This is a genomic window from Nocardia yamanashiensis NBRC 100130, from assembly GCF_001613325.1.
In the GTDB taxonomy this organism is placed as follows: domain Bacteria; phylum Actinomycetota; class Actinomycetes; order Mycobacteriales; family Mycobacteriaceae; genus Nocardia; species Nocardia yamanashiensis.
In genome coordinates this window covers 57,672-115,342 of the sequence record NZ_BDCD01000031.1, presented here as the reverse complement: position 1 = coordinate 115,342, position 57,671 = coordinate 57,672, and the positions used below count along the sequence as shown (strand labels likewise).

Below are 57,671 nucleotides of genomic sequence, written 5' to 3'. Positions count from 1 at the left end.
CCGGGGGCCTGGCCCTGGAACCCTTGTTCGTCCTACGAAACGGTCGCGGCGGAATACGCGGCGTCGATATGGAAGGGCGCGAAGCCCAGCCGCGTGTAGGTGTGCACGGCGGCGGTGTTGTCGGCCTCGGTATACAGGAGTACCGAATCCAGTCCGCGATCGCGCAGATAGTGCAGACCCGCGAGGGTCAGCAGCCGGCCGAGCCCGCGGCCCTGTGCCGAGGGGTCGATCCCGACCACGTAAACCTCACCGACCGGCGGGTTTTCGTCGTGATGGATCTTGGTCCAATGGAATCCGAGGATCTTGCCCGGATCCGCCGGATCGACCGCGATGAAAAGACCTTTCGGGTCGAACCACGATTCCTTGCGGCGCGCGTCGATATCGCGCTCGGTCCAGCCGCCCTGTTCCGGATGCCAGGAGAAGGCCGCGTTATTGACCCGCAGGATTTCGGCATCATCGGAAGGCCCGGCGTACGTGCGCAATTCGAGCCCGGCCGGCACCGTCAATTCCGGTAGCCCAGTATTAGCGAGATCTCGCCGCATTTGCCACAACTCGCGTGCGACCGACAATTCGAGCCGCGCCGCCAAACCCTGTGCGGCGGCCAGATTCCCGTGCGCCCAGACCCGCGCGCCCGGTCCGCCCGCACTCAGCGCGGCCGACACCAGCTCGGTCCCGATGCCCTGCCGCCGGAAGGCCGGATCCACCGCCACCTCGGCCATGGCCGGGTGTTCCCCGTGCGCCGGAACCAGATTCGCGTACCCCGCCACGGCATCGTCGCGCACGACCACCAAATGCCGCGCCTCGGACGCCACGGTCAGCGAGAGCACGGCCTGCTCGGACACCGGCGCGACCCCGTCGGCCGCGGTGGCCCGCTCCAGCACGCCGCGCACCCGCGGGGCCAGCTGATCGGAGACGGTCGCGGTCCACTCCCCCGCAAGACTCACTACACAGGTCCGTTCGCCGAAGTCAGTTCGTCGTCCGCACCCTCGGCCTCCGGGAAGGTGACGGTGTCGCCCTTGCTGGTGCGCGCCGGCCGCACGGCCTTGTAGCCGACATTGCGGACCGTGCCGATGAGCGATTCGTATTCGCTGCCGAGCTTGGCGCGCAACCGTCGCACGTGCACGTCCACGGTGCGGGTGCCGCCGAAGAAGTCGTAACCCCAGACCTCCTGCAGCAGCTGCGCGCGGGTGAAGACCCGGCCGGCGTGCTGCGCGAGGTACTTGAGGAGTTCGAACTCCTTGTAGGTGAGGTCGAGCGGGCGGCCGCGCAGGCGCGCGGTGTAGGTGCCCTCGTCGATGACCAGCTCGCCGAGCGTGATCTTGCCGGTGTTCTCGGGGCTCGCCACGCCGCCGTTGCGGGCGACCAGCAGGCGCAGCCGCGCGTCCAGCTCGGCGGGTCCGGTGCCCGGCAGCAGGATGTCGTCCAGGCCCCAGTCCGCGTTCACCGCGACCAGACCGCCCTCGGTGAGCACGGCCACCACCGGCACCGACGATCCGGTGCTGCCCAGCAAACGGCAAAGGCCGCGCGCGGCGGCCAGATCCGTACGGGCGTCGACCAGTGCCACATCGGCGGAACCGGCCTCGAGCAGCGACGCCACCTCGGTCGGAGCCGGTCGCACGTGGTGCGGCAGCAACGACAGCGACGGCAGTACCGCCTCTGGATTGGGGTCGGAGGTCAGCAGGAGCAGCTCCATGGGGGCCCTCCATCCCATCTGGCATGTGCGTGGCTACTGCACTGTCCGCCACGGCCCCATGCTGGTTATCACAGGTAAGTCGGTTGCTACATTAGCGCGTCCGAGCCCACAGCCTCGCATTCCGGGCGGCGACAGTAACCCCGGTTACCGCGAAGATCACAACGATTCGTTATATGCCTCACCTCGACGGCGGGATCGGACGGCCGAATCGGTCCCCACTAGGGTGCACGTATGTCTTTTCGGCGGGTGATCATTGCGCTGCTGTGTGTGGCAGGGCTCGCGGTCGTGCTCGACTTCGGGGTCGCCGCCTACTCCGAATATCGGGTGTCGCGACTGCTGCGCGAGGGTTCGCACCTCAGCGCCGACCCGGAGGTCACCTTCCACGGATTCCCCTTCGTGGCGCAGGCGTTCGACGGCGCCTACAAGAACATCGACATCCGCGCCCGCTCCGAGCGTCCCGATATCCCGGGCGAGATCATGGTCGAGGCCAATCTGCGCGGGGTGCATCTGCCTTTCGGGGACCTGGTCGACGATCGGGTGCGCAAGGTGCCGGTCGACAAGGCCGAGGCCCGCATGCGGATCGAGCCCACCGAGCTGGGCCGGCTGTTCAAGATTCCGGATCTGCAGGTCTTCGGGCCGCCCGCCGACAAGTCCGACGGCTCCGGCGGTTCCGGCGGCACCGGCGCGACCACCCAGGGCGCGATCATCCTGACCGGCACGCTGCCGATCGGTTCCCCCGCCGAGACCGTCGTCCCGACCGGCACCAAAGACAAGGGCCGGGTGGTGAGCGTGCTGGCCGATCTGCGCCTCGACGGCGATCAGGTCCGCATCACCGCCACCGATATCTATTACGGCAACGAGGCCAGTCCCGCCGCTCTCGGCCCCGACGCCGAGAAGCCGGTGCGCATCTCCGAGGAGGACAAGGCCGGCGTGCTGGCGCGCTTCACCCGCACCATCGACACCAAGGACCTGCCGTTCGGCATCCGCCCGATGAAGGTGGAGGCCAGCGGCGGGCAGATCGTGGTCGAGGGGACGGGCAAGGACATAACCATCGACCTGGATCGGTTGAACCAACCGTGATCACCCTCGTCGTTCTCGCCGCCGCCGTCCTCGCCGCCGTCGTGGCCGGAGTCCTGGTCCGCCGCAACGAAGGCCGGGTGCGCGATTCCGCGCCGGTGGCGAGCGCGGCCCGGGAATCGAATCGGGCCGAACTGCTGGCCGCGGCGGGCGTGATTCCGGGCCGGCCGACCGTGCTGCATTTCTCCGCGGAGTGGTGCGGTCCGTGCGCGGCGGTGCGGCGGGTGGTGGCGAACGTGGTCGGCGAGCTCGCCGATGCGCCCGCGCCGCCGCTGGATCTCGAGGTCGACATCGATGCCGAGCCGGCGCTGGCGCGCGAGCTGAACGTGCTCTCGCTGCCCACCACCTTCGTCCTCGATGTCCAAGGAGTGGAACGGTTCCGCATCTCCGGAGTTCCCAAGGCCACGGATTTGCGCACGTCACTGGGGTCTGCAACGGTCTCCGGACCCACCGAGTGACCAGCATTACGGACCCCGGGTCCAATTTCCCCCGAAAATTGGGTAAACTTCCCAACGTGCAATCCAACCGCGAGCTGATGCTCACCCGACGCCGCACAGTAGACCTGTGCCGCCTCGGTGGTTGTTGCTGCCTGTGCCGCTAGCCGGTCGGCCTTTCGAATTCTTCTGTCGCCGACCGGGTTTGACCCCGCCGTACGAGTGATCGCGCGTAGATCCTCCGGCGAATTTGGCCAATACACCTCCAGCGCAGGAGCACTCTCATGTCGAACCAGAACAGCCCAGAGTTAGAAACGTCAACGGGCCGAATCCCTTCCGGCCAGGTCGATGTCCGCGGCCCCCGCTTCGCCGCCTGGATCACCACCGCCGTGCTGGCGCTCGTGCTGATCGTCTCCGTCTTCTCCGTTCCCGCCGCCACCGTGCTGCTGGCCGTCCAGGCCGTGGTTTTCGGGCTGGGCGCGTTGAACGGTCCCCGCCGCAGCCCCTACGGCACGGTCTACGCGAAGCTCGTCGCGCCCCGCATCGGTCCCGCCCCCGAGCTGGAACCCGTTGCGCCGCTGCGGTTCGCGCAGCTGGTCGGCCTGATCTTCGCCGTGCTCGGCGTGCTCGGCTTCGCGGCCGGGGCCACCGTGGCGGGCGCGATCTTCACCGGATTCGCGCTGTTCGCGGCCTTCCTGAACGCCGCCTTCGGAATCTGCCTGGGCTGCAAGATCTATCCCCTCGTCGCGCGCCTGCGGTCCGGCGCCGCCGCGACCAACTGACCCTTTTCCGCCTCTCAACCAACCTGCTTCCGGCAAAACACTGAAAGGAACAACATGGCTCGCTCCGATGCCCTGGTCTCCGCTGACTGGGTCGAAGAGAACCTGAACACCCCGGGCGTCGTGCTCGTCGAGGTCGACGAGGACACCAGCGCCTACGATCTGGGGCACATCGAGGGCGCCGTGCGTCTCGACTGGAAGAAGGACCTGCAGGACCAGGTCCGTCGCGACTTCGTGAACCGGGAGCAGTTCTCGGATCTGCTGTCGGCCCGCGGCATCGGCAACGATGACACCGTGGTGCTGTACGGCGGCAACAACAACTGGTTCGCGGCCTACGCGTACTGGTACTTCAAGCTCTACGGCCACCAGGACGTGAAGCTGCTCGACGGTGGCCGCAAGAAGTGGGAGCTGGACGGCCGCCCGCTGGTCAAGGACGTCAAGGTGCGCCCGGCCACCTCCTACAAGGCTTCGGAGCAGGATCTGTCCATCCGCGCCTTCCGTGACGAGGCCATCAACGCCATCGGCACCAAGAACCTGGTCGACGTGCGCTCGCCCGACGAGTTCTCCGGCAAGATCCTGGCCCCGGCCCACCTGCCGCAGGAGCAGTCGCAGCGTCCGGGCCACATCCCGACCGCCATCAACGTGCCGTGGTCCAAGGCCGCGAACGAGGACGGCACCTTCAAGAGCGACGCCGAGCTGGCCGAGCTCTACAAGGAGGCCGGGCTGGACGGCGAGAAGGAGACCATCGCCTACTGCCGTATCGGCGAGCGTTCCTCGCACACCTGGTTCGTGCTGCAGGAGCTGCTCGGCCACAAGAACGTCAAGAACTACGACGGGAGCTGGACCGAGTACGGCTCCCTCGTCGGTGCACCGATCGAGTTGGGAGCCTAATCACATGTGCGCAGCACCTACCCAGGGCCAGGCCCTGCCCGCCAATGTCGACGTCGAGAAGGAAACGGTCATCACCGGCCGCGTCCTGAGCACTGACGGCCAGCCCGTGGGCGGCGCGTTCGTGCGCCTGCTCGACGGCAACGGCGACTTCACCGCCGAGGTCGTGGCCTCCGGCACCGGTGACTTCCGCTTCTTCGCCGCCCCCGGCGCCTGGACCATCCGCGCGCTGTCGGCGTCCGGCAACGGTTCCGCCGAGGCCAAGCCGGAAGGCGCCGGCATCCACAATGTGGATGTCACCGTCGCCAAGTAAGACACGGTGCGGCTCGCGCAATTGGCGCGAAACACTCGAAACGGCCCCGGGATTCATTTTCCCGGGGTCGTTTTCGTGTCACCGGGCACGGGTGACTAGACTCCGATCCGTGGTGCAATTCTTCGAGGTCTTGCTGGTTCTCGTTTCCGTACTGATCGCGTGGTTCGGTCTGTACGTCCTCTACCGGCTGTTCACCGAGTCGTGAGCGAGTCGGCGAGCGAGAACGTCGACAACACAACGGCCAACGGCACGTCCACCGAGACGGCCGGTAACCGTGCGGACGGCGCACGCCTGAGCGGTGACAAGGCGGTCGCCGACGCGGTCGAGCGCGCCAAGTCCACCGGGGTGCTGAACATTCCCTCGCTCCCCGATCTACCGCTGCCCGAGGACACCGCCAACCTCCGGCTCGGCCCCGACCTGAGCTCCTCCATGCTCGCGCTGCTGCCCCTGGTGGGCGTCTGGCGCGGCGAGGGCGAAGGCAACGAGCCCGAGAGCGGCGATTACCGCTTCGGCCAGCAGATCATCGTCTCGCACGACGGCGGCGACTATCTGGCGTGGGAATCGCGTTCCTGGAAGCTCGATTCCGAGGGCGCGTACGCCGGCCCCGATCTGCGCGAGAGCGGTTTCTGGCGGGTCGGCATCGATGGTGACGACGAGGTGCTCGAGCTACTGCTCACGCATTCCTCCGGCATCGTGGAGCTCTTCTACGGCCAGGCCCTGACCCAGTCGTCCTGGGAGCTCGCCACCGACGTCGTCATCCGCAGCCAGTCCGGCGTGGTGGTCGGCGGCGCCAAGCGGCTCTACGGCATCGTCGAGGGCGGCGACCTGGGCTATGTCGAGGAGCGCATCGCCGCCGACGGAGCTCTGGAACCCCGGCTGTCGGCTCGCCTGCAGCGCTACATCGGCTGAGATACTTCGAGATTCGGCCGCACCGGTTCCCGGTGCGGCCGATTTTTATGCCCGGAAACGGGAACGACCCCCGAGTCGTTATCGCGGATGCAACTCACGCGATTCCGGTCGGACAAGACCGGAGACTCGGGGGCCGGGTGACTGCCTGGGATTCGCGAGGCGTTCGCGCGAACGGGTCGCTCTAAGAGAAAACCCAGTGCAGCGGTGGGCACCTAGCGGACAGCCACCTCACGCGTCCTAGAAATAACCATTTCTTTGACCACCTCCTCTCTTGTGTACTGATGAAAGTAGTCAAAGCGGACAGCGGCGGCAACGTATTTTCTCGGATCGCGAAATCCCAGCTCAGAGCTAGTTTGCGGGAATAAGGCGGTCGATCGAGATGTCACCGTTTCCGGCCACGCGCACCACGGTGTCCGCGCGGTGATCCGCAGGCAGTTGATGGGTGACCACCACTACCGTCCGATCGCGTTCCACCAGGCCGCTGGTGTCGTCCAGCAGCCGCCGCAGCAGGTCCGCGCCGGCTTCGGCTTCGAGGTGCTCGGTCGGCTCGTCCAGCAACAGCACCCGGGCCGGGGCCAGCAGCGCGCGGGCCAGCAGGATGCGGCGGCGCTGGCCGCCCGATACCGCGGCGGCGCCGCCGACCAGGTCGGTGTCCACGCCATTCGGCAGCGCATCCAGCCACTCCCCCGCGCCGACCATACGCAGCGCGTTCTCGGCTTCGGCGGCGGTGATATCGCCGCGTGCCACCCGCAGATTCTCCAGCACGGTGGTGCCGAACAGGTGCGCGTCCTCGGCGAAGAAGGTGACGCCGGGGCGCGGGGTGTCGAACAGCCCCGCCCAGGCCATGAGCAAGGTGGTCTTGCCCGCGCCGCTGGGACCGACCACCGCGATCCGCCGTCCGTCCGGCAGCCCGGGGAATTCCCTTGTCACCGGCTCGGATTCGGCCCGTTCGAGTCGTTCCAGCCGCCGCAGCGCGGCCCGGCCGTTGGTCAGCGCCTGCGCGGCGGCGGGCAGCACCGCCACCGCCTCGAACGCCGACAACGGCACCAGCACCAGGACCGTGAGCGCCATGGGCGTGATCCCACCCGGCGCGATGGTCTGGAACCCGGCCGTCGGCACCCCGGGCCCGCTGCCGTACAACACGATTCCGATGAGCAGCGCGCCCAGCACGCTCACCCCGATCGACAACGGCGTGGCGGCCGCCGCCCAAGCACTCCGCGATGCCGCCTGATCCTCCGCCGACACCGCCCGCCGCCCCGCCGAATTCGCCTCGGCCAGCGCGGCATTCAATCGCCCCGCCACCCGCAACTCGGGCGCGTGGTCGAGCACGGTGAGCGCGCCCGCCTGGAACTCGGTCCGGTCCGTCCGCACCGCCTCCTCGGCTTCCCGGGCCGCGCGCGCCGAAAGCCACGGCGCGGCAATCCCGGCCACGCCCAGCGCCGCCGCGAGAATCAGCGCCGCCGGAATCGAGACGGGCACGAGCAGTCCGATCGCGAACACCGCCAGCACGATCGCGACCGCGATCGGCACGAACGCCCGCACCACCACCGCCCCGAGATCGTCGATATCCGCCATGACCCTGCCCAGCAGCTCCCCGCGCCGCAGTTCGCTCGTATTGCCCCGTGTGGCCGCGTCCTCCACACCGGTCCGGCGCGGCCGCCAGATATCGGCCCCGGCCAGCGTGCGGTAGGTGGTCGTCCGTGCGGTGTTCATCGCACGCAGAGCCACATCATGCGTGGCCAGCCGCTCCAGATACCGGCACAACCCCCGCGAAATCCCCAGCGCCCGAACCGTCACCACCGCGATGGTCAGATCCAGCACCGGCGGCATCTGCCACGCCCGCGCGATCAACCACGCCGCCAGCGCCGCCAGCCCCAGCCCACTCCCGAGCGCCAGCACCCCCCACCCGATCGAGATGGCCATCCGCGCCCGGGACAACTCCAGCAGCAGCCGAATCCGCCCGAAATCCGCCAACCAGCCCCTCATCGCGCACCTCCGTCGCGTCGTACTCCGCCTGCACACCCGAACCAGGCCACGTAACTCTGCCCCAGGCACCAGCTGCCGACTTGCCCGCGACGGCAATCCGAGCCGAACCGGCACCGAATCCGCAGTCCGGCACGCCAGTTGCAGGCCGAGCGAAGTGGTGTCCCGCCGTCACACCCGGGCTGAGTCCGAAACCGAAGTCGTCCGTCCCGGCTCATCTCGCCGGGCCTCGGCTTCTCGCCCGTATGCACCGGATCGCGTTCCCGCCTGCAGCCAATGGCGCCGTGCGGTTCGGCGATCATGGTGCACCTGTCCGGGTCGTCGCCAATTCGAGCGTGATCACCGGGTCGAGTTCGTCCTCGGGTTCGGCTGCGGTGGCGGCATGGACTTCGACAATGTGGTCGGCGACAGCCAGCACCGAGGGGCGGTGGCCGACCAGGACGACGGTGGCCCCGGCCCGGGCGCGGGCGACCAAGGCGGCGAGGACCGTTGCCTCGCAGGCATCGTCGAGGTGGGCGGTGGGTTCGTCGAGCAGGAGGATCCGGCGGGGTGCCGCGAGGGTGCGGGTGAGGGCCAGGCGTTGGCGTTGGCCGAGGGACAGGCCGGTGCCGCCAGCACCGACGGTGGTGTTCCAGCCGTCGGGGAGTTCGGTGAGCACCTCGTCGAATCCCGTTGCGATGCAGGCGGCGTCGACTTCGGCGGGACCGGCGGGAGCGCCGAGGAGTTCGAGGTTGGCGCGCAGCGTGCCGGGAACCAGGACGGGGCGTTGCGGGAGCCAGGCTACGTGGGACCACCAGTCGTCGAGGTCCAGCGCGGTGACCGGGATGCCGTCGACGGTGACCGCGCCGCTGTCGGGGGTCAGCAGGCCCAGGATGGCTTGCAGGGCAGTGGATTTGCCGCAGCCGTTCGGGCCGGTGAGCACGGTCACCGCAGCGGGGCGCAGCATCGCGGACAGATTCGATGGAGCCGCACCGTCCCGAGTGGCGACCGTCAGACCTCGAAGCTCGATGCGGCCGTCGAAATTCCGCAGGGCTCGGCCACGACCGATCCGCACGGCGGCGCCTGCGGCGAGGACGGCCGGCGCTGTGGAGAACTCACCGGCCCCGGTGGTGGCGACCGCCGGGGCGCGGCTGGCCGTCGCTGCGTCGCGTGCTCCTGCCCCCGCATTCAGGGCGGGATCATCGGTAGCCGAGCGGTCGGCGTGCGCCGGGTCCAAGACCGCGAAAGCCTTTTCGGCGGCGGCCATTCCGTCCTGGGCGGCATGGAAGCGTTCGCCGACGGCGCGGAGCGGGAGGTAGACCTCGGGGGCCAGGATGAGGGCGAGCAGGCCGGCGTAGAGGCCCATATTGCCGAAGACCAGGCGCATGCCGATGGAGACGGCGACCAGGGCGACGCAGAGGGTGGCGAGCATTTCCAGGACCATCGAGGACAGGAAGGCCATGCGCAGGGCGGACATGGTGCGGCGGTGCAGGTCGTCGCCGAGGGCTCGGACTCGGCCTGCCATGCCGGCGGGCGCGGTCGAATCGGCCTCGGGGGCGGCGGCTTTCGCGCGTCCGGTTTCACGGCCGAGAGCGCGCAGGGTCGGCATGCCGGTGAAGAGATCGAGAAGCTGGTCGGACAGGCGGGTGGTGGCGGTCAGGGTGTCCTTGGCGCGACCTTGGGTGAGCAGGCCGATGAGGATCATGAAGATGGGGATGAGCGGGAGGGTGACGAGGATGATCGCGCCGGAGATCCAGTCGTGCAGGGCGATGACGACGAGCACGATCGGCGGCACCAGGACCGAAAGCAGCAGGGCGGGAAGGTATCCGGTCAGATAGCCGCGCAGGCCGTTCAGGCCGGTTCCGGCGACCACCGCTAATTCCGTTCGGCGGCGCTCCAATTCGCGCGGGGGGAGTTGCGCGCCCGCGGCCACCACGGCCGTCTCCAGTTCGGTGACGACCTGCGCGCCCGCGCGGTGGGCGAGGCGGGACTGCCACCAGGTGGCGACGACCCGGACCAGGACGGCGGCCGCCAGCACTGCGAGTTCGGTTGTCCAGGAGCCGATGTCACGGCGCGACGGATCGGTGATCACCCCCGCCAGCACGCTCGCCAGCGCCAGCGCCGCCACCACGATGCACACCGTGGTCACCAGCGACAGCGCCACGCTGAGTCCGAGATACCGCCATGCCGAATGCGCGTACCGCCACAGCCGCGGATCGATCGGCCGTCCCATGTTCGACCTCCCTCAGGCACGCGACCCCCGGCGAATCCGCCGGGGGTCGCGCGTAAACCAGTTCAGTTCTTCGCGGTTTCCAGCGGCAGCCCGATGGACGGCGGGATCTGCTCCATGGTGAGCCGCTTGCGGAACACCCAGTAGGTCCAGGCCTGGTAGACCAGCACCACCGGAACCATGGCCACCGCCACCCAGCTCATCACCACCAGGGTGTAGTGCGTGGAGGACGCGTTGTCCACGGTCAGGCTGAACGCGTCGTCGATGGTCGAGGGCAGCACGTTCGGGTAGAGGCACCCGAACAGCAGTGCCGTGGCCGAGGCGATGGTGACGGCGGTACCCGTGAAGGCCCAGCCGTCCCGTCCTTGCGTGGCCGCGAATCCGGCCACCACGAGCCCGATCACCGCCAGGATCAACGGAATCCAGGTCCAGCCCTTGCCGTAGGCCAGCTGGGTCCAGATGCCGAAGACCGCCACCACGACCGCGGTCGGCACGAAGATCTTCCGGATGATCGCCTGCGCGTCGTCGCGGACCTCGTTGCCGGTCTTGAGCGCCACGAACACCGCACCGTGCAGCAGGAACAGCAGCAGCGTGGTGAGCCCGCCGAGCAGCGCGTACGGGTTGAGCAGATCGAACAGGTTGCCCTCGACCTGCTTGCGCTCGTTGAGCTTGACGCCGTGCACGATGTTCGCGAAGGCGAGGCCCCAGGCCAGCGCGGGCACCCAGGATCCGATGCCGATGGCGATATCGCAGCCGAGCCGCCAGCGATCGTCATTGATCTTCCCGCGCCATTCGATGGCGCACGCTCGCACGATCAAGGCCACCAGGATCAGCAACAGCGCCAGATAGAACCCGGAGAACAGGCTGGCGTACCACTCCGGGAACGCCGCGAACATGGCGCCGCCGCCGGTGAGCAGCCACACCTCGTTGCCGTCCCACACCGGTCCGATGGTGTTGAGCACGACGCGCCGCTTCACCTCGGACTTGCGCCCGATGATGCCCATCAGCATGCCGACGCCGAAGTCGAAGCCCTCCAGCACGAAATAGCCGATGAACAGGACGGCGATGAGCAGGAACCAGAACGTTTGCAGTGTCATCGCCGTCTCCTAGTAGGCGAACGAAAGCTTGTCGACGGAGTCCCCGGTCATCTTCGGGGTATCCGAATCGTCCTGTGCCGGTTCGGGTCCGACGATCACGTAGCGCCGCATCAGGTAGAACCAGGCGACCGCGAGCAGCCCGTAGAGCACGGTGAACACGATGAGCGAGGTGAGCACGGTGCCCGGCGAGACCCCGGATACGCCCTGCTGCACCGTCATCCGGATGTGCTGGTCCCCGGTCGGGTTGGGCGCGACCACCCACGGCTGGCGGCCCATCTCGGTGAACACCCAGCCGGCGCTGTTGCCCAGGAACGGCGTGAAGATGGCCAGCACGCACAACCACGAGTACCACTTCTGATCCGGCAGCCGCCCACGCCGGGTGACCCAGAATCCGGCCAGCAGCAACAGGATCGGGCCCGCCATGAAGCCGATCATGGCGCGGAAGGACCAGTAGGTGACGAACAGGTTGGGCCGGTAGTCGCCGATGCCGTACTTCTCGTTGTATTCGACCTGCAGGTTCTTGACGCCCTTGAGTTCGACGTCGCTGAACTTGCCCTCGGCCAGGAACGGCAGCACGTACGGCACTTCGATGAGGTGATCGACGCTGTCGCAATTGTTGTGCGTGCCGATGGTGAGGACCGAGAAGTCGGGGTCCACCTGTGTGGTGCACAGCGATTCGGCCGACGCCATCTTCATGGGCTGCTGTTTGAACATCAGCTTGCCCTGGATGTCACCGGTGATGAAGAGCCCGATGGCGGCGAGGGCGATCACCCACATGCCGAGCTTGCCGGCGGGCCGCCACAGGTCGCGAGCCTCGTCGAGCAGGGAGGCGTCGCCGGTGAGCTTGCTCTGCCGGACCTTCTTCACCATCCACCAGCCGGCCACGGCGGCGACGAAGGTGCCGGAGGTCAGGAAGGCGCCGGCGACCACGTGCGGGAAGGCCGCGAGGGTGGTGTTGTTGGTGATGACCGCCCAGATGCTTTCGAGTTCGGCGCGTCCCCGCTCGGGGTTGTACCTGGCCCCGACCGGATGCTGCATGAACGAGTTGGCGGCGATGATGAAGTACGCCGAGGCGTTGACGCCGATGGCGACCAGCCAGATGCAGGCCAGGTGCACCTTTTTCGGCAGTCGCGTCCAGCCGAAGATCCACAGTCCGAGGAAGGTGGATTCCAGGAAGAAGGCGACCAGCGCCTCCATGGCCAGGGGCGCGCCGAAGACGTCACCGACGAAGCGGGAGTATTCGCTCCAGTTCATGCCGAACTGGAATTCCTGCACGATGCCGGTGGCGACACCGAGCGCGAAGTTGATCAGGAACAGCTTCCCGAAGAATTTGGTGAGCCGGTACCAGCGTTCGTTTCCGGTGACCACCCACGCCGTCTGCATCACCGCGACGAGCGGGGCGAGGCCGATGGTGAGCGGCACGAAAATGAAGTGGTAAACGGTGGTGATACCGAACTGCCAGCGCGCGACGTCTACGGCGCTCATCCGACCTCCCTGCCGATCTACGACATGACGTAGTAACTCGACACTACGCCCACTGGACTTCAGATCAACATGCGACGCGCCACAGTGTGCGCCAAATTTGCCAGCATGTGACGTTTCGGCTACCGAAGTCCCGAAACCCGAGGTCGGAGGTCAGACGCGAGAGAGGAAACAGACCCTGGAGTCCGCATTACCAATCGGCAATACTGCCGGGCAGCGCGATCCCCCTGTCCACCATGGCACTGATCTCGGCGGCCTTGTCATTGGCCGACATTCGCAATCCGTCGAGCGATTTCACCCGGGCCGCGAGGGTCACGCTGGACAGCATCCAGACGCTGTCCGCGGTGATCAGATCGGCGGTGAACAGCGGCGCGTACGAGCACTCCCACCCGGCCTTCTCCGCCACCGTGTACAGCGCCCGCTGCGTGGTCCCGGGCAGCACGCCGTTCTTGGCGGGCGGCGTGATCAGCTGATTTCCACGCTGCACCACCACGGTCGAGCGCGGCCCCTCGAGCACGCGATGCTCGGTGCTGGTGAATATGACATCGTCGGCCCCCATCCGCTGCGCGAACCGCAGCGCGGACATATTCGTCGCGTACGACAGGGTTTTCGCGCCCAGCAGCTGCCACGGCGCGGCCTGCGCCAGATCGATCGAGATGCCCCGCGACAGCGTGATGACCGAAACGCCTTCGGCCCGCGCGGTTTTCACCCGATCGGCGACCGCCTGCACCAAAACGTATCCGGTAGTGGGCGCTTCGGCCCCGGACAGCTCCCCACCCTTGTTAGCTGATGGTTTGCCAACGACTTGCTCGCTCTCCCGGCCACGGGTGAGTGTGATGCGCAGCATGCCCTCGCGCTCGCTCCCCCACTCCTTCGCGGCGATCTGCGCGGCCTTGCGCCAGGCGTCCAGATCCGGCGCCGGCAGATCCAGGGCCTCCGCCGAACGCCGTAGTCGCGCCAGATGTAGTTCGAGCGAACACGCTGTTCCCTCCCGCACCAGCACCGTCTCGAATACCCCGTCGCCCCGTAGCGCGCCGATATCGTCCGCATACAACAACGGCGCGTCCGGATCCCGGATCGCGCCGTCGAGTGTCACCAGAACCCGTTCCACCATGCGACCGAGCCTAGGGGAACCAGCCCGTCGCCGAGCGATTACCGCACCGGCGAACCCGTCAATCCACCTGACCCCGGCGGGAGGCGATGTCTGTGATCGTCGTCGCTCTCAGCCGCCGGCACGCCCGCATAGCGGGCAATGGCTCCCAGGCCGTGCGCCGAAAGTCCCGGAGAGGCGGATAGGGTAGGAGGGTGTCCTCCTCGGTTACACCCAGTCCGATTCTGCAGGTTCCAGGGGCTGTCGCGGGGCCGCCGGAGTCACCGGATGCCGCGGTGGCGTGGCATTACGGCGATCCCTTCGGCGAACAACGCGCGGCGGTAGCGCGGGTGGCGGTGGTTGATCGCTCCCACCGATTCGTGCTGACGATCACCGGCAAGGAACGGCTGAGCTGGCTGCACACCATCTCCAGTCAGCATGTCGCGAATCTCGGCGACGGCGAGTCGGCGGAGAATCTGGATCTCGATCTCAACGGCCGCGTGCAGCACCACTTCGTGCTGACCGATCTGGACGGCACCCTGTTCATCGACACCGAGGCCGAACGCGGCGCGGAGCTGCTGGGCTTCCTGCAGAAGATGGTGTTCTGGGCCGACGCCAAGCCGGAAGCCGCGCCGGATTACGCCGTGCTGAGCCTGCTCGGCCCGGAGGCCAACACACTCACCGAAACCCTCGGCATCGCGGCGCTGCCCGATACCTTGCGCGCGGTGGCCCTGCCCGGCGGCGGTTTCATCCGCCGGATGCCCTGGCCCACCGCCGATTCCTTCGATCTCATCGTCCCCCGCGCCGAACTGGCGGCCTGGTGGACCAGGCTGCGTGACGCGGGCGCGGCGGCCGCGGGCATGTGGACGTTCGAGGCGCTGCGGGTGCTCGCGCTGCGCCCGCGCATCGGCCTCGATACCGACGACCGCACCATCCCGCACGAGGTGAACTGGATCGGCGGCCCCGCCGAACACGGTGCGGTGCACCTGAACAAGGGCTGCTATCGCGGCCAGGAGACGGTGGCCCGGGTGCACAATCTGGGCAAGCCGCCCCGGCACCTGGTGCTGCTGCACCTGGACGGTTCCGCCGACGGCCGCCCGGTCCCCGGCGATGCCGTCACCGCCGGCGGGCGCGCGGTGGGCGTGCTGGGAACCGTGGTCGACCACTTCGAATTCGGTCCCGTCGCACTGGCTTTGATCAAACGCAATATCCCCGCCGACACCGCGCTGGAGGCCGGCCCGTGCGCCGCCTCGATCGACGCGGATTCGGTGCCCGCGCATGACGAACCGCAGGCCGGCCGGCTCGCCGTCGAGAAGCTGCGCGGCCGGTGAGCGCCACCGGCCTGATCTCGGCCGTCTGCGTGGTGCACGCCGAGATCGAGGTGAACACCCGCGTCGGGCGCACCGCCATCGACAAACGCCCGGTGCCGCACCGGGTTCCGGTGCGCGCGCTCGGCCTGGACGGCGACCATGTGTGCGATACCAAGCATCACGGCGGCGTGCACCAGGCCGTCTACGCCTATGCCGAGGAAGACGCGCGGAACTGGGCCGCCGAACTCGGCCGGGAACTGCCCGCGGGCTGGTTCGGCGAGAACCTGCGGGTGCGGGGTCTGCCCGTCAGTGATGCCGTGCTCGGCGCGCACTGGGCCGTCGGCGAAACGCTGCTGGAGGTGTCCGCGCCGCGCGTCCCGTGCGCGACCTTCCAGCAGTGGACCGGTGAGCAGCAGTGGGTGAAACGCTTCACGCTGCAGGCGAATACGGGCGCGTATCTGCGCGTCCTGACCGAGGGCACGATCGGTGCGGGCGACGAGGTGCGCGTGGTGCGCGTCCCCGCGCACGGCATCACCGTGCGGGACCTGTTCACCGGTACGGATCTGGCCAAGCTGGATCTGCTGCTGGAGGCGGAGCCCACCATCTCCGATGACGTCCGCATGCAGATCGAGCGGCACCGCCGCCGTCACCTCAATGCCGCCAAGGCGGCGGACCAGGCAGGAGCGATTTCATGAGCGTGGACCTGGTCGAGGTGGTCCGGTCGGGTTTCCGCGAATGCGTGCATCGCGGTTCGCTGGTGATCCTGGGCCCCGACGGCGATCCGCGGTTCGAACTCGGCGCCGTGCACGGCCCGATCTTCCCGCGGTCCACCAACAAGCCGCTGCAGGCGCTGACCTTGCTGCGCAATGGTTTCGAACCGCTGGACCAGGCCGAGCTGGCCATCGCCACGGCCTCACACTTCGGCGAGGCCGACCATGTGGAGCTGGTGCAGCGGCTGCTGGATCGCTTCGGATTCACCGAGGACGATCTGGAATGCCCGCCCGACCTGCCCTTCGAGGAGCAGGCCCGGGCCCAGGCGCTGGCCGGGAGCACCCGGGCCAAGGCCGCCCGCCGGATCTTCATGAACTGCTCCGGCAAGCACGCGGCCATGCTCGCCACCTGCAAGATCAATGACTGGCCGACCCGCGGTTACCTCGATATTGGGCACCCGCTGCAGCAGGCGGTGCTGGCGACCATCGCCGACGTGACCGGCGAACCGGAGACCGATCTGGGCATCGACGGCTGCGGCCTGCCCATCGTCCCGGTGTCGCTGGTGAACCTCGCGCGTGCCTACGCCACCCTGGCGACCGCGCCGGAAGGTAGCCCGGAACGCCGGATCGCGGATGCGATTCGCGCCCATCCGCGAGTGATTTCCGGCACGGACGGCCCGGATCTGCGCGTCATGTCGGCGACCCCCGGACTGGTGTGCAAGATCGGCGCGGACGGCGTGCACGCCGGCGCGCTCCCGGACGGCTCGGCCTTCGCGTACAAGATCGACGATGGCGCGGATCGCGCGCGACTACCGCTGACCTCGGCCATCCTGCAGCGCATGGGCATCGAATGGACTGATGAGCACGCCGAACTGGCGGCTCCGGCGGTGCTCGGCGGCGATGCCCGCGTGGGCATCATCCGGGCCATTCCGGGGGTGCTGTAACCCCCGGTCGACGCCGCGATCTTCCGGTCGCGGCGGGCTGCTCGCGGCACTTCCACGGTTTCTCCCCCACTCCTGGAAGCGCGACCGCCTGACACACGCTAAAGTGTCTGTCAGGAAGATTATTAATTCGAACGGGGCCGCCAACAATCCCCAGGCCGCCCCGCAGTGACGCGAGGGGGTCAGCCATGGGCCGCGGCCGGGCTAAGGCAAAGCAGACCAAGGTCGCACGCGAGCTCAAGTACAGCTCGCCGTCGACCGACTTCACGAGCCTTCAGCGTGAGCTGTCGGGAAGTCCCGCAGACTCGCAGCGGAGTGGCGGTGTCATCTCCGACGAGCACGACACGAAGGAATCGTCGTCGAGCTGGGACGAAGGCGACTACGACGACTGGCGTCGCTGACTCGGATTAATCGGCGTGCTAGGGGGGAGGCCGAAACCGGCCTCCCCCCTAGCACGCTGACACACGCCGAGGCTCCGGCAATGTCGAGGGCTTTTCGATGAACACCGGTGTCCCGCCCCTGAGACGGGACACTGGTGGTTTTTCTGCTGTCCACACCCAGGTGTGAACGCGCCGCAACGGTTTTCCCGATCGTTGCCGGCGCCGCGCCGGCAGCCGCCGACTCAGGGATCCGAATACGACTCGGCCCCGATCACTTTCGTGGTGATCGGGGCCGATTTCGTTGTGCCGCAGGGCTCAGAAGCGCGGGTGGTCGCCCACCAGGACGGCGCGCTCGGCGTCGGCGTCCTTGGCCTTCTTGACGGTGCCGAGGGTCCAGCAGTCGATGTGGCGGGCGGTGAGGACGGCCAGGGCGCGGTCGGCGTCCTCGGGGGCCACCACGGCCACCATGCCGACGCCCATATTGAAGGTCTTCTCCATCTCGATGCGCTCGACGCGGCCGCGCTGGGCGATCATCTTGAAGACCGGGGCCGGGTTCCAGGTGCCGCGGTCCAGTTCGGCGACCAGGCCGGCCGGGAGCACGCGGGCCAGGTTGGCCGCCAGGCCGCCACCGGTGACGTGCGAGAAGGTGCGCACATCGGTTTCGGCGATCAGGGCCAGGCAGTCCTTGGCGTAGATCTTGGTGGGCTCGAGGAGTTCCTCGCCCAGGGTGCGGCCGAATTCCTCGACGTGCCCGGCGAGGGACATGCGGTCGATGTCCAGCAGCACCTTGCGGGCCAGCGAGTAGCCGTTGGAGTGCAGGCCCGAGGAGCCCATGCCGATGACGACGTCGCCGGGGCGGACGCGATCCGGGCCGAGCACGGCATCGGCTTCCACGACGCCGACGCCGGTGGCGGACAGGTCGTAGTCGTCGGCGCCCATCAGGCCGGGGTGTTCGGCGGTCTCGCCGCCGAGCAGCGCGCAGCCGGCCTGGACGCAGCCTTCGGCGATGCCGGCCACGATTTCGGCGACGCGTTCCGGGACCACCTTGCCGACGGCGATGTAGTCCTGCAGGAACAGCGGTTCGGCGCCGCACACCACGAGGTCGTCGACGACCATGGCGACCAGGTCGAGGCCGACGGTGTCGTGCTTGTCCATGGCCTGCGCGACGGCGATCTTGGTGCCGACGCCGTCGGTGGAGGCGGCCAGCAACGGCTCCTTGTAGCCGCCCTTCAGTGCGAACAGTCCGGCGAATCCGCCGAGGCCACCCTGCACCTCGGGCCGGCTGGCCTTCTTGGCCAGCGGCGCGAACAGTTCTACTGCGCGGTCGCCGGCTTCGATATCCACTCCGGCCGCCGCGTACGAGGCACCGGCGCTGCTGGGTGTCTGTTCAGTCATTGTCGGGGAGAGCTCCAAGCCGAATCGGGGTGGATAGATGCCTGCTCACGGTACCGGAGTCCAATAACGCCTTTGCACCCGGAATGGTGTATTACCAACTCTCGTAGCTCTCAGGGGCTTCGCCCCCGAACCCCCTCGGGTAGAGAGAGGGGACAACTCTCGTGGCTCTCAGGGGCTTCGCCCCCGAACCCCCGACTACGAGTTCTCGAGGGCTCCGCCTCGCGACGTCACGGGGCTTCAGGTGATGTCGTGGGGGACTTCGCACCAGGGGGCTCCTGATTGGTCGGTGGCGAACATGTCTCCGGATCGGGTTCGGCGGCGGCGTTGTTCGGCGGGGTCGGGGACGGGGACCGCGGCTACGAGGCGGCGGGTGTAGTCCTGGGTGGGGTGGCGGAGGATGTCGTCCCGGGTGCCTTGTTCTACGACGGAGCCGTTGCAGAGGACGGCGATGCGGTCGGCGAGTTGGTCCACGACGGCCAGGTCGTGGCTGATGAAGAGGCAGGCCCAGCCGCATTCGGCTTGGAGTTGGGCGAAGAGTTCGAGGACCTTGGCTTGGACCGAGACGTCGAGGGCGCTGGTGGGTTCGTCGGCGATGAGCAGGTCGGGGTTCAGGACCAGGGCGCGGGCGAGGCTCACGCGCTGGCGTTGGCCGCCCGAGAGTTCGTGGGGGTAGCGGCCTTCGGTGCCGGCGGGGAGCTGCACGTCGTCGAGAAGATGGCGGACGCGGTCGCGGCGGCCCGCGCGGTCGGTGGTGCGGTGCACGACAAGGGGTTCGGCGATGCAGTCGCCCACGGTGAGGCGGGGGTTGAGCGAGGTGGCGGGGTCCTGGAAGACGAAGCCGAGACGCTGCCGGAACGGGCGGAGCCGCCGTTCCGACAGGGCGGTGAGTTCGGTGCCGAGCACCGACACCGATCCCGAAGTGGCCCGCTGCAATACCGCCACGCAGCGCCCGATGGTGGATTTGCCCGAGCCGGATTCGCCCACCAGGCCCAGCGTTTCGCCACGGGCGATGGTGAAGCTGACATCCTGAACGGCCCGGAACGGCGGACGCCCGAGCCCACCGGAGAACTCGACCACCAGATCCCGTACCTCCAGCACGGTTTCGGGCGGTGTGTCCGATTTGCCCAGGGGCGCGGCGGTTTCCACCGCCGCGCGGTCCTCGGAGCCCAGATGCGGCACCGCGGCCAGCAGCGCCCGGGTGTACTCGTGCGCGGGCTCGGCGAACAGCCGATCCACCGGTGCTTCCTCGACCACCCGCCCCGAGCGCATCACCACCACGCGATCGGCCAGATCGGCCACCACGCCCATATTGTGCGTGATCAGCACGATGGCACTGCCGATCCGATCGCGCAGATCCCGCAGCAGCTCCAGGATCTCGGCCTGCACGGTGACGTCCAGCGCGGTGGTCGGCTCGTCGGCGATGATCACCTTCGGCTCACAGGCGATGGCGATGGCGATCACCACGCGCTGCTTCTGCCCGCCGGACAGCTGGTGCGGGTAATAGTCCACCCGCCGTTCGGGTTCGGGCAGCCCGACCGTGCGCAGCAGTTCCACCGCGCGCGCCCGGGCCGCCTTCCGGCTCAGATCCCGGTGCGCGCGCAGCGCTTCGGCGATCTGATACCCGACGGTGAACAGCGGGTCGAGCGCACTGCCAGGTTCCTGGAACACCATCGACACCGCACCCCCTCGTAGGGCGGTGAGTTGGCGTTCGCTCATGGCGGTGATCTCGTCGGTGCCCAGCCGCACCGTGCCACGTACCCGTGCGGTGCCCGGCAGCAACCCCATGGCGGTACGTGAGCTCACTGATTTCCCGGACCCGGATTCGCCGACCACGGCCAGCACCTCGCCCGGAAACACCTGGTAGGAAACCTCGCTCACCGCGTGCACCGGTCCGGCGTCGGTGGCGAAGGTGACCGAGAGCGATTCCACCGAGAGCGCGGCCCGCCGCTCCCCGGCCGCCGGTTCGGTCTTGGTGAGGTCAGTCATCGTCGGCCTCCGTCGCCGCGGTCGCGTCGCCGCGCACCGCCCGGCGGGTGCGCAGCAGTGGATTGAACACCTCGTTGAGGCTCTCGCCCACCAGCGTCATGCCCAGCACCACGATCACGATGGCCGCGCCCGGGAAGATCCCGGGCCACCAGGTGCCGTTGGCGACGCCGGGCATGGACTTGTTGAGATCGAAACCCCACTCGGCCGCCTGCGTGGGTTCGATGCCGAAGCCCAGGAACCCCAGCCCCGCCAGCGTCAGGATGGCCTCCGCCCCGTTCAGCGTGATGATCACCGGCAACGACTGGGTGACGTTGGCGAGGATGTGCCGGAACAGGATTCGCACCGTGGACGCCCCGCTGACCCGCGCCGCGTCCACATACGGCTCGTGTTTGACCACCGCGGTGGCATTGCGCACCACCCGGAAGTACTGCGGCACGAAGATCACGGTGATGGCGATGGCCGTGGCCAGCACCCCGCCGATCCGGCTGGACTGCCCGCCCGCCACGCCGATGGACACCACGATGGCCAGCAGCAGCGACGGGAAGGCGTACATGGCGTCCATGACCAGCACCAGCACCCGGTCCACCCAGCCGCCGAGGTAGCCGGACACCAAACCCAGTGGCACGCCGACCAACAGCGACAGCAGCAGCGAGACCGCGATGACCGACAGCGCGGTGCGCGCCCCGTACACGACCCGCGAGAACACGTCCTCGCCGCGAATCGAGGTGCCGAACCAGTGCTGTGCGGACGGCGCCTGATCGGTCCCGAATTTCACTCCGTCCGAGGCGGTCTGGGCGAAATCGTAGGGCGCGATGAGCGGCGCGAAGACCGCGGTGATCAGGAACGCCGCGATCAGCGCGAGCCCGAATATCAGGGTGGCGCGCTGCAATCCGTGCGTCATGCCGAACAGCCGCAGCCCGGGGATGCCCCGTTTGCCGCGGAGCGCGATCGGGGCGACCGAGGGTTCGGTCACCACTTCCGGTGCTGTCATCAGAACCTCACCCTCGGGTCGACGAAGGCCACGATCACGTCCACCAGGAAGCTCATCACCGCCACCACCACGGCGAGGAACGCCACGATGCCCTGTACGGCGACGAAATCGCGCAGTGCCAGGTATTCGGTGAGCTGGTAGCCCAGGCCCTTCCATTCGAAGGTGCGCTCGGTGAGGACGGCGCCGCCGAGCATCATGGCGATGTACATGCCCATGACGGTCACGATGGGGATCAGGGCATTGCGGAAGGCGTGCCGCCCGGTGACCACGCGTTCGGACAACCCGCGCGCCCGGGCGGCGTCGACGTAGTCGGCGCGCAGGGTCTGGATCAGGTTGATCCGGACCAGCCGCAGGAAGATGCCCGCGGTGAGCAGGCCGAGCGCGATCCCCGGCAGCACAGCGTGTTTCAGCACGTCGATCAGATGGTCGGTATCGCCGTACAGGATGGCGTCGACCAGCAGGATATTGGTGCGCGGCGACACATTGTGCAGGTCCAGTTCCACCGTGGTCGAGGCGCGCCCCGACACCGGCAGCCAGCCCAGCTTCACCGAGAACACCAGTTTCAGCAGCAAGCCGACGAAGAACACCGGTGCGGCGTAGGCGAGGATGGCGAACAGCCGCAGGCCCACGTCGCTGGCCCGGTCCCGGTGGGTGGCGGCGTAGCGGCCCAGCGGGATGCCGACGATGAACGCCACCAGCAGCGACCAGAACACCAATTCCAGTGTGGCCGCGCCGTATTCGGTGATGACATCGCTGACGGCCCGATTGTCCTGGGAGCGCCCGAGATCGCCCTGGGCGAGATGGGAGATGTACTCCCAGTACTGGGTGAGGATGGGCCGATCCAGGCCCGCCGCGTGCTTGCGCGCGGCGAGCTGGTCGGCCGGCAGGCGGCCCCCGAGCGCCGCCGTGATCGGATCGCCCACCACCCGCATCAGGAAGAACACGACGGTCACCAGGATCCAGGTGGTGGGCACGATCAGCAGCAGCCGTACCCCGAGGTACCGCAGCAGGCGGCCGGAGATCACTTGCTGATCACACCGAACCGGAACTTGAACGACGGATCGAGGGTGTTCTCGACCCCGTGCACGTTCTTGGCCGCGACCGCGATGGACTTACCGGACAGCAGCGGCACGATCGGCAGGAAATCGGCTGCGAGCGAACGCTGTACGGTGGCCAGCGCGGTGAGCCGCTTGGCATTGTCCGGCTCGGTCACCTCGGCCAGCAGTTCGGCGGTGATGCGCGGATCCTCGAAGTGCGACTGCAGCATGTTGTTCGGCGCGAAGAACGGCGTCAGATAGTCGTCGGCGTCCGGGTAGTCCGGGAACCAGCCGAACTGGAAGATCGGGTAGGCGTCGCGGGCGCGTTCCTTCTGGTACGAAACCCATTCGGTGGATTGCAGATTCACCTTGAACAGGCCGCTGGCCTCCAGCTGCGACTTGATGGTCGCGTACTCCTCCGAGCTGGAGGGCCCGTAGTGATCGGAGTTGTACTGGATGTTCAGCGCCAGCGGGGTGGTCACCCCGGCGTCGGCCAGGAACTTGGCCGCCTGATCCTTGTTGGGCTTGGCCCCGTAGATCTCCTTGAACGGCTCGGTCGCGCCCACCACGCCCTGCGGCACCGAGGAATACGCGGGAGCCCAGGTGCCCTTGTACACGTCGGCGGCGAGCGCGTCCCGGTCGACGGTGGAGGCGATGGCCTTGCGGATGGCGAGCTTCTGCGCCGGAGTGTTGCCCGGCATGGTGTTGAAGTTGAACACGATGTAGCGCAGCTGGCCGCCGGGTCCGGACAGCACGTTCACCTTGTCGCTGTTGCGCAGCGAGTCGATGTCGGTGGGCGTGAGGGTGTTGTACGCGACGTCGATGTCACCGCGCTGCACGTCGAGCTTCAGGTTCTCCGAGGCGGCGTAGTACTTCATCGAGACCTTGTCGGTCTTCGGCTTGCCGAACAGCCCGTTGTAATCCGGATTCGCCTGGTAGGCAACGAGTTTGTTCTTGTCGTAGCTGCTGATGGTGTACGGGCCCGAGAAGGGCTTGGCGTTCACCACGTCCTGATCCTCGAGCAGTTTGTCCTTGGGGAACACCTGCTCGTCGACGATCGCCCCGGCCTGGGTGGGCAGGATGGCCGGGAAGGTCTGATCATTGGCGACCTTGAGCGTGAATTCGACGGTGAGATCGTCCTTGGCCTCGGTCTTGTCGAGGTTGCCGATCAGCGAGGCGGGCCCGTTCGGATCGTTGATCCCGAGCATGCGATCGAAGGAGAACTTCACGCTCTTGCTGGTCAGCGCATGCCCATTGGCGAATTTCAGGCCGGGCTTGAGCTTGCAGGTGTAGACCGTCGGGCTGGTGAACTCGCATTTCTCGGCGGCGTCGGGCTTCGGAACCGACTCGCCCGGAGCGAAATTCAGCAGGAACTGATAGACCTGCGTCTCCACCATGAGCGAACCGTTGTCATAGGCCGCGGCGGGATCGAGGGCGAAGATCTTGTCCGTCGTCCCGATCACCAGGCCCGCACCGCCGCTGTCATCGTTCGTCCGCCCGGATCCGCATCCCGCGACCGCGGCTACCACGAGGCTCGCGAGACCAACTGCCGCAACACTTCTAGCGCGCATACTGCACCACTTTCGACACGCAGCGCACAGGGCCGGGTTTCGGTCCCGCCGCGCCGCGGTGGACTTCCTTTGGCTGGGCACAGTATCGGCCGGTTATAACCGGCATGTTGCCTTTACGAACAAACAGATCAGATTTTCTACGGGTGCGCGAGCAGGCCGTTGTCACAACTGGGACAAGCGATTCGGCGCAAACATGCCGACAAATCGGGCCTGACGTGGGCGAATCCTGGACGCCCGCACAACAGTCCGGCCCGCCCGCGGAGAACGCGGACGGGCCGGACTGCCGAAGATGTTACGGATTACGGACGGCTGAGCGCGCTCGCGTTCGCGTTGTCGGCGAGCAGCACCGACTCCGAAGTCCCGGTGAGCATGCCCTCCAGGACGTTCTTGCCGATGGCCGCCTCGGTCGGCAGCGCGATCGGGTAGTCACCGTCGAAGCACGCGCAGCACAGGCGCGAACGCGGCTGCTCGGTGGCGGCGACCATGCCCTCCAGGGAGATGTAGCCGAGGCTGTCCGCGCCGATGGAGCGGCGGACGTTCTCGACCATCTCGTCGATATTGCCTTCGGCCCCATCGGGTCCCGTGCTGTTGGCGATCAGCTCCGCCCGCGAGGCGAAGTCGATGCCGTAGAAGCACGGCCACTTGACCGGCGGCGAGGCGATCCGCACATGGATCTCCAAAGCGCCCGCCTCCCGCAGCATGCGGATCAAGGCGCGCTGGGTGTTGCCGCGCACGATGGAGTCGTCGACCACGATGAGCCGCTTGCCGCGAATGACCTCGCGCAGCGGGTTCAGCTTGAGCCGGATGCCGAGCTGGCGGATGGTCTGGCTGGGCTGGATGAAGGTGCGGCCCACATAGGCGTTCTTCATCAGGCCCTGGCCGTAGGGCACGCCGGAACCCTGCGCGTAACCGACGGCCGCGGGGGTGCCGGACTCCGGCACCGGAATGACCAGATCGCCGTCCACCGGATGTTCGGCGGCCAGGCGGCGGCCGATGTCCACGCGGGTGGCGTGCACGGAACGACCGGAAATGGTGGAGTCGGGCCGGGCTAGGTACACGTATTCGAATACGCAGCCCTTGGGCTCGGGATTGGCGAAACGCAGCGAGCGCACGCCCTCCGCGTCGATCGCCAGCAGTTCGCCCGGCTCGATCTCGCGCACGAAGGCCGCGCCGACGATATCGAGTGCCGCGGTTTCGCTGGCTACCACCCAGCCGCGATCCAGCCGGCCCAGGCAGAGCGGGCGCACCCCGTGCGGATCCCGCGCGGCGTAGAGCGTGTGCTCGTCCATGAAGGTCAGGCAGAAGGCGCCGCGCAGCGTCGGCAGCAGCTCCATGGCGGCCTGCTCGATGCTCTTGTCGGCGGCGGCGTGCGCGAGCAGCGCGGTCACCACGTCCGAGTCGGAGGTGGCGCCCAGGTTCCCGGCGAGCCGGCCGCTGATCAGTCCGGCTTCCCGTGCGCGCGCGCTCAATTCGGCGGTGTTCACCAGATTGCCGTTGTGGCCCAGCGCGATTCCGGTGCCCACCGCGGTGGTGCGGAAGATCGGCTGCGCGTTCTCCCAGGTGGTGGAACCGGTGGTGGAGTAACGACAGTGACCGACGGCGACGTGACCGGGCATGGCCGCGAGGGTCTGTTCGTCGAAGACCTGGGAGACCAGGCCGAGATCCTTGAAGACCAGCACCTGCGAGCCGTCGGCGACGGCGATACCGGCCGCCTCCTGCCCGCGATGCTGCAATGCGTAGAGTCCGTAGTACGTGAGCTTGGCCACATCCTCGCCCGGGGCCCAGACACCGAAAACACCGCATTCTTCGCGCGGTTCGTTCTCGTCCTGGTCGGAGGTGATGGCAGCGGGGGGCAGAGTCACCATTTGCTCCCTGTTCGGCGGGCGGGGGGCACGAGCCAGTCTACGGCTCGCCACAAAACGAACGCGCGCCGGTTACCCCTGATTCCTCTTCGTTTGCTGCTAGCGTCCCGGACGTGACGACGACCGAACGTTCGGAAACCACACCCCGCCGCCATTTGACCCCGTTCAAATGGGCTTTTCCCATAGTCGTCGTCACACTGCTGGCCTCGCTGCTCGGCGTGATGTACCTGGACTACGTCGTCGATCCGGAAGAGAACCTGCACAATTTCCCGATCGCACTGGTGAATCAGGATGTGGGCGACGATCTCTCCGCCGCCGACGGCAAGACCCAGCATGTGAACTTCGGTGATCAGGTCGCGGCCGGGCTGCGGCAGGCGGTGCCCGCGGACAAGATCGATCTGCGCGAGCTCGGCATCAACGAGGCGCAGTTGCAGATGCAGAACGCGCAGGTCTACGCCACCCTCATCATTCCGAGCGATTTCTCCAAGCGACTCGGCATTCTGGGCGTGGGTTCGATCGTGCCCGGCGATATCGAGCAGCCGGTGATCACCCTGCAGACCAATCCGCGCACCGGGGCCTTCGCGACCGCGATCGTGCAGAAGTTCGGGGCCGAGGCGCTCACCCAGGTGAACAAGCAGGTCGGACAGCAGCTCACCGAAACGGTGAATTCCCAGCTGAAGCCGCCGGACGGCGGCACCGCGCCCCAGCTCACCGGCGCGACGAAGATCGCGCTCGCGTCCCCGCTGCACATCGTGGTCGAGCAGTTCCGCCCGCTGCCCAACGGTTCCGGCGAGGGGCTGACCGCCTTCTTCTACTCGCTGCTGCTGCTCCTGGTCGGCATGGTCGGCGCGATGATCATCCACCAGCTCATCGATTCCGCCCTGGGCTTCCTGCCCACCGAATGGGGTCCCTGGTACGTGCACTTCCCGCGCGCGCCCATCTCCCGGCTCAATACCCTGCTGATCAAGTGGTCCGCGATCGTGGTGATGGCGGTGGCGGTTTCGGCCGCGCTGCTGGGCATCGGCACCGCGCTGGGCATGCCCATCGACGCACCGCTGCTGCTGTTCATCTACGGCGCGTTCGTGATCATCGCCGTCGGCTTCACCTGCTCGTCGGTGCTGGCCGCGGTGGGCACCGCCGGCCTGATCATCAACCTGATCATCTTCATCATCCTGGGCCTGCCGTCCTCGGGCGGCACCGTGCCGATCGAGGCCACCCCCAAGTACTTCGGCTGGCTGGCCAAGTTCGAGCCCATGCACCAGGTGTTCCTGGGCACCCGCTCGATCCTCTACTTCAACGGCAGTGGGGAAGCGGGTCTGGCGCGCGGCGCCTGGATGACCGCGCTGGGGCTGGGCATCGGCATCGTGTTCGGCCTGGCGATCACCATCTTCTACGACCGGAAGGGCTTGGAGCGCAAGCCCGCCGAGGCGGCCCCGGCTCAGAGCTGAGCGATCGGCAGCCAGCGGGCCACTTCGGCCGCCCGGCTGCCGGACGCGGTCAGCGCGCCCGCGTCGAGGGCGGTATCGAACTCCAGCAGTCCGGTCGCGAGCAGCAGCCAGGTGCGCGCATCGGTCTCCACCACGTTCGGCGGCGTCCCCCGCGTATGCCGGGGGCCTTCGATGCACTGCACCGCCACGAACGGCGGCACCCGCACCTCCACCGAATGCCCGGGCGCATCGGCCTCCAGGGTCCGCGCGGTCCCGCGCACCGCCGCCGCCAGTACCTTCCGGTCCGGCGCGTCGGCGGTCTCGTCGCGCAGCCACTCCCCCACCGCCGCGAGCGCCGCCCGCAGTTCCGCCGGATCCACCTTCGACTGTCGTCCCACGTCAGCGAGGTTACCGGCGCAGGCGGCGAGCGGACACGGGGGTGAGCGCGCCGCCGGCATTGAGCGCCAGGTGGACGAGGGCGGGAGCGGTCGCGCTGCCGGTGCGCCGGTAGAGCTCGTCGAAGACCAGTCCCGCACCGCCGGTGATGGCGATGGTGGCGGGAATCGGGTCACCCGCGTTCCGGGCCGGGCGGATGTGGGCGATGCCGAAAAGCAGTGCGCCGAGCCATCTTCCGGGGCAGCCCAGGGCATCCTCCAGGAGTGGGGTGAGGGTGGCCCGGTAGACGAGTTCCTCGCTGTAAACGGTCCCGCCGGGAATATGCGCACCCGCCCATTCGGCGATATGCACCCCCGGATTGCGGTCGTCGAGTTCGGCGAGCCGATGGCGCAGCGGCGGAATCGTCAGGGCCGCAGCGTAACCGGCGGCCAGCACGCCGCCCACGGCCGCTCCGACACGCAGCCCCTGCGATGACAGCCAGTTCGGATTGCCTTGGAAGGCAACGGCATAGCCGGTGGCGAAGGCGGCACTGGTCAGCGATCGGCCGCGAATACCGAGATCCAGTGCGGGCAGCGCCCAATTACTCCACAGCGTCGGCAGCGCCGCCGCCGCGAGGACCTTCGGCAGGTTCACTTGACGGCCCGCTCGTAGTCCTCGGCCAGTTCGATCTGGATGCGGATCTTCTCGCGCAGTTCGGGAGTCCAATCCGGCGGCGCGGCAATGGCTTCCCACCCGTCGAGCACCAGCGAACCGTACCGATGCCCATGCCCGTCACTCACGCCCTGGGCATTGGCGAGGTCGGCGACCAGCTGCCAGAAGGTGACGAACGGCCACCAGCGCATCTGGGTGGAGACATCGGAGCCGCGCGGTTCGGACAGCCAATCCGGTTGGGAGAAAATGAGATCCGAGGACCACCAGACGATCGGGTCCGAAGGGTGCTGCAGGTAGGCGATGCGGGGCATACGCCAATCCGGCGACGGTTTGCCGAGATCGGCGGCGGTGGCGGCGAATCGGACCACCAGGCCGTCGGCGTAGATCGGATCCACTTCGCGGGTGCCGGGATCGCGGCGGGAGACGAACTGCTCCCAGAGCCGATTGGAATTGGGCGGGCCGACCCAGAGCGCCCCGTCCACTTTGGATCTCAGGTCCGCGAGACCGTCGAAGGCGGCCTCCGACCCCTGCGAGCCGAGGCTCTCGCCGTACACCAGCAGCTTGGGCCGATGGTCGGCCGGGCGCTGCGACCAGTGCCGGTACACCGCGTCGAACATCTTGCGCCCGTTGTCGGCGACCTTCTGACGGTCCGCCAGGAACGACAGCACGCTCGGCAGATACGAGTACTGCGAGGCCACGATCGCGGTATCGCCGCCGTACATGTATTCGATGGCCGAGGCGGTCATTCCGTTCACCCAGCCGGTGCCGGTGGTGGTGACCAGCACGAGGGCCTTGCGATCGAAGGCCCCGGTGCGTTCCAGTTCGGCGACGGCGAGATCCTCCTGGGTGGTGTCCTTGGGCGCGGACTCCAGCCCCACGTACACCCGGATCGGTTCGCGCGCGGGCTTTCCGGTGGTGGCGCTGATCAGCAGCGGGTCCGGTCCGTGCGAGACGAACCAGCGGCCCTCCGAGCCCAGCGTCTCCCATTTCGCCAGCGACGCCGGGCTTCCGGAACGTTCCGGTTTCTCCGGCTGCACCGCGAATTCGGTCATCCGGTCGTTGCGCACGCTGAACGCCGAGTTGGCGACCGCGAAGAAGGCGCGGGTGGCGACGCCGTTGAACAGGGTCACGATCAGCACGGTCAGCAGCAGCGCCCCGGTGGCCGGGGCGAGCGCGGGCGGCACCCGCACCCAGCGGCTGAGCTGGCGGCCGATGAACCGGACTGCCTCGCGCAGGGTGCGATACACCGCGACCACCAGCGCGCCGACCGCGAAACTCAGTCCGCCGGTGCGCAAGTAGGCGGCGCGGCCGGTGGATTCCATGCCCATCAGGTCGAAGATCTCGCGCTGCCAGTCGGCGGACAGCACCAGCATGTAGGCGGCGACCAGGACGCAGGTGAGCACGATCGCGACCTTGACCACGTAGCGCACCCATTCGGGCGGGGTGCTGACCTTGATCCTGGGGCGAATCCACTTGCGGAACAGCCATTGCAGCACGCACCCGACGCCGTAGCCGAGGGCGGCGTTGATGCCGGAGATCAAACCTTGGAAGAGCCAGTCGCGGGGCACCAGCGACGGCGTGACCGACCAGGCGAAGAACAGGGTCGCGAAGACCAGCCCGGTGTGATTGAGATCGATGACGTCCTCGACGCGCTTGGCCACGATCGCGATCCGCCTGCCCCAGCCGCGCCGGAACAGCGCGCGGGCGCGAATGCGCGACCGCGTCACGGTGTCGGCGAGGTCAAGCACCCGTCAAGTATGGACTTCGCGGGTTGGAATCCGGGGAGGCAAGGGTGTGAGAGATACAACGGGATCGGCGTGTCGGGCGCGGGTAATACCCATGGTGCTCGAGTAGTTGTACCCGGTCGGATACGGCGGCGGACCGGCAGAGTCTCTGGCATGAGCACTCCCGGCGCACAGTCCAAGAGCACCAACGCTTTTCTTGTTCAGGCTGCCATCGCCTTCGCAATCAGCTTCTCCGCCATGGGAATCGGCATCGTCCGGCTGCCATTGGACTTCTGGCAGCGTGGATTCCTCGTCATGAGCATGCTTTTCCTGGTGTCGAGCTGCTTCACTCTCGCCAAGGTCGTCCGTGACCAGCACGAACAGTCCAAGGTGCATCACCGTATCGACGAGGCCCGGCTCGAGAAGCTCATCGCCGAACACGACCCCTTCAAGGTCGTCTCGTAACCAACTCTCGGGGACTCTCAGGGGCTTCGCCCCCGAACCCTCAGATACGAAACAACCCCGCTGGATCCGGTCGAGGGGTCCGGATCAGCAGGGTTGTTTCGTTGTGTGACTTAGTGGTCGCCGTTGCCGAACAGGGCGGGCAGCGTGCCTTCGAAGGCGGTGCGCAGCTCGTCCAGCTTGATCGTGAACTGGCCCTGCACCTCCAGCGAATCCGAACCCTGATCCACCACGCCGATGCGGGTCCACGGCATCTGGCGCGCGGTCAGCATCTGGGTGAAGCGGATCTCCTCATTGCGCGGCACCGCCACCAGCACGCGGCCCGCGGACTCGGAGAACAGGGCGACGAACGGGTCGGCGTCCTCGGGAAGCAGGATGCGGCAACCGGTTTCACCGGCGAGCGCGGCTTCCACCACGGTCTGCGCCAGGCCGCCTTCGGACAGGTCGTGGGCGGCGGAGATCATGCCGTCCCGCGAGCCGATGGCCAGGATCTCGGCAATGGCCTGCTCGCGCGCGAAGTCGACCTTGGGCGGCAGCCCGCCGAGGTGATCGTGCTCGACCTGCGCCCAGATGGAACCGTCCAGCTCGTCATGGGTCTCGCCGAGCAGGATGAGCGATTCGCCCGGCTCGTCGCCCAGTCCGGTCGGAATGCGGCGGTGCACATCGTCGATGACGCCGAGCACGCCCACCACCGGGGTCGGCAGGATGGCGTCCCGGCCGGTCTGGTTGTAGAAGGACACATTGCCGCCGGTGACCGGAATGCCCAGCGCCACACAGCCGTCGGCGAGACCGCGCACGGCCTGCTGGAACTGCCACATGACGCCCGGGTCCTCCGGCGAACCGAAGTTGAGGCAGTTGGTGACGGCCTTCGGGGTGGCGCCGGTGACGGCGACATTGCGGAAGGCTTCGGCCAGTGCCAGCTGCGCGCCGGTGTACGGATCCAGCTTGGTGTAGCGGCCGGAGGCGTCGGTGGCCAGGGCGATGCCGCGGCCGGACTCCTCGTCGATGCGGATGACGCCGGCGTCGGCGTGCTCGGCCAGCACGGTATTGCCGCGCACGTACCGGTCGTACTGCTCGGTAATCCACTTGCGCGAGCACAGCTGCGGGCTGGACACCATCTTCAGCAGGGTGGCGCGCAGCTCGTCGCCGGTCTTGGGCCGGTTCAGGGCGGCGGCCGAATCCGCGTTCAGCGCATCCTGATTGGCGGGCCGCTCGACGGGCCGCTCGTAGACCGGGCCCTGGTGGGCGACGGTGCGCGGCGGCACGTCCACCACGGTCTCGCCGTGCCAGGTGATGACGAGGTGCTCGCCGTCGGTGACCTCACCGATGACGGTGGCGGTGACGTCCCACTTCTTGCAGACGGCCATGAAGGCGTCCACGTTCTCGGGGGTGACGACCGCGCACATGCGCTCCTGCGACTCGCTCGAAAGGATCTCGGCGGGAGTCATATTGGCGGCGCGCAGCGGCACCTGGTCCAGTTCGATGTGCATGCCGCCGTCGCCGGCCGCCGCGAGTTCGGAAGTGGCGCAGGACAGTCCGGCGCCGCCGAGGTCCTGGATGCCCACCACCAGGTCGGCGCGGTAGAGGTCGAGACAGCACTCGATGAGCACCTTCTCGGCGAACGGGTCGCCGACCTGCACGGCGGGCAGCTTCTTGCGGCCGCCGGTCTCGTCGCCCGCGAAGGAGTCCGAGGCCAGCACGGACACGCCGCCGATGCCGTCGAGGCCGGTGCGCGCACCGAACAGAATGATCTTGTTGCCCTTACCGGACGCGAATGCCAGGTGCAGGTCCTCGACCCGCATGACACCGGCGCAGAGCGCGTTGACCAGCGGGTTGCCCTGGTAGGAGGCGTCGAAAACGGTCTCGCCGCCGACATTCGGCAGGCCGAGGGAGTTGCCGTAGCCGCCGACGCCGCGCACCACGCCGTCGACCACGCGCCGGGTGTCCGGGTGGTCGGCCGCGCCGAAGCGCAGCTGGTCCATGACGGCGATCGGGCGCGCGCCCATGGCCATGATGTCGCGGACGATGCCGCCGACGCCGGTGGCCGCGCCCTGGTAGGGCTCCACGTAGGAGGGGTGGTTGTGCGATTCCACCTTGAAGGTGACCGCCCAGCCGTCGCCGATGTCCACCACGCCCGCGTTCTCGCCGATGCCCGCGAGCATCGAGGAGCGCATCTCGTCGGTGGTGGTCTCGCCGAAGTAGCGCAGGTGCACCTTCGAGGACTTGTACGAGCAGTGCTCGGACCACATCACCGAGTACATGGCCAGTTCGGCGTCGGTGGGCCGGCGGCCGAGGATCTCCTTGATCCGGGCGTACTCGTCGTCCTTGAGGCCGAGTTCCTTGTAGGGCTGGGCGGTGTCCGGGGATGCCGCGGCGTTGCTGACGGTATCGACGTGGCTGGTCACGGGAATACCAGAGTCCTTTCGGCCGGGCAGGTGAGAACCGAGAGCCGGCATGCTGGATATCGGCGAGATACGCAGGTGAGTCTAGTTGCCGGTGATTTCCCCCCTGTCACCACCTGCTGATGTGTCCGGGAGCACATCCGGCCCGGTTCCGGTCGTGGTTCGAGCCGCGGACCGGAGTCGCCGGGGTCACCCATTACTCTTGGCCCGTGAGCGATCGATCCGGGCTCGCGGATCCGGCGGAGCCCGTGACCGCGCCAGAAGGCAGGCCGCGGCTGACGCGGCAGCAGGCGATCCTGTTGGTGATCGCGGCGGCCATGTTCGCGGTGTCCGCGAAGTTCTGCAGCGACAATGCCTGGAAGGGATACATCGATCTCCAGGTCTACCGCAATGGCGGCCGGGCACTGCTGGACGGCAAGGATCTGTACGGGCCGATGCCCGAGGTGTTCGGGATCGGGCTGCCGTTCACCTATCCCCCGCCGGCCGCGTTCTTCTTCGCGCCGCTGGCCCTGATGTCGCTGCACGTCGCCGAATGGGTCGTACTGATCTCCTCGATCATCGCGCTGGCGCTGACCCTGTGGGTGGTGCTGAGCCAGCTGCGGCCGACCATGACCACGGCCACCCGGCTGGCGGTCGTCGTCGGCGCGACGGCGCTGGCGCAGGGGCTGGAACCGGTCTGGCAGACCTACGGTTTCGGCCAGATCAACCTGATCCTGATGGCGGCCATCACGCTGGATTGCCTGGTGCGCAAACCGTTCTGGCCGCGCGGCATGCTGATCGGCATCGCGGTGTCGGTGAAGCTGACCCCGGCCGCCTATCTCCTCTACTTCCTGGCGCAACAGGATTGGCGCCCGGCGCTGGCCAAGGCGCGGGCCTCGGGTCCGGTGCTGTCGGCGCGGGGCGCGCTCGCGCGGCTGCGGACCGTCCCGGCTCCGGCGTACACCATGGTGGCGTCCTGCCTCGGCGCGATTCTGGTGGGTTTCGCGGTGGTGCCGCACGATTCGGTCACCTACTGGTTCGGCACCCTGTTCGACACCTCGCGGATCGGGCAGCCGGAGTTCGCCGGCAATCAGTCGCTGAAGGGTTTCGCCTTCCGGCTGGGCGTCTCCGACACCCTCGCCAATGCCGTCTGGCTCGGCCTGTCCATCCTGACGGTGGTGCTGGCGGTCATCTGGATGCGACGGCTCTTCAGCGTCGGCGCGCGAGCGGCGGCCCTGATGGTGAATGCCGGTATGGTGCTGCTGATTTCGCCGGTGTCCTGGTCGCACCACTGGGTGTGGACGGCTCCGGCGCTGCTCATCGCCGCCGACGCCATCCTGCGCGGACGCCGTGATCCCCTGTTCCTCAGCGCTTTCGCACTCGCGATCGTCGCCTTCACCATGCAACCGCAGTGGCTGCTGCCCTACGACCACGGCGTCGAACTGACCTGGTCGTGGTGGGAGAAGATCATCGGCAGCGCCTATCCCCTCCTCACCCTGGCCATTTTCATCGGCGCGGTGCTGACCTACCGCCCCGCGCCCACTTCCGGCGTCAAGAAGGCGGCCAGCGCGGCCGCATAGGCGGGAACGTCTGCCGCGCCCATCATTTCGCGGGCGGAGTGCATGGCGAGCTGGGCCGCGCCGACATCGACGGTGGGCATGCCGGTGCGGGCCGCCGTCATCGGGCCGATGGTGGAGCCGCAGGGCAGATCCGCGCGATGGACGTAGCGCTGCAACGGCACCTCCGCCTGCGCGCAGGCCAGGGCGAACGCGCCCGCGCCCGCCGCGTCGGTGGCGTAGCGCAGGTTCTGGTTGACCTTCAGCACCGGACCGCCGTTGACCTCGATGCGATGCGAGGGCTCGTGCCGGTCGGGGTAATTGGGATGGGTGGCATGGGCCATATCCCCGGAGGCGCAGACCGAACCGGCCAGCGCCGCCAGGTATTCGGCGCGCCCGCCGCCGCGGGTGAGCACGATGCGCTCCAAAACCGTGGGCAGCAGCCCGGATTGGGCCCCGCGATCGGATTGGCTGCCGACCTCTTCGTGATCGAACATGGCCAGCACCGGCACCGCCGCGCCCGGTTCGGCGACGGCTGCCAGGAAGGCGCGCAGGCCCGCGTAACAGGTGCCCTGATTGTCCAGCCGCGGCGCGGACACCAGATCCAGATCGCGCCCGATCAGCTTGGACGGCACCAGATCATGGGTCATCAGCTCCCAGCCCAGCACCGCCGACGCCTCGATGCCGGAACGTTCGGCGATGAACGCCATGAACGAGCGCGGCTCGCCGCCGATCCCCCACACCGCGTTCACGTGCCGCTGCGGATCGAGGGTGACCCCGCGCCGGTCCTCGGACAGGTGGATGGCCAGCTGCGGCACCCGCAGGATCGGTTCGTCGATGCGAATCAGCCGCTCCCGCACCACGTTTCCGTCGCGCACCGACAGCCGCCCGCTGATCCCGAGGTCGCGGTCCAGCCAGGAGTTCAGCCAGGCGCCGCCGTAGGGTTCCAGCCCGACCATCTGCCAGCCGGCCACCGCCATATCGGGATGCTGCTTGACGCGCAGATTGGGGCTGTCGGTGTGCGCGCCGACCACGCGGAAGGGGGTGGCCTGCCCGGTGCGGAAACCGGTGGGCGCGCCCGGACCGCCGTCGGCCCACGCCACCACCGAGCCGCTGCGCACCACGTAATACCGTCCGGCGCTGTTGGACGGCCACGGGGCGGATTCCGAAAGCCGGGTGAAGCCGTGATCGTCGAGTTCCGCGGCCACGGTGCGGCACACATGGAACGGGGACGGCGAGGCGTCGATGAATTCACACAGTCCGGCGGCAGTAGCGGTGGTCTCGGCAACTGGCATGCCCGCAATCCTAAGCGGGCCCAGTTCAGTTTCCCCTGATCGGTCCGTCGTTCGCGCGTGCCCACCACACGCGGTACTCGTAAGGGACTGGGGAATACCTGATTTCGACAGCCGGTACTTTCGCAGGACCGGTACGCGAGCCGAACGGGCTCAGCGATCGACCGGCACCTCGGCCACCAGTTCCAGCAGGCGCAGTAATTCCAGATAATCATCACTGCCCAGCCGGCGGCGCAGTTCCGCTTCCGCGCGCATTTCCTCCGCGCGCACCTCGGCCACCAACTCGGCCCCGCGCCGGCTCAATCCGATGAGAATGCGGCGGCGGTCGTCGGCCGCGGCGACCCGGAAGATGAGCCCGCGCTCGGCCAGATGGTCGGCGTGCCGGGTGGCCGAGGACGGCGCCAGCTGCGCCCGGGTGGCCAGCTCGCTCATGGTGATGCCGGTGTCGGCGGATAGGTTGGCCAGCATGCACCACTGGTCGGCGGTGAGTCGCCGAACACACAGTGCGGCCTCGAGGTGACGCAGCCAACTGCGCTCGGCCGCACGGAGCCCTCCGTGCAGCGTCGAAACGCCACCTAGAATTGTCGCCATAATTCCATTCCCGCCCGTTAATTTCAGTCGAACAAGGGGGAGGGTAGCCGATGAGCCCGTTCGGCGGGAGCCCCGAGAACACCATCGAGATCATCAACATAGTGCCGCAGCAAGGCCCCGGCGGTATCTTCGCGCCCTCGTGCGAAGCGGCGATTTCTCTGGCCATGGAAGAAATCAACAGGGACACAGGAATTCTGGGCCGCGAAATACGAGCAACACACATTGACGGCGGCCGGGAACCGCAAGAAGTGGCCCGAGAAGTAGGGGCTTTACTGGCGACCGGAATGGTGTCCGCGGTGACGGGCTGGCACACCTCGGCGGTGCGGCGGGCGGTGACGCGGGTGACGGCGGGGCGGGTGCCGTACCTGTTCGCCACCGATCACGAGGGGTTGCGGAGCGAACCGCCCGGGCTTTTCATGATCGGCGCGGATCCGGCGCACCAGATCCTGCCCGCCCTGGACTGGCTGCGGCGCGGCATGGACGCCCGCCGCTGGGCGATCATCGGCAACGACTACGTGTGGCCGCGGCGCACGGCCGCGACGGTCAAGGCGGCGCTGCTGGATCCGGAACTGATTCCGCTGGAAGTGTTCGTGCCCATGGGGACTCGCGACTTCCGCCGGTTCCTGCGCGATCCGCGGCTGGAGCAGGTGGACGGGATTATCGTGCTGCTGGTGGGGGCGGATGTGGCGCGGTTCAATGTGCAGTTCTCCCGGACCGGGCGCTCGGATCAACTGCTGCGGCTGAGCCCGGCGGTGGACGAGAACGTGCTGATGGCGGCCGGCGGCGGGGCCAATCACAATCTCTTCGTGCCGTCGAGTTTCTTCGTGAACGGGCCGGGCGGGGCGGAGCGGCTGGAGCGGTATCACCAGCTGCACGGCTGGTTCGCGCCCACGCTCACCAACTTCAGCAATACCTCCTACGAGGCGCTGCACACCTTGCGCGGCATGGCGCAATTGGCGGGATCACTCGAAGTGGATCGGCTGCACGCCGCGGTCGCTCATCGACCGGTCATCGAAACCCCGTGGGGCGAGGTCGGTTTCGACGGAGCCCAGGCCGTCCGCCAGGCGTGGATAGCCAAGGCGGGCGGCGTGGACTTCCAGATCCTCGATCGGATCTGACGCAATATCACCGCAAAAGGCAACGGCCCCGCGCCCGGAAGGGCGCGGGGCCGTGCTTATGCCAGGTGGGAGAACCCGCGCGTGGCTGAGGGTCCCAGGATCAGGCCGAGACCAGAGTGTCCAGCACCGAGAAGAACAGGCCGAGGCCGTCGTCGCTCGGGCCGGTGAGCGGCTCGGTGGCGTGCTCCGGATGCGGCATCAGGCCGACGACCCGGCGGTTGGCCGAGGTGATGCCGGCGATATCGCGCTGCGATCCGTTGGGGTTGCCGCCGGTGTAGCGGAAGACCACGCGGCCTTCGCCTTCCAGCTCGTCCAGCACCGCTTCGGACGCCTGGTAGCGGCCCTCGGCGTTCTTGACCGGGATCAGGATCTGCGCGCCCGGCTCGTAGCGCGAGGTCCAGGCGGTGTCGGTCTGCTCGACAGCCAGCCACTGATCGCGGCACACGAAGTGCAGGCCCTCGTTGCGGGTCAGCGCGCCCGGCAGCAGCCCCGCCTCGCACAGAATCTGGAAGCCGTTGCAGATACCCAGCACCGGCATGCCGCCCTGGGCCGCCTTGATGACCTCGCCCATGACGGGGGCCATGCTGGCGATCGCACCGGCGCGCAGGTAGTCACCGTAGGAGAAGCCGCCCGGCACCACGATGGCGTCGACCTTCTTCAGGTCGGCATCGGCGTGCCACAGCGAAACCGCTTCACCGCCGGCCAGCTTCACCGCGCGGGCGGCATCGACATCGTCGAGGGTGCCCGGGAAGGTGATGACACCGATGCGAGCGCTCACAGCCGGACGACCTTCCAGTCCTCGATCACCGTGTTGGCCAGCAGCGATTCCGCGATCTGCTCCAGATCGGCGTCGCTGACGTCATCGGCGACATCGAGCTCGAATCGCTTGCCCTGCCGCACATCCGAGATGCCGGGATGGCCCAGACGCCCCAGCGCGCCGACGATGGCCTGTCCCTGCGGATCCAGGATTTCGGCCTTCGGCATCACCTCGACCACGACACGTGCCACGCGTTGCTCCTCAACTGGTGGGGCGGCGCTCGGACATACGTCAGGCCGAGCGGGGGTTTCGCAGATCAGGGTAGTTGGACCGGGTCGGCGCGATGCCGCCGGGGCGGGTCGTACGTGGCCCGCGCCACACTCCGGCCTCGAACGGCGGCGCGACCGGGACTACCGTGGCAACCATGCGCATCGCCCATTTCGGACATTCCTGCATTCTCGTGGAACTCGACGGCGCCAAGATCCTGTTCGATCCCGGCAATTTCTCGCATGGTTTCGAGGGCATCACCGGATTGGACGCCATTTGCGTAACCCATCAGCATCCCGATCACATCGACCCGAATCGCATCAATGCGCTCATCGAAGCCAATCCCCAGGCCCGCCTGCTTTCCGACCCGCAAACCGCCCAGCTCCGCGAAGAGTCCTGGGAAGCCGTTCATGCCGGAAATGTTCTTAAAGTCGGAAATGTCCAGATAACCGGCGGGGGTGGCCGGCACGCCGTGATCCATCCGGAAATCCCGGTCATCGACAACACCGTATTCCAGCTCGGCACCCCCGAAGACCCCGCGCAGCTGGTGCATCCCGGCGACTCCCTGTGGGTGCCACCGACACCGGTGGGCGTGCTGGCCCTGCCCGCCGCCGCGCCGTGGATGCGGATCAGCGAGGCGGTGGATTACCTGCGCGCGGTGAATCCGCGCACCGCCCTGCCGATCCATTACGGAATCATCGAGCAGGCGGCGCAGGGCATCTATTTCGGGCGCTTGAACGATATGGCGCCGGCCGGAACCGAATTCCGGGTGATCGAACCCGAGGACCACACCGAATTCTGAGCGTGCGGCCGCCCGGGCTCAGGCCCGGGCGAGGACGAGCCCGAGCCCTTCGATCCGGAATTCCGCGCTGCTGACGGCTACTCCGGTGTCGGTGAACCGGCGCCCGCCCAGCGCCGACGCGACGAATTCCCGCACCGCCGCGGGCCGTGCGCTCAGGCTGTCCAGCACCTCCGCCGGTACCTCCACGGTCCCGTCGTAGCGGCGGGCCTGTGCGGTGATCCCGGTCGCCTGCGGGGTCTGCCGCAGGCCGTCCACCGTGTGCAGCACCAGGTCCAGCCGCGCCCCGTCGGCGAACTCCAGCCGCAATGGCACGGATTCGGTCGCGGCGTCGAAGGATTCGACGACGGCCGTCCACTCCCCCGCACCCCGGCCGGCGTACCGGACACCGGGCGCGGCCACCGATTCGTCCACGGACCGGTCGTCGGCGGTATTGCTCAGGCGCTGCCCGGCGAGCGGCTGATCGGTCGCCACGAAATTCCATGCGGCGGCCGTCAGCGTTTTCACCCAGTACCCGGTGCGCCCGTCGCGCACCCCTTCCACACGCAATTCCCGTGCGTCCGAACCGATCCCGGTCTTGTGCACCGAGATCCGGTCGGTGATCTCCCCCGGCACCTTGGGCTGGCGCACCCACGCCGGGGCGGGGAGCTGGATCGCAGCGGTGCCGGAATCGATCCGCTCGGACAGCATGTCGGCGGCTTCCGGCCGTCCCCGCTGCTCCTCGTAGGAGTACCGGAAGAAGACCTTGTCCGCCCCGGAGATGTCGAAGTCGTAGAGCCGGGTGTGCAGATCGCCGAAGCGGTCCACCACCATGGTGGTCGAGCCGCTGGTGGACAGTGCGACCGCCCGGAAGCGCCCGTTGGCGGGCAGCGCGATCTCGTAGCTGTGATCGACGGGCAGCCACGGATCGACGTAGCGCAGCCGGGTTCCGCCGTCGGTCAGCGCGAACACGTGCGACACCTTGGCCCCGCCCACCGGATGATCGTTGCCCGCGGTATCCCGCCAGACGTGATCCTCGTTGGGCGACAGCACCGACCAGGTCCAGTCCGTGGTTCCGGCGGGCAGGGTATTGCCCGGCCCGGTCCACAGCGGCGTGCCGTAACGGCTGCTCCAGTTCCAGTCCCGGGGCGCGCTCAGCGCACGATCCATGGTGAAGAACCGGCCGTCCACGTCGATGGCCATGACCTCGTCGTCATCGGCGGAGACACCGGCGATGCGGCCCGCCAGGCAGTCCGGCAGCGCCATGCGCCGCCAACCGCCTTGTGCAGCGGCTTCTTTCACATACAGCTGCCCGTCGCGCGCGGCGAAGGTCCAGCGCCGGTTGAGCGATTCGGCGGAAGTGCGGAAGTACACCTGCGCGGGCAGCGCGATATCCGCCGGCGGCAGCGCTTCGAGCCCCGCCGTAGTGTCGTCCGCGCCCGGTTCGGGCAGGCCCACGGTGCCGACCAGCACGCACGCCGGAGCCTCCGCAATCGCCTCGGATTGGACAGCGGCACAACCGAATACCAGCCCGGTCACCGCGGCCGGAATGCCCAGCACTCGAATCCGCATCACAGCCACCCCAATGCCCCGAAGACCGCGATCGCGACCGCGTCGACGCCCAGAATCGCGCCCACCGCAATGGCTTTGGCGCGCACGGTGGGCAGGTCGTAGACGAAGAAGCAGGCGGTGAAGAACGGCACGTACCCGATCAGCCAGATGAGGAACGGGAAGCCCGGCTGCCACCAGGACCAGTCCCAGGTCAGCACCCCGGCCTTGTTCAGCAGCACCTCGACCCCGACGGCCGCCGCCGAGTTCACCGCGATGAGAATCGGCCGATTCGGCAGCCCGAAGATCCGGGTCTCCTTGGGCGGCAGCATCTTCGCCGCCGCCACGCCCATGATCGCGAACATGAAGCAGATCTCGATGTTCAGCCCGATCAGCAGCTGATACGCCGTCGGCCCGGTCGCGCCCCAGACCGGTGCGCGACCGGTGGCATGGAAGACCAGCGAATTCCAGATCTCGTTGAACAGGTCCACGCCCCACAGCGCCAGCCCGGCGAAGAAGACGTTCCAGTTCCGCCGCTCGACCTCGGTCGCGTAGACGTAGATGACCACGAGCAGCAGCGGGATGACGTACCACTTGAACTGGCTGCTGTCGCGTAGCAATTCGAGCGCCTGACGGGCGTGATCGGTCATCGGCGTCCCTCTTCCCTGGTGACCGCGGACGCCGAGAGTATTTTACAAATTGATATGGAATGTCAACATGTCACAGTGCGCCGGGACACACCCGGCACGGTGCGCCGGGCGTGTCCCGGATACCGGTGACTAGGGAACGTTGGCGGGTTCGGCCGTCGAGCGCGCCTCGCGTTCCTGAAGCTCCCGCAGCTTCGCGCCCTCCACGTCGATGTCGGGCACGATACGGCTGAGCCAGTTCGGCATCCACCAGGCGGCGTTGCCCATGAGGACCAGTAGTGACGGGATGAGCACCATGCGGACCAGGAAGGCGTCGAGGAGTACGCCCGCCGCCAGCGCGAAGCCCATGGATTTGGCGCTCACGTCGGGTTCCATCAGGAACGAGCCGAAGACGAAGATCATGATCACGGCCGCGGAGGTGACCACCCGCGCGCCGTGGTGGTAGCCCTTGACCATGGCCTGGGTGGGCGGCTCGCCCTTCACGTACTCCTCGCGTATGCGGGTCACCAGGAACACCTGGTAGTCCATGGCGAGGCCGAAGACCAAGCCGATCAACATGATCGGCATGAAGCTGATGATCGGCCGGGGTTCGTCGATGAGGCCGAACTTGCCCTCCTGGAAGATCAGCACGGTCGCGCCGAAGGTGGCCGCCATGGACAGCAGGAAGCCGAGCGCGGCGGTGAGCGGCACCAGGATGGAGCGGAAGACGGCGATCAGCAGCAGGAAGGCCGCACCGGCGACGATGGCCAGATAGGGCACGATCTTGCCGAGCAGCACGTGGTCGATATCGGCGTAAATGGCCGTGGTGCCGGTGATTCCGTAGCGCATGCCGTAGTCCGACCGGAAGCTGCCCTCAGCGTCGCGGGTATCGCGCACCAGATCCTTGGTCTGCTGATCGTTCGGCCCGGTCTTGGGCACGCCTTCGAACCGCGCACCCGCCTTGTCCTCGCTCCAGATCGGTTCGGTCACATAGTTCATGCCCGAATACCCGGCGAGTTTGTCGCGCAATGCCGTCACGGCCTGTTCCCGCTTGTCCGGCGGCGTATCCGACAGGTCCACGGCGATCTGCAGGACGCCGTTGCTGCCGACGCCGAACCCTTCGGTGCGCAGATCGTAGGCCTTGCGGATGGTGGAGGTCTTGGGCATCGAATCCTCGCCCGGCAGACCGAGATTCATCTTGGCGGCGGGTGCGGCCAGCAGGCCCAGCACGATGACGCTCAGCGCCAGGGTGACCCACGGGACCTTCGCGATCACCCGCGCCACCCGCATGCCATTGGTGACCTGCGAATCGTCCTCGGGATCGTGCTGCGCGATGAACGGGATCCGCGGCTTGAACAGGAACCGCCCGAACGCGCCGAGCAAAGCGGGCATCAGCGTGATGGCGGTGAGCACCGCGAAGGCCGCCGCGACCGCGCCGCCCAGACCCATGAAGGTCAGGAACCGCACCCCGACGATGGCCAGCCCGACCAGCGCGATGATCACGGTGAGCCCAGCGAACACCACCGCCGAACCGGCGGTGCCCAGCGCCACGCCCGCCGCCTCTTCCGGCGAATCCTGCACCGCCAGTTCGTGTTTGTAGCGCGAGACGATGAACAGCGCGTAGTCGATGGACAGCGCGATGCCGATCATGGACGCCAGGAAAGTGGTGAAGCTCGGCACCTCGATGACCGAAGTGCCCAGGAAGATCAGCGAAGTCGCCGCGCCCAGCCCCACGATGGCGGTGATGATCGGCACGAACGCCGCCACGATCGCACCGAACGAGATGATCATGACCAGGAACGCGAAGCCCATGCCGATCATCTCGGACTTGCCGCTGGGCTGCTCCTGCTCCATCGCGATGGTGCCGGAGAGTTCCACCGTCAGCCCGTCGGCGCGGGCGCCGTCGGCCACGTCATAAGCCGCCTTGCGGTCATCGGCGGTGATATCCGCGAAGTTCTCGATAGCGAACGGAACACTCAGAATCGCAACGGAATCCGGGTTGTTCGAGTTCAGCACGTTCAACGGCGCATTACTGCACTTGGAGATGAACGCACTGTCGCCGCGGTCCCCCGTCAGGCACCCCATCTCCTCGGCCGCGGTGATCGGATCGATGAGCGGCTTGCTGTGATCGACGATCCCCAGCCCGTCCAGCTGCTTGATCAGCCCCGCGATGTCCTGCCGATTGCGCTCGTCGGTGAGCTTGGTCCCCGCCGGCGCGCCGATCACGTACACGCCGGTGACCGCGTCGAACTGATACGCCGCCGACATGCCCGGGAAGTGCTCGTCCAGGATCTCGGTGGCCCGCTCCGACGGCAGGTTCGGAATGTCGAAGGCATTGCTCATGGGTTCCTTCAACGCGGTCCCGAGCCCGCCCAGCACCAGCCACAGCGCCAGCCAGACCGGCAGCACGATCCACTTGCGCCGATACGCGAACTTGCCCCACCGATACAGATAGACGGACACGAGCTTCTCCTCGCGATCGACTGATTCGTGCTTCCGGTCTGACGAACTGCTTTCTGCCGTACTGCTTTTCGACTACTTGGCGTAGGAAGCCAGGAATAACGCCACCGACAGCGCCATATGCTCGATCTCGGACGGATCCACGCTCTCATTGGGCGCGTGGATCAGGCATTTCGGTTCTTCCACACCCATCAACATGATCTCGGACCGCGGGTAGGTGTCGGCGAAGACATTGCAGAGCGGAATGGACCCGCCCTGCCCTTCGGTGGTGGACGGGCGACCGTACGCGGCCTCCATCGCCTCCGACATGGCCTGCCGCGCCGGGCCGGAGGTGCTGCCGACGAACGGCGAGCCGGTGGCCTCGGTCTCCACCGTCACCTTGGCATGCCACGGGGTGTTCGCCTCCAGGTGCGCGGTCAGCGCTTTCAACGCCTGATCCGGTTTGATGCCCGGCGGAATGCGCAGATTGAGCCGCGCCCGCGTCTTGGGCTGGATGGCCGCCGCCGACCCGACCACGGGCGGCACGTCCATGCCCAGCACCGTGACAGCCGGTCGCGCCCAGAGCATATCGGCGACCTTGCCGCTGCCGAGCAGATCGACGCCGTCGAGAACGCCCGCGTCCGAACGGAATTGCTCCACCGGATAGTCGTGCCCCTCCCACACCTGACTGTTGGGCAGCCCGGAGACGGTGGTGTTGCCGTGGGCGTCGCGCAGCGTGGACAGCAGCTGGATCATGGCCGCCAGCGCGTCCGGCGCCGGTCCGCCGAACATGCCGGAATGCATTGACCCGGCCAAGGTTTCGACGGTGACGACCACGTTCACATTGCCGCGCAGGGTCTGGGTGAAGGTGGGCACCCCGACCTCGAAATTGCCGCAGTCGCAGATGAGCAGGGTGTCGGCGCGCAGCAGCTCCACATTGCCGGGCACGAACTCCTCCAGCCCGCCGGTGCCCTGCTCCTCGGAACCCTCCGAGACCAGGGTCAAGCCGACCGGGAAGGCGTCGCCGAGCACCTTGCGCAGGGCGCGCAGCGCGGTCAGGTGCATGACGATATTGCCCTTGCAGTCGGCCGCCCCGCGCCCGTACCAGCGCCCGTCGCGCTCGGTCAGCGTCCACACCGGCGTCTTCCAGGCGGCATCGTCCAGGGGCGGCTGCACGTCGTAGTGGCAGTACAGCATGACCGTCGGCGCACCGGCCGGCGCCTTGCTGCGCGCCACCACCGCCTTACTGCCGTCCGGGGTTTCGTGCAGTCCGGCATCGGTCAGGCCCTCGGCGGCGAAGGCGTCGGCCACCCACTGCGCCGCCTTCTGACATTCCTCGGCGGGGAACTGGCGCGGGTCCGCGACGGATTTGAACGACACCAGTTGCGCGAGATCGCTTTTCGCACGCGGCATGAGCTCCTTCACCGCGGCTCGCAACGCCGCCGTGCGCGCATCCTCTTTGGTTGCGGTGGTACTGGTCATTGCGTCCTCCTCGTCACTTCGCGTCATCGGGTTTGACCGTATCGCCCGTACGCAGCGTGCCGGTCGCCTTCAGATAGTCCGCGAGCTTGTCGGGGCAATAGGTTTCGATGGCCAGCGCGGTCGCGGTGAACACCTCGTTGTCGGCGATGACCGGCCGGTTCCCGGGCCCGGACGCGCCATTGCTGATGGCCGCCCGATAGCGCGCCTTGATCAGCGGCGAGGTCGGGTCCTGGCAGACGAGCCCGCCGTCCTCCCCCATGGTGTCGGCGATGACCTGCGGGTCCGGCGCGCTGAAACCGGCGTCCGCCAAACGGGTTTGGAGCACTTCGGCCCGGCGCAGCGCCACATCGGTGTCGTGATCGCGGTGGAAGGCGATGGCCCCGCCGACGGCCAGCGCCACCAGCACCAGCGCCACCGACAGGTAGATGAGCTTGCGATAGCGATCTCCCGCACCCGCCACCTCGGGCAGTTCGGCCATCACAGCGCCTCCTCCGGAGTGACCGACTTCCAGCCGGGCCTGCGGAATCGCAGGAACAGGTACGGAATCAGCAGGCCCACGATGCCCATGCCGAGCCCGATGAGCAGCACATAGCTGAACGCATTGCCGCTGCCGTACTGCGACGGCGGCACGAAGCCGATCAGGAACGCCGCCACCGAGGACGCGGTGCCGAGCCCGCACAGGGCCACCAGCGCGGGCGCGCGATACCCGCGCGGATGGCCGGGATCGTTGCGGCGCAAGCGAATCGCCGCGATGAACATGAGCACGTACATGATCAGATACACCTGGGTGGTGATCACCGAGAGAATCCAGTACGCGCTCGATACATCCGGGATGAACGCGTACAGCAGCGCCAGCAGCGTGGTCACGACGCCCTGCGCGACCATCATGTTCTGCTGTACGCCGTGCTTGTTGACCCGGGTCAGGATCGGCGGCAGATAGCCCTCGTTGCGGCCGATGATGAGCAGCCCCTTGGACGGCCCGGTCAGCCAGGTCAGCATGCCGCCCAGCGCCGCCGCCACCAGCATGACGCCCAGCACCGGGGTCAGGAAGCCGATGTGGAAGTGCTGGAAGAACCCGTCGAAGGCCTGCATGACGCCGGCGGTGAGGCTCAGGTTCTTGGACGGCACCACCCAGCTGATCACCACCGCGGGCACGATGAAGATGGTCAGCACCAGCACCACCGCCAGCAGCATGGCCTTCGGGTATTCCTTGCCCGGGTTCTTCAGCGAGGACACGTGCACCGCGTTCATCTCCATGCCCGCGTAGGACAGGAAGTTGTTGACGATCAGCACCAGGCTGGCCAGCCCGGTCCAGGCGGGCAGCAGGTGTGCGGCGTCCATCGGCGCGGCCGAGGTATTGCCCTGCGCCAGGAACACGAAGCCCAGCGCCACCAGCAGCGCGCCGGGAATCAGCGTGCCGATGATCAACCCCATACTCGACAGTCCCGCAACGGTTTTGGTGCCCTGTGCGGACACGAACACCGCCACCCAGTAGATGGTGATGATGACGATGGCCACGTACACGCCGTTGGACGCCAGCTTCGGATTGATGATGTAGGCGAAAGTGCTTGCCACATAGGCCAGCAGGCTCGGGTAGTAGAAGATCGTCATGGCGAACTGGCACCAGACCGCCAGGAAGCCCATGGGTTTGGAGATGCCGTCGCTGACCCATTTGTAAATGCCGCCGTTCCAGCCCGACGCCAGCTCGGCCGCTACGAAGGCGGTGGGCAGCAGGAACAGCAGCGCCGGAATCAGATACAGGAACACGCAGGCCAGCCCGTACACCGCCATGGTCGGCGCGGCCCGCAGGCTGGCCACCGAACTGGTGGTCATGAGCGCCAGGGTGATCCAGGAGATGTACTTGGTGGCGGTGGCGGTCTTGCTCGCGGTGGCGGTCATCAGAACACCGCCGATTTGCTCACCCGGGCGAAGGTCTCCAGCGCCACCGCGCCCGCGACCGAATTGCCCTTGGCGTCCAGGCCCGGACCCCAGGCGGCGATCGAATACTTGTCCGGCACCACGGCGAGCAGTCCGCCGCCCACCCCGCTCTTGACCGGCAGGCCGACCCGGTAGGCGAATTCGCCTGCGCCGTCGTAGGTTCCGCACATGGTCATCAGCGCGGTGATGTGCCGGGCGTCCTCGCGGCTCAGCAACCGGCTGCCGTCGGCGCGCAGCCCGTGCCGGGCGATGAGCCGCCCGGCCTTGGCCAGTTCGGCGCAGGTGATGCTGAACGAGCACTGCCGGAAGTAGTGGTCCAGCGCGAGCTCGACGGAATTGCGCATGTTCCCGAAACTCGCCATCAGATAGGCGATGGCGCGATTGCGGTCGCCGGAGCGCAATTCGGATTCGGCGATCACGCTGTCCACCTCCAGCGCCGGATTGCCGGACTCGGCGCGGAGCAGGTCGCGCAAGGCGGCCACGGCATCGCCGGTATCGGATAGCAACTGATCCGCAACCACAATTGCGCCGGGGTTGATGTACGGATTGCGCGGTATCCCGTTCTCCAGCTGAATTTCGATCAGGTCATTGAAGGCCAGTCCCGAGGGTTCGCGGCGCACCCGCTTCCACACCTCGGAATCCTTGCGACTGAGCACCAGCGCCAGCGCGAACGCCTTGGAAATGCTCTCGATCGCAAAGGGAACATCCACGTCACCGCCGGTATAGCAGTCCCCGTCGGCGGTCGCGATGGCAAATCCGAACTGCTTGGGGTTCACCTTCGCCAAGCCCGGAATGTAATCGGCGACCGCACCCTCCCCGATGTGTGGCGCCGTAGCGGACATCACCTGCTCTATGACACGCTGATAGTCCATGGTGCTGAATAGTAACCGTTCAGCAACTATCTTCTGATTACGAAACGGTAGCTTGCTCAACCAGTTTCGATGGGCAGAACACTGGTGCTCGCTGCCTGGCATAACCCACGCCGCACTTCGCATCGGAGGCCATATGACCGGCGGACTCGACCCGGACGATCTCTACGCAATGCCGGGCATCAAACGGCCCGCGCCCCACCAGGGTTTTCCCGAACGCGAGATATTCCCCGACGTCGCCTATCAGATCGTGCACGACGAGCTCATGCTCGACGGCGTCTCGCGCATGAACCTGGCGACCTTCTGCACCACCTGGGTCGACGATCAGGCCCGCCGGCTCATGAACGAATCGCTCGACAAGAACATCGTCGACAAGGACGAGTACCCGCAGACCGCCGAACTCGAGAAGCGCGCCGTGCGCATGATCGCCGACCTGTGGCATTCCCCCGACCCGGCCGCCACCCTCGGCACCTCCACCACCGGTTCCAGCGAGGCCGCCATGCTCGGCGGACTGGCCGCGAAATGGCGCTGGCGCAAGCGCGGCGGCACCGGGACGCCGAATTTCGTGTGCGGGCCGGTGCAGGTGTGCTGGGAGAAGTTCGCCCGCTACTTCGATGTGGAGATCCGCCAGATTCCGCTGCGCGGCGACCGGCTGACCATGCATCCGGACGATATCGCGGACTACTGCGACGAGAACACCATCATGGTGGTGCCCACCTTCGGGCAGACCTTCACCGGCGTCTACGAGGATGTGGCCGGCATCCACCAGGCGCTCGACGATCTGGAGGAGAAGACCGGGCTGAACATCCCGATCCACGTGGACGCGGCCAGCGGCGGTTTCCTCGCGCCGTTCTGCGCCCCGGACCTGGTGTGGGATTTCCGTTTGCCGCGGGTGAAGTCCATCAATGCCTCCGGCCACAAGACCGGCCTGGCCCCGCTGGGCGCGGGCTGGGCGATCTGGCGCACCGCGCAGGATCTGCCCAAGGAGCTCATCTTCAACGTCGACTACCTGGGCGGCTCCATGGCCACCTTCAACCTCAACTTCTCCCGGCCGGGCGGCCAGGTCATCACCCAGTACTACGACTTCATCCGGCTCGGGCGCACCGGCTACGGCCGGGTCCAGAACGCCATCTACGCCGCCGCCCAGCATCTGGCGGCGGGACTGGCGGGCCTGGGCCTGTTCGAGCTGATCCACGACGGCGATCCCAAGCGCGGCATCACCGCGGTGTCGTGGAAGTTGAAGGGGGAGCAGGTTTTCAACCTGTACGACTTCTCGGATCGGCTGCGCGCCCGGGGCTGGCTGATCGCCGCCTATCCGCTGCCCGCGGATCGCGACGACGAGACCATCATGCGCACCGTGCTGCGGCACGGCTTCACCCTCGATATGGCGGACATGCTGCTGGCCGATATGGTGCGCTGCCTCAAACAGCTCAAGGCGCATCCGCTCACCACCTCGCTGACCAGCGCGGAAGCGGGCGGGTTCACGCACAATGCGAAGGCCGCGGTACCGCTGTCCGGTGACGGCGACGCGGATACCAACGGCAAGGCGAAATCCGGTGCGGGCAAGGCGAAGTCGTGACCGCCACGACGACCTCGAGACACGCGGCCACCAAGTACCTGACCGTATCCGCGCTCGGATTCACCACGGCCGCATCGATTGTCACCAGTCTGCGCGGGCTGCCCATGATGGCCAAGGAAGAGATGACGATGTTCTTCTACATCGGCTTCTCGACCGTCCTGTTCCTGATTCCCGCCGGTCTGGTCGCCGCCGAGCTGGGCAGTATGTACGCCGACAAGGCCGGTGGGCTGTACGCCTGGATCAGCGGCGCGTTCGGTAAACCGGTGGGCTTCTGGATCATCTTCCTGTCCTGGATCCAGGTGATCGTGTTCTATCCGACCGGCATGAGCTTCGCCGCCGCCGGCGTGGCGTTCGCCTTCGATCGGCCCGATATCGCCCAGAACCATGTCTAAGTGGGCGTTTTCGCGATCGTCGCGTTCTGGCTGTGCACCGCCGTGGCCTTCGTCAGCAATCAGTTCGCGCTGAAGGTGACCCGCGCCGGGTTCCTGCTCGGCACCGCGCTGCCGGGCATCATCCTGGTGGCCGTGTTCATCTGGTGGATCTCCACCGGCCATTCCATCGGCTGGGAGCACACCACCGACGCCTCGGTCACCGTCGACCACGACGGGCACGATTCGCCCCGGTTCTTCCCGTATATCGCCGGGCTGTCCGGACTTTCGTTCCTGGCGGGCATCCTGCTCAACTTCGCGGGCGTGGAATCGCAGGGCGTGCACTCCACCGAATTGAAGAACCCGGCCAAGGGGTACCCGGCCGCCATCATGATCGCGGCGGCGGTGGCGTTCGGCATCTTCACCCTCGGCGCGCTGGCGGTGGCGGGCATCGTGGCCTACGACAAGATCGACCTGAATACCGGTGTGTTCGACGCCTTCTCGATCGCCTTCACCGAAATGATCCACTCCACCTGGCCGGTGCGCATCCTGTCCGCGCTCATCGCCTACGGCGCGCTCGCGGGCGTGCTGGCCTGGATCATGGGTCCCAGCCGCGGCGTGCTGGCCACCGCTCACGACGGGATGCTGCCGCCGGTGCTGCAGAAGGTGAACGACCGGGGCGTGCAGGTCAATATCCTGATCATCCAGGGCGTCATCGTGACCGGGCTGTCCTCGATCTACCTGTTCATGGACGATGTCAGCTCGGCGTTCTTCCTGATCTCGGCCATGGCGGTGAGCCTGTACCTGATCATCTACATGTTCATGTACGCGGCCGCCATCCGGTTGCGCTACACCCAGCCGGACCTGCCGCGCGCCTTCAAGATTCCGGGCGGGACGGTGGGCATGTGGCTCTTCGCCGGGATCGGGTTCCTGGCGGTGGCTTTCGCCTTCGTGCTGGCGTTCGTGCCGCCGTCGCAGCTGCCCATCGGCAGTCCGGCCACCTATATCGCCCTGGTGGCGGGCGGCGCGATCGTGTTCAGCGCGGTGCCGTTGATCATCGAGAGGATGAAGAAGCCGTCGTGGGTGCCGCCGGACGAGGTGAAGGCGAAAGCCCTGGGGCCCAGCGCCGATCGGTCGCATCTGACCAACGCCTGACCCTGGCAACGGCGTATGTGTTTGCCGATCGACGCCCCACCCGCTCCATATGAACAGCCCCGCCGATCATTCGATCGGCGGGGCTGTTTTCTCTTGTGCGAGAACCGCTTACACGTCGGCGAGCCCGACGGTGTCCAGCAGCCAGGCGAACTCGAAGCCGACTTCCTTCCACTTCTCGTAGCGGCCGCTCACGCCGCCGTGCCCGGCGCTCATCTCGGTCTTCAGCAGCAGCTGGGAGTCACCGGTCTTGGTGGCGCGCAGCTTCGCCACCCACTTGGCCGGTTCCACGTACAGCACGCGGGTGTCGTTCAGCGAAGTAATGGCCAGAATGGCCGGGTAGTCCTTGGCCTCGACGTTCTCGTACGGCGAGTACGAGCGCATGTACTCGTAGACTTCCTTGTCCTCCAGCGGATTCCCCCACTCCTCCCATTCGGTGACGGTGAGCGGCAGGGACGGATCCAGGATGGAGGTCAGCGGATCCACGAACGGCACATTGGCGATGATGCCCGCGAACAGCTCCGGCGCCAGATTGGCCACCGCGCCCACCAGCAGCCCGCCCGCGCTGCCGCCGTCGGCGACCATGCGATCGGCGGCGGTGACGCCGGTATCCACCAGATGCCTTGCGCAGGAGACGAAGTCGGTGAAGGTGTTCTTCTTTACCAGCATCTTGCCCTCGTCGTACCAGAGCCGGCCCATTTCGCCGCCGCCGCGCACATGGGCGACCGCGAAGATCATGCCGCGATCCAGCAGCGACAGCCGCGGCACCGAGAAGTACGGGTCGATGCTGGTCTCGTAGGAGCCGTAACCGTAGAGCAGCAACGGTTTCGGATCGCCGGGCGCGTAGCGCGGGCCCGCGGTGGCGGCCCGGCCGCCGTCCTTGCGCCGCACGACGGAGATCGGGATCCGGGTGCCGTCCGCGGCGGTCGCCCAATCCCGGTGCTGCACATAGTCGTTCGGGTCATACCCGCCCAGCACCACGGTTTCCTTGCGCAGCAGCAGTTCCCCGGTGGCGGGCACGTAGTCGAAGATCTGCAGCGGGGTCAGGAACGAGGTGAGTCCCATGCGCAGGGTCGGCTGCACCCATTCCGGATTCGACATCAGCCCGGCGTCGAACAGCTCCAGATCGAATTCGATCTCGCGCAGCTCGCCGTAGCCGGTGTCGGTGAGCGGCCACACCGCCACCCGGGGCAGGGCGTCGCGCCGGTAGCTGAGCACCAGCTTGTCGGAGAAGGCGTCGATATCGAGGATGCGGGTGTCGGTGCGGTGCCCGATCAGCAGCGTCTGGTTCGACGGATCGGCGAGCGGGGCCTCGGCCAGCACGAAATTGACCGCCTTCACCCCGTCCACCACATCGTTGTGCAGGATGAGCAGCTTGTCCTCGCCCGCGATCACCGCGTGCTCGACGCCGTATTCGACGCCCTCGCGGCGCGGCAGCACCACCCGGAATTCGCCGGTCGGATCATCGGATTCGAGAATCCAGATCTCGCTGGTGAGCTTGCCCGAGGTCTCGATGATCAGGAACTTCTCGGAGCGGGTCGCCGTCGCGCCGACATTGAAGCGCTCGTCGGCCTCGTGGAAGATCTTCACGTCCTCGGACGCGGGCGTGCCCATGCGGTGCCGCCACACGGTGTCGGAGCGCCAGGCGTCGTTGAAGGTCTGATAGAAGACGTAGTCCCCGTCCAGCGACCAGGTCGCGCCGGGCGCGACGCCCGGGATCTCGTCGGGCAGCAGTTCGCCGGTCTCCAGGTTCTTGAACCGCAGCAGGTACCGCTCGTCGCCGACCGTGTCCACGGAGTACGCCAGCACATCGCCGGAATGCGTGAGTGAGAACGCGCCGACCCCGATGAAGTCGTGGCCTTCGGCCAGCACGTTCAGGTCCAGCAGCACCTGCTCGCCCGGCACCTCGGCATCGGCGTCCAGCTCCGGCGGGGTCCAGTCGTCAGGATTCGCGATCGGCGCGCGGCACGACACCCCGTACTGCTTGCCCTCGAAGCTGCGCGAGTAATACCAGTACTCGCCCATCCGGGTCGGCACCGTCAGGTCGGTCTCCTGGGTGCGCGCCTTGATCTCGTCGAAGATCTTCTCCCGCAGCCCCTTCAAATGCCCCGTCTGCACCTCGGTATAGGCATTCTCCGCCTCCAGATACGCGATGACCTCGGGATCCTCCTTCGCCCGCAGCCATTCGTACTCGTCGACGAACACATCGCCGTGGTGCACGCGTTCGGCCGCCACCCGCTTGGCAATGGGTGGCGCCGCCGTCGCGCCGGTCTGTGAGGTCGCGCTACCACTGTCGAGAGCCATGCGTCCACGTTAGTGGGGTACCCCCGCACCACCACTCAACGCCCTCACCGGACACGACCGGCTCGTCCATCCGAGATGGCGAGGGGAACCCGGATGACGAGCGGAATCGCCCTTGGCGCGCCTAGTCTGGCGGCCATGCTGTTGCGCAAGACGGCCCGGGTGATCACGGCGGCGGCGTTGCTGGTCGGGGCGGGGGGAATGGGTTTGGCTGCGCCGGCTTCGGCTTGCGCGTGCGGCGGGATCGCCGCACCGGCGGACGGTGCCGCTTCCGTGGCCGGGGAGACGGCGGCGCTGAGTTGGGACGGGCAGCGCGAGACCATTCTGATGCGGCTGTCGTTGCAGAGTCAGGGCACCGAGGCGGCGTTGCTGGTGCCGACGCCGACGCCCGCCACGGTGAGCGCGGGCAAGGCGGCCACCTTCACCGCGCTGCGGGCCGCTACCGCACCGGAGGTGATCACCGATCGGCGGTGGTTCGGGGATTCCGATGCGGACGGGGCGGTGGCGGGCGGCGCGCCGGGTGCGGCGGCGCCGACCGTGCTGGGGCAGGTGCAACTCGGTCCGTTGGAGGCCACCACGCTCAGCGGCGGCGATATCACCGGCGTGCAGACGTGGTTGCGGGACAACGGCTATGTCATGAAGCCGGAAGTGGTCGCGACCATGAGCCCGTATCTGGCGGCGGGCTGGTCGTTCGTGGCCATACGGCTCACCGGTTCCGAACCGCTGTCAGGGGCGCTGGATCCGGTGCGGCTCAGCTTCGCCGCCGATCGCCTCGTCTACCCGATGCGGATGTCGAGCGCCGCGACCACGCCGCAGACGGTCCGGCTGTACGTACTGGGCGAGCATCGCGTGCAGCGCGCCGACGCCGATGCCGCGCGGCAGAGCGTATCGGTCCAATTCGCCGGACGGCTCGGGCACGTCACCGATCCCGACCTCGCGCAATTGGCCTCGGGCGGGCGCGACTACCTGACCGAGCTGTACACCTACGTGTCCCGCCCCGCCGACATCACCTCGGATTTCACCTTCGCCGACACCGCCGATACCGACTACCGCGCTACCACCCATCGCACCGAGTACATCGAATTCCTGGGCGTGCCCGCCGGTTTCGTGATCATCGGCGCGGCACTGGCAACGCTCTTCGCGGTGGTACTGGCGGTGGCGTCGGTCCTGCGCCGAACCGGCTAGCGCGCCCGCCGCGCGCGGCCGACGGCGGCCACGTGCTGCTGACGATGCTCGTAGAGATAGAAGACCGCCGCCTTGCGCCGAGCACACTGATCGGTCGGACAACTTCGGTGAATCCGCAGGATGCTGTGAGCAAGCTCCGGCGTGAACCGCTCCGGGACCATCTCACAGCTGTCGGAGATGGGGGCGGCTCGCTGTGGGGACCATGGCGTGCGCACCGTACCTCCTTCCGCTGACACAGAATGGAATATCCGATCCGGACCCCGCACAAACCCTGGCATCATGATTGCGATCCACATCACCGTCCAGTACTGGCAAGCGCACAGGAGTCCGGAGTGGAAGCGAAGAACCGCGAAATCGAAGCCGATGTCGTCTGGCGACGCGGCGACGACAGTGCCGAGGGCGTCGAAATCGCCTTCCTGGCCAGCGGAAATATCGGATTGCGGGATTCCCGCAATCCGGAGGGGCCGGTCTTGATCTTCACCCCCGGCGAATGGCAGGCCTTCGTCGCCGGGGCCAAGGACGGCGAATTCAACCGCCCGGGAAGCTGATTCGGAATGCGATCGGGGCCTAGGCTCCGATCGCACCGCCGATGGTGGGCCAGGAGTTGTGCAGCGCGTCCTGCCAGTACGACCAGGAATGCGTGCCCACCGGGTTGTACTCGACCCGCACCGGAATGCCGGCCGAACGCAGCCGGGCCTCGAACGCGACCACGCAACCGTCCACCCCGGCCTCGATGGGCCCGCCCAGGAAAATATTCTCCGCCAGCTGTGGTTTCAGCTCCAGTTCGTGCTGGCCGGGAATGCCGGTGCCGGTGGAGAGGTAGAGGGTCTTGCCGCGCAGGGCGTCGGTCATGAGCGCCGGATTGTGCTGCGCCCAGGCCGGATTCCCCGGGTCGCCCCACATGTTCAGCGGATTGCCACCGCGATTGGCGACGGAGAAGAAGATGGCGGCCTGCGCCACCGAGGTGTCCGGGCAGGCGCTGTAGCCCGCCACCGCGCGATACAGGTCCGGATGCCGCGCGGCGAGGGTGTAGGCCGCGCCGCCGCCCATGCTGAGCCCGCCGATGGCGTTCACTCCGTTACCCGCGAAGTAGGAGTCGATGATGGGCGGAAGTTCTTCTGTCAGAAAGGTTTCCCACTTGTAGCGGCCGAAGCGCGGGTCGTCGCTGATCCAGTCGGTGTAGTAGCTGACCTGGCCGCCGACCGGGAGCACCACATTGACGTTCCGGCTGCGGAAGAAACTTTCCGCGTCGGTGGCATTGGTCCAGGTGCTCTGGGTGGTACCGGGGTCCAGACCGTCCAGCAGGTAATAGCTGGGGCGGGCGCCGCCGCCGGCCGGATGCAGCACCTGGACCTGGATGGTGCGGCCCATTGCCGAGGAATCGATGAAGAGGGCGGAACGGGTGGCGCTGAGCTCGTCCACGCGTAAGACCTGGGCCGCATGCGCGGTTGCCGGGGTTACCGCGGCCGGACCCAGCAAACCTGCGGCGATCGCCAAAATCGCTGCGGCCACGACACTTCTACGCATGTCCCCACCTCCATCAGCCCACCACAATGGCAATCAAACGTAACTCGAGTGCGGGTGATCGCGCGGGGGATTCCGGTTTTGGCGTGTCGCTGGCAAACCAGGTGGTACGCATATGCTAATGCGGTTCGGCTATGAGTCTCCCGCCGCGCGGGCGAGCGCGCCCTTGATCGATCCGGCGAGGTAATCGAGGTCCTCGCGACGGGGACTGGTCGGTCGGCCACGAAGCCCGAAGCCGTCGCCGGGGGTGCGGGGAATCACGTGCAGATGCACGTGGAAAACTTCCTGTCCCGCCGTCACGCCGTCGGCCAGGAAGAAGTTCACGCCGTCGCAGCGCACCTCGGATTCGCGCAGCGCCGCCGCCAGCCGCTGCCCGACCTGGAACAGTTTGCCGCCCACGGCCGGATCCAGCTCCGACAGGCTGCGCGCCGGCACCTTCGGAATCACCAGCAGGTGACCGGGCGTGAAGGGCCGGATGTCCATGAAGGCAACGACGTCCGCGTCCTCGTAGACCTTGCTGGACGGGGCGCGACCGGCGACGATGTCGGCGAAGATGGTGTACGGGTTCATGAGCGGAAGCCTAAATGGGCCCCCGCGAACACAATTCGCCCCGGCTCGGCAGCGAGCCGGGGCGAAAATGCTACGGCGACGGATCCGTCAGAGGATCGGCGACGGGGTGTAGCGCGCGGCCTCCGGGTTGGCGTCCACCAGCTTCTGCACCTGGGCGATGACATCCCCGGCCTGCGCCTCGGCCGCGCCGATGAACGCGGAACGGTCGGCCAGCGCGATATCGAGGGCTTCGCGATCCAGCGGCATCCGGTCGTCGGCGGCCAGGCGATCCAGCAGATCGGGTTCGCGGCCCTGCTCGCGCATGGCCAGCGCCACCGCGACGGCGTGCTCCTTGATGACCTCGTGCGCGGTCTCGCGGCCCACGCCCGCGCGCACGGCCGCCATCAGGATGCGGGTGGTGGCCAGGAACGGCAGGTAGCGGTTGAGTTCGCGGTCGATGACGGCCGGGTACGCGCCGAATTCGGCGAGCACGGTCAGGAAGGTCTCCATCATGCCGTCGATGGCGAAGAAGGCGTCCGGCAGCGCGACCCGGCGCACCACCGAGCAGAACACG

At 67.6% G+C, this 57,671-nt stretch carries 51 protein-coding genes and 1 pseudogene (1 of these 52 only partly in view); 19 read left to right on the top strand and 33 right to left on the bottom strand.

Features of this window, described 5'->3' with window-relative positions; translation table 11 throughout:
- Nucleotides 1-32: 32 nt before the first annotated feature.
- Together mshD and NY1_RS32665 are read right to left on the bottom strand one after the other, a co-directional pair.
- A complete protein-coding gene (gene mshD, locus NY1_RS32670) occupies nt 33-944 on the bottom strand; it encodes a mycothiol synthase (RefSeq protein WP_067721003.1) in 912 nt (303 codons plus the stop codon).
- Nucleotides 944-1,693, bottom strand: coding sequence for a winged helix-turn-helix transcriptional regulator (locus NY1_RS32665; protein WP_067721002.1), 750 nt, complete (start codon nt 1,691-1,693; stop codon nt 944-946). Before NY1_RS32665 ends, mshD begins: the two co-directional genes overlap by 1 nt.
- Before the next feature lie 231 nt (nt 1,694-1,924).
- Here NY1_RS32665 and NY1_RS44845 point away from each other — a divergent pair, with 231 nt between their 5' ends.
- The 6 genes from NY1_RS44845 (at nt 1,925) to NY1_RS32635 (ending at nt 6,093) form a co-directional block, all read left to right on the top strand.
- Nucleotides 1,925-2,773: an LmeA family phospholipid-binding protein gene (locus tag NY1_RS44845; protein WP_067721001.1), complete on the top strand. Its 849-nt coding sequence runs from the start codon at nt 1,925-1,927 to the stop codon at nt 2,771-2,773.
- Nucleotides 2,770-3,228, top strand: coding sequence for a thioredoxin family protein (locus NY1_RS44840; RefSeq protein ID WP_067721000.1), 459 nt, complete (start codon nt 2,770-2,772; stop codon nt 3,226-3,228). The genes NY1_RS44845 and NY1_RS44840 overlap by 4 nt, the downstream gene beginning before the upstream one ends.
- A gap of 260 nt (nt 3,229-3,488) precedes the next feature.
- Nucleotides 3,489-3,986, top strand: coding sequence for a DUF4395 domain-containing protein (locus NY1_RS32650; protein ID WP_067720999.1), 498 nt, complete (start codon nt 3,489-3,491; stop codon nt 3,984-3,986).
- Between the two features lie 54 nt (nt 3,987-4,040).
- Complete coding sequence (locus NY1_RS32645; RefSeq protein ID WP_067720998.1) at nt 4,041-4,874, top strand: sulfurtransferase; 834 nt, start codon at nt 4,041-4,043, stop codon at nt 4,872-4,874.
- A gap of 4 nt (nt 4,875-4,878) precedes the next feature.
- Entirely contained in the window at nt 4,879-5,184 is a 306-nt protein-coding gene (locus NY1_RS32640) for a DUF1416 domain-containing protein (RefSeq protein WP_067720997.1), read from the top strand.
- Nucleotides 5,185-5,385: 201 nt separating this feature from the next.
- Entirely contained in the window at nt 5,386-6,093 is a 708-nt protein-coding gene (locus tag NY1_RS32635; RefSeq protein WP_067720996.1) for a heme-binding beta-barrel domain-containing protein, read from the top strand.
- A gap of 348 nt (nt 6,094-6,441) precedes the next feature.
- Here NY1_RS32635 and NY1_RS32630 read toward each other — a convergent pair whose 3' ends face one another.
- The 5 genes from NY1_RS32630 to NY1_RS32610 all read right to left on the bottom strand — a co-directional run bounded on the left by NY1_RS32630 (nt 6,442) and on the right by NY1_RS32610 (nt 13,978).
- Nucleotides 6,442-8,079, bottom strand: a complete 1,638-nt coding sequence (locus tag NY1_RS32630; protein ID WP_067720995.1) for an ATP-binding cassette domain-containing protein — start codon at nt 8,077-8,079, stop codon at nt 6,442-6,444.
- A 295-nt stretch (nt 8,080-8,374) separates the two neighbouring features.
- Nucleotides 8,375-10,288, bottom strand: coding sequence for a thiol reductant ABC exporter subunit CydD (gene cydD / locus NY1_RS42280; protein ID WP_084535770.1), 1,914 nt, complete (start codon nt 10,286-10,288; stop codon nt 8,375-8,377).
- A gap of 62 nt (nt 10,289-10,350) precedes the next feature.
- Nucleotides 10,351-11,382, bottom strand: coding sequence for a cytochrome d ubiquinol oxidase subunit II (gene cydB / locus NY1_RS32620; RefSeq protein WP_067720994.1), 1,032 nt, complete (start codon nt 11,380-11,382; stop codon nt 10,351-10,353).
- 9 nt (nt 11,383-11,391) lie between these two features.
- A complete protein-coding gene (locus NY1_RS32615; RefSeq protein ID WP_067720993.1) occupies nt 11,392-12,867 on the bottom strand; it encodes a cytochrome ubiquinol oxidase subunit I in 1,476 nt (491 codons plus the stop codon).
- 187 nt (nt 12,868-13,054) lie between these two features.
- Nucleotides 13,055-13,978, bottom strand: a complete 924-nt coding sequence (locus NY1_RS32610) for an aminodeoxychorismate lyase (protein ID WP_067720992.1) — start codon at nt 13,976-13,978, stop codon at nt 13,055-13,057.
- 191 nt (nt 13,979-14,169) lie between these two features.
- On the opposite strand from NY1_RS32610, the gene ygfZ reads away from it, so the two are divergent.
- From ygfZ to NY1_RS32590, 4 genes are all read left to right on the top strand, one after another.
- On the top strand, nt 14,170-15,285 hold the full coding sequence (gene ygfZ / locus NY1_RS32605) for a CAF17-like 4Fe-4S cluster assembly/insertion protein YgfZ (protein WP_067720991.1): 1,116 nt from the start codon (nt 14,170-14,172) through the stop codon (nt 15,283-15,285).
- Entirely contained in the window at nt 15,282-15,959 is a 678-nt protein-coding gene (locus tag NY1_RS32600) for an MOSC domain-containing protein (protein WP_067720990.1), read from the top strand. The genes ygfZ and NY1_RS32600 overlap by 4 nt, the downstream gene beginning before the upstream one ends.
- On the top strand, nt 15,956-16,918 hold the full coding sequence (locus NY1_RS32595) for an asparaginase (RefSeq protein WP_067720989.1): 963 nt from the start codon (nt 15,956-15,958) through the stop codon (nt 16,916-16,918). Before NY1_RS32600 ends, NY1_RS32595 begins: the two co-directional genes overlap by 4 nt.
- Before the next feature lie 185 nt (nt 16,919-17,103).
- Entirely contained in the window at nt 17,104-17,316 is a 213-nt protein-coding gene (locus tag NY1_RS32590) for a DUF3073 domain-containing protein (RefSeq protein WP_067720988.1), read from the top strand.
- A gap of 294 nt (nt 17,317-17,610) precedes the next feature.
- On the opposite strand, the gene purM is transcribed toward NY1_RS32590, so the two are convergent.
- From purM to purF, 6 genes are all read right to left on the bottom strand, one after another.
- Nucleotides 17,611-18,690: a phosphoribosylformylglycinamidine cyclo-ligase gene (purM, locus tag NY1_RS32585; RefSeq protein ID WP_067720987.1), complete on the bottom strand. Its 1,080-nt coding sequence runs from the start codon at nt 18,688-18,690 to the stop codon at nt 17,611-17,613.
- Between the two features lie 237 nt (nt 18,691-18,927).
- Nucleotides 18,928-20,676 carry an ABC transporter ATP-binding protein gene (locus NY1_RS32580; RefSeq protein ID WP_067720986.1) on the bottom strand — a complete coding sequence of 583 codons (1,749 nt, stop codon included), beginning with the start codon at nt 20,674-20,676 and terminating at the stop codon, nt 18,928-18,930.
- Nucleotides 20,669-21,667, bottom strand: a complete 999-nt coding sequence (locus tag NY1_RS32575) for an ABC transporter permease (RefSeq protein ID WP_067720985.1) — start codon at nt 21,665-21,667, stop codon at nt 20,669-20,671. Before NY1_RS32575 ends, NY1_RS32580 begins: the two co-directional genes overlap by 8 nt.
- A complete protein-coding gene (locus NY1_RS32570) occupies nt 21,667-22,689 on the bottom strand; it encodes an ABC transporter permease (RefSeq protein WP_067721022.1) in 1,023 nt (340 codons plus the stop codon). Before NY1_RS32570 ends, NY1_RS32575 begins: the two co-directional genes overlap by 1 nt.
- On the bottom strand, nt 22,689-24,275 hold the full coding sequence (locus tag NY1_RS32565; protein WP_084535768.1) for an ABC transporter substrate-binding protein: 1,587 nt from the start codon (nt 24,273-24,275) through the stop codon (nt 22,689-22,691). Before NY1_RS32565 ends, NY1_RS32570 begins: the two co-directional genes overlap by 1 nt.
- Nucleotides 24,276-24,574: 299 nt before the next feature.
- A complete protein-coding gene (gene purF / locus NY1_RS32560; RefSeq protein ID WP_233034883.1) occupies nt 24,575-26,137 on the bottom strand; it encodes an amidophosphoribosyltransferase in 1,563 nt (520 codons plus the stop codon).
- 113 nt (nt 26,138-26,250) lie between these two features.
- On the opposite strand from purF, the gene NY1_RS32555 reads away from it, so the two are divergent.
- Nucleotides 26,251-27,585, top strand: coding sequence for a YhgE/Pip domain-containing protein (locus NY1_RS32555; protein WP_067720983.1), 1,335 nt, complete (start codon nt 26,251-26,253; stop codon nt 27,583-27,585).
- Here NY1_RS32555 and NY1_RS32550 read toward each other — a convergent pair.
- The 3 genes from NY1_RS32550 to NY1_RS32540 are packed head-to-tail and all read right to left on the bottom strand — an operon-like array spanning nt 27,576 to nt 30,359.
- Nucleotides 27,576-27,962, bottom strand: a complete 387-nt coding sequence (locus tag NY1_RS32550) for a sterol carrier family protein (protein ID WP_067720982.1) — start codon at nt 27,960-27,962, stop codon at nt 27,576-27,578. The two genes, NY1_RS32555 and NY1_RS32550, sit on opposite strands and share 10 nt — an antisense overlap.
- Before the next feature lie 10 nt (nt 27,963-27,972).
- Nucleotides 27,973-28,593: a CPBP family intramembrane glutamic endopeptidase gene (locus NY1_RS32545; protein ID WP_067720981.1), complete on the bottom strand. Its 621-nt coding sequence runs from the start codon at nt 28,591-28,593 to the stop codon at nt 27,973-27,975.
- A complete protein-coding gene (locus tag NY1_RS32540; RefSeq protein WP_084535766.1) occupies nt 28,590-30,359 on the bottom strand; it encodes an alpha/beta hydrolase in 1,770 nt (589 codons plus the stop codon). The genes NY1_RS32545 and NY1_RS32540 overlap by 4 nt, the downstream gene beginning before the upstream one ends.
- 150 nt (nt 30,360-30,509) lie before the next feature.
- Here NY1_RS32540 and NY1_RS32535 point away from each other — a divergent pair, with 150 nt between their 5' ends.
- Complete coding sequence (locus tag NY1_RS32535) at nt 30,510-30,800, top strand: YiaA/YiaB family inner membrane protein (RefSeq protein WP_067720980.1); 291 nt, start codon at nt 30,510-30,512, stop codon at nt 30,798-30,800.
- 110 nt (nt 30,801-30,910) lie between these two features.
- On the opposite strand, the gene purL is transcribed toward NY1_RS32535, so the two are convergent.
- The gene (gene purL / locus NY1_RS32530; protein WP_067720979.1) at nt 30,911-33,202 is read right to left on the bottom strand and encodes a phosphoribosylformylglycinamidine synthase subunit PurL; all 2,292 of its coding nucleotides are present in this window, start codon (nt 33,200-33,202) and stop codon (nt 30,911-30,913) included.
- A gap of 206 nt (nt 33,203-33,408) precedes the next feature.
- Between purL and NY1_RS32525 the strand changes: the two genes are divergently transcribed.
- A complete protein-coding gene (locus NY1_RS32525; RefSeq protein ID WP_233434587.1) occupies nt 33,409-34,758 on the top strand; it encodes a glycosyltransferase 87 family protein in 1,350 nt (449 codons plus the stop codon).
- Here NY1_RS32525 and NY1_RS32520 read toward each other — a convergent pair.
- Both NY1_RS32520 and NY1_RS32515 read right to left on the bottom strand, forming a co-directional pair.
- Nucleotides 34,704-36,029, bottom strand: a complete 1,326-nt coding sequence (locus tag NY1_RS32520) for a M18 family aminopeptidase (RefSeq protein WP_067720978.1) — start codon at nt 36,027-36,029, stop codon at nt 34,704-34,706. The two genes, NY1_RS32525 and NY1_RS32520, sit on opposite strands and share 55 nt — an antisense overlap.
- Before the next feature lie 150 nt (nt 36,030-36,179).
- Complete coding sequence (locus tag NY1_RS32515; RefSeq protein ID WP_067720977.1) at nt 36,180-36,617, bottom strand: MarR family winged helix-turn-helix transcriptional regulator; 438 nt, start codon at nt 36,615-36,617, stop codon at nt 36,180-36,182.
- A 50-nt stretch (nt 36,618-36,667) separates the two neighbouring features.
- Here NY1_RS32515 and NY1_RS32510 point away from each other — a divergent pair, with 50 nt between their 5' ends.
- Complete coding sequence (locus tag NY1_RS32510; RefSeq protein WP_067720976.1) at nt 36,668-37,735, top strand: substrate-binding domain-containing protein; 1,068 nt, start codon at nt 36,668-36,670, stop codon at nt 37,733-37,735.
- Between the two features lie 100 nt (nt 37,736-37,835).
- On the opposite strand, the gene purQ is transcribed toward NY1_RS32510, so the two are convergent.
- Nucleotides 37,836-38,513, bottom strand: coding sequence for a phosphoribosylformylglycinamidine synthase subunit PurQ (gene purQ, locus NY1_RS32505; protein ID WP_067720975.1), 678 nt, complete (start codon nt 38,511-38,513; stop codon nt 37,836-37,838).
- A complete protein-coding gene (gene purS, locus NY1_RS32500) occupies nt 38,510-38,743 on the bottom strand; it encodes a phosphoribosylformylglycinamidine synthase subunit PurS (protein WP_067720974.1) in 234 nt (77 codons plus the stop codon). Before purS ends, purQ begins: the two co-directional genes overlap by 4 nt.
- 173 nt (nt 38,744-38,916) lie before the next feature.
- Between purS and NY1_RS32495 the strand changes: the two genes are divergently transcribed.
- Nucleotides 38,917-39,561 (top strand): MBL fold metallo-hydrolase, encoded by a 645-nt coding sequence (locus tag NY1_RS32495; protein WP_067720973.1) that lies wholly within the window; start codon nt 38,917-38,919, stop codon nt 39,559-39,561.
- Nucleotides 39,562-39,579: 18 nt separating this feature from the next.
- Here the strand turns inward: NY1_RS32495 and NY1_RS32490 are convergent, their stop codons facing one another.
- The 7 genes from NY1_RS32490 to NY1_RS32460 form a co-directional block, all read right to left on the bottom strand.
- Entirely contained in the window at nt 39,580-41,109 is a 1,530-nt protein-coding gene (locus NY1_RS32490; RefSeq protein ID WP_067720972.1) for a hypothetical protein, read from the bottom strand.
- A complete protein-coding gene (locus tag NY1_RS32485; protein ID WP_067720971.1) occupies nt 41,109-41,735 on the bottom strand; it encodes an AF_1327 family membrane protein in 627 nt (208 codons plus the stop codon). The genes NY1_RS32490 and NY1_RS32485 overlap by 1 nt, the downstream gene beginning before the upstream one ends.
- Before the next feature lie 129 nt (nt 41,736-41,864).
- A complete protein-coding gene (locus NY1_RS32480) occupies nt 41,865-44,174 on the bottom strand; it encodes an MMPL family transporter (protein ID WP_067720970.1) in 2,310 nt (769 codons plus the stop codon).
- A gap of 72 nt (nt 44,175-44,246) precedes the next feature.
- Entirely contained in the window at nt 44,247-45,632 is a 1,386-nt protein-coding gene (locus tag NY1_RS32475; RefSeq protein WP_067720969.1) for a dipeptidase, read from the bottom strand.
- A 13-nt stretch (nt 45,633-45,645) separates the two neighbouring features.
- On the bottom strand, nt 45,646-46,110 hold the full coding sequence (locus NY1_RS32470) for a hypothetical protein (RefSeq protein WP_067720968.1): 465 nt from the start codon (nt 46,108-46,110) through the stop codon (nt 45,646-45,648).
- The gene (gadC, locus tag NY1_RS32465; RefSeq protein ID WP_067720967.1) at nt 46,110-47,531 is read right to left on the bottom strand and encodes a glutamate/gamma-aminobutyrate antiporter GadC; all 1,422 of its coding nucleotides are present in this window, start codon (nt 47,529-47,531) and stop codon (nt 46,110-46,112) included. The genes NY1_RS32470 and gadC overlap by 1 nt, the downstream gene beginning before the upstream one ends.
- The gene (locus NY1_RS32460; RefSeq protein ID WP_067720966.1) at nt 47,531-48,442 is read right to left on the bottom strand and encodes a glutaminase; all 912 of its coding nucleotides are present in this window, start codon (nt 48,440-48,442) and stop codon (nt 47,531-47,533) included. Before NY1_RS32460 ends, gadC begins: the two co-directional genes overlap by 1 nt.
- 133 nt (nt 48,443-48,575) lie before the next feature.
- On the opposite strand from NY1_RS32460, the gene gad reads away from it, so the two are divergent.
- Both gad and NY1_RS32445 read left to right on the top strand, forming a co-directional pair.
- Nucleotides 48,576-50,018, top strand: a complete 1,443-nt coding sequence (gad, locus tag NY1_RS32455; RefSeq protein ID WP_067720965.1) for a glutamate decarboxylase — start codon at nt 48,576-48,578, stop codon at nt 50,016-50,018.
- Nucleotides 50,015-51,541 (top strand): annotated as a pseudogene (locus tag NY1_RS32445) (amino acid permease). Before gad ends, NY1_RS32445 begins: the two are co-directional and overlap by 4 nt.
- A gap of 108 nt (nt 51,542-51,649) precedes the next feature.
- Here the strand turns inward: NY1_RS32445 and NY1_RS32440 are convergent.
- Nucleotides 51,650-53,842 carry a S9 family peptidase gene (locus NY1_RS32440; RefSeq protein WP_067720962.1) on the bottom strand — a complete coding sequence of 731 codons (2,193 nt, stop codon included), beginning with the start codon at nt 53,840-53,842 and terminating at the stop codon, nt 51,650-51,652.
- A 135-nt stretch (nt 53,843-53,977) separates the two neighbouring features.
- Between NY1_RS32440 and NY1_RS32435 the strand changes: the two genes are divergently transcribed.
- A complete protein-coding gene (locus NY1_RS32435; RefSeq protein WP_067720961.1) occupies nt 53,978-55,024 on the top strand; it encodes a DUF2330 domain-containing protein in 1,047 nt (348 codons plus the stop codon).
- Here the strand turns inward: NY1_RS32435 and NY1_RS43215 are convergent.
- Entirely contained in the window at nt 55,021-55,239 is a 219-nt protein-coding gene (locus NY1_RS43215) for a hypothetical protein (RefSeq protein WP_157762599.1), read from the bottom strand. The genes NY1_RS32435 and NY1_RS43215 overlap by 4 nt on opposite strands.
- 117 nt (nt 55,240-55,356) lie before the next feature.
- Here NY1_RS43215 and NY1_RS32430 point away from each other — a divergent pair, with 117 nt between their 5' ends.
- Nucleotides 55,357-55,572 (top strand): DUF397 domain-containing protein, encoded by a 216-nt coding sequence (locus NY1_RS32430; RefSeq protein ID WP_067720960.1) that lies wholly within the window; start codon nt 55,357-55,359, stop codon nt 55,570-55,572.
- 19 nt (nt 55,573-55,591) lie between these two features.
- Here NY1_RS32430 and NY1_RS32425 read toward each other — a convergent pair whose 3' ends face one another.
- The 3 genes from NY1_RS32425 to purB all read right to left on the bottom strand — a co-directional run.
- On the bottom strand, nt 55,592-56,551 hold the full coding sequence (locus NY1_RS32425) for an alpha/beta hydrolase (RefSeq protein WP_067720959.1): 960 nt from the start codon (nt 56,549-56,551) through the stop codon (nt 55,592-55,594).
- Nucleotides 56,552-56,680: 129 nt separating this feature from the next.
- Nucleotides 56,681-57,118, bottom strand: coding sequence for an HIT family protein (locus NY1_RS32420; RefSeq protein WP_067720958.1), 438 nt, complete (start codon nt 57,116-57,118; stop codon nt 56,681-56,683).
- Nucleotides 57,119-57,205: 87 nt separating this feature from the next.
- Nucleotides 57,206-57,671 carry the final stretch of an adenylosuccinate lyase gene (purB, locus tag NY1_RS32415; protein WP_067720957.1) on the bottom strand. It continues 956 nt past the right edge of the window, so 466 of the gene's 1,422 nt are visible here — the last part of the coding sequence; its start codon lies beyond the right edge, outside the window; it ends in the stop codon at nt 57,206-57,208.

Coding starts and splice junctions, on each gene's coding strand:
- NY1_RS32580 (WP_067720986.1), bottom strand. CDS start 20,676: ATGACTGACCTCACCAAGACCGAACCGGCGGCCGGGGAGCGGCGGGCC.
- NY1_RS32460 (WP_067720966.1), bottom strand. CDS start 48,442: ATGGACTATCAGCGTGTCATAGAGCAGGTGATGTCCGCTACGGCGCCA.
- NY1_RS32425 (WP_067720959.1), bottom strand. CDS start 56,551: ATGCGTAGAAGTGTCGTGGCCGCAGCGATTTTGGCGATCGCCGCAGGT.
- NY1_RS32435 (WP_067720961.1), top strand. CDS start 53,978: ATGCTGTTGCGCAAGACGGCCCGGGTGATCACGGCGGCGGCGTTGCTG.
- NY1_RS32470 (WP_067720968.1), bottom strand. CDS start 46,110: ATGGCCGAACTGCCCGAGGTGGCGGGTGCGGGAGATCGCTATCGCAAG.
- NY1_RS32510 (WP_067720976.1), top strand. CDS start 36,668: ATGAGCCCGTTCGGCGGGAGCCCCGAGAACACCATCGAGATCATCAAC.
- NY1_RS32575 (WP_067720985.1), bottom strand. CDS start 21,667: ATGACAGCACCGGAAGTGGTGACCGAACCCTCGGTCGCCCCGATCGCG.
- NY1_RS32615 (WP_067720993.1), bottom strand. CDS start 12,867: ATGAGCGCCGTAGACGTCGCGCGCTGGCAGTTCGGTATCACCACCGTT.
- NY1_RS32475 (WP_067720969.1), bottom strand. CDS start 45,632: ATGACCAGTACCACCGCAACCAAAGAGGATGCGCGCACGGCGGCGTTG.
- NY1_RS32515 (WP_067720977.1), bottom strand. CDS start 36,617: ATGGCGACAATTCTAGGTGGCGTTTCGACGCTGCACGGAGGGCTCCGT.
- NY1_RS32650 (WP_067720999.1), top strand. CDS start 3,489: ATGTCGAACCAGAACAGCCCAGAGTTAGAAACGTCAACGGGCCGAATC.
- NY1_RS32440 (WP_067720962.1), bottom strand. CDS start 53,842: ATGGCTCTCGACAGTGGTAGCGCGACCTCACAGACCGGCGCGACGGCG.
- NY1_RS32640 (WP_067720997.1), top strand. CDS start 4,879: ATGTGCGCAGCACCTACCCAGGGCCAGGCCCTGCCCGCCAATGTCGAC.
- NY1_RS32520 (WP_067720978.1), bottom strand. CDS start 36,029: ATGCCAGTTGCCGAGACCACCGCTACTGCCGCCGGACTGTGTGAATTC.
- NY1_RS32630 (WP_067720995.1), bottom strand. CDS start 8,079: ATGAGGGGCTGGTTGGCGGATTTCGGGCGGATTCGGCTGCTGCTGGAG.
- NY1_RS32535 (WP_067720980.1), top strand. CDS start 30,510: ATGAGCACTCCCGGCGCACAGTCCAAGAGCACCAACGCTTTTCTTGTT.
- NY1_RS44845 (WP_067721001.1), top strand. CDS start 1,925: ATGTCTTTTCGGCGGGTGATCATTGCGCTGCTGTGTGTGGCAGGGCTC.
- cydB (WP_067720994.1), bottom strand. CDS start 11,382: ATGACACTGCAAACGTTCTGGTTCCTGCTCATCGCCGTCCTGTTCATC.
- NY1_RS32490 (WP_067720972.1), bottom strand. CDS start 41,109: ATGCGGATTCGAGTGCTGGGCATTCCGGCCGCGGTGACCGGGCTGGTA.
- cydD (WP_084535770.1), bottom strand. CDS start 10,288: ATGGGACGGCCGATCGATCCGCGGCTGTGGCGGTACGCGCATTCGGCA.
- NY1_RS32595 (WP_067720989.1), top strand. CDS start 15,956: ATGAGCGTGGACCTGGTCGAGGTGGTCCGGTCGGGTTTCCGCGAATGC.
- NY1_RS32610 (WP_067720992.1), bottom strand. CDS start 13,978: ATGGTGGAACGGGTTCTGGTGACACTCGACGGCGCGATCCGGGATCCG.
- NY1_RS32485 (WP_067720971.1), bottom strand. CDS start 41,735: ATGACCGATCACGCCCGTCAGGCGCTCGAATTGCTACGCGACAGCAGC.
- NY1_RS32590 (WP_067720988.1), top strand. CDS start 17,104: ATGGGCCGCGGCCGGGCTAAGGCAAAGCAGACCAAGGTCGCACGCGAG.
- NY1_RS32665 (WP_067721002.1), bottom strand. CDS start 1,693: ATGGAGCTGCTCCTGCTGACCTCCGACCCCAATCCAGAGGCGGTACTG.
- NY1_RS32420 (WP_067720958.1), bottom strand. CDS start 57,118: ATGAACCCGTACACCATCTTCGCCGACATCGTCGCCGGTCGCGCCCCG.
- gadC (WP_067720967.1), bottom strand. CDS start 47,531: ATGACCGCCACCGCGAGCAAGACCGCCACCGCCACCAAGTACATCTCC.
- NY1_RS32495 (WP_067720973.1), top strand. CDS start 38,917: ATGCGCATCGCCCATTTCGGACATTCCTGCATTCTCGTGGAACTCGAC.
- gad (WP_067720965.1), top strand. CDS start 48,576: ATGACCGGCGGACTCGACCCGGACGATCTCTACGCAATGCCGGGCATC.
- NY1_RS32565 (WP_084535768.1), bottom strand. CDS start 24,275: ATGCGCGCTAGAAGTGTTGCGGCAGTTGGTCTCGCGAGCCTCGTGGTA.
- NY1_RS32645 (WP_067720998.1), top strand. CDS start 4,041: ATGGCTCGCTCCGATGCCCTGGTCTCCGCTGACTGGGTCGAAGAGAAC.
- purM (WP_067720987.1), bottom strand. CDS start 18,690: ATGACTGAACAGACACCCAGCAGCGCCGGTGCCTCGTACGCGGCGGCC.